General features: G+C 69.2%; 54 protein-coding genes (2 of these 54 running past the window's edge). 20 read left to right on the top strand and 34 right to left on the bottom strand.

What is annotated here, in order from left to right:
* The 7 genes from hrpA to EV644_RS29855 form a co-directional block, all read right to left on the bottom strand.
* Positions 1-1,955: the start of an ATP-dependent RNA helicase HrpA gene (gene hrpA / locus EV644_RS29880; RefSeq protein WP_132192305.1), read on the bottom strand. The gene continues 1,969 nt to the left of window position 1, outside the view; only the first 1,955 of its 3,924 coding nucleotides appear in the window; its start codon is at positions 1,953-1,955; its stop codon lies off the left edge, out of view.
* A 195-nt stretch (positions 1,956-2,150) separates the two neighbouring features.
* Positions 2,151-3,014 (bottom strand): TIGR03619 family F420-dependent LLM class oxidoreductase, encoded by an 864-nt coding sequence (locus tag EV644_RS29875; protein ID WP_132192304.1) that lies wholly within the window; start codon positions 3,012-3,014, stop codon positions 2,151-2,153.
* 87 nt (positions 3,015-3,101) lie between these two features.
* Positions 3,102-3,524: a universal stress protein gene (locus EV644_RS29870; protein WP_199240058.1), complete on the bottom strand. Its 423-nt coding sequence runs from the start codon at positions 3,522-3,524 to the stop codon at positions 3,102-3,104.
* The gene (locus tag EV644_RS44760) at positions 3,524-3,673 is read right to left on the bottom strand and encodes a hypothetical protein (RefSeq protein WP_158292962.1); all 150 of its coding nucleotides are present in this window, start codon (positions 3,671-3,673) and stop codon (positions 3,524-3,526) included. The genes EV644_RS29870 and EV644_RS44760 overlap by 1 nt, the downstream gene beginning before the upstream one ends.
* A 14-nt stretch (positions 3,674-3,687) precedes the next feature.
* Positions 3,688-5,328 (bottom strand): AMP-binding protein, encoded by a 1,641-nt coding sequence (locus EV644_RS29865; protein ID WP_241998985.1) that lies wholly within the window; start codon positions 5,326-5,328, stop codon positions 3,688-3,690.
* Between the two features lie 48 nt (positions 5,329-5,376).
* Positions 5,377-6,261: an SDR family NAD(P)-dependent oxidoreductase gene (locus EV644_RS29860; RefSeq protein WP_132192303.1), complete on the bottom strand. Its 885-nt coding sequence runs from the start codon at positions 6,259-6,261 to the stop codon at positions 5,377-5,379.
* A 40-nt stretch (positions 6,262-6,301) separates the two neighbouring features.
* Complete coding sequence (locus tag EV644_RS29855; RefSeq protein WP_132192302.1) at positions 6,302-7,099, bottom strand: alpha/beta fold hydrolase; 798 nt, start codon at positions 7,097-7,099, stop codon at positions 6,302-6,304.
* Between the two features lie 88 nt (positions 7,100-7,187).
* On the opposite strand from EV644_RS29855, the gene EV644_RS29850 reads away from it, so the two are divergent.
* On the top strand, positions 7,188-8,315 hold the full coding sequence (locus EV644_RS29850; protein WP_132192301.1) for a M24 family metallopeptidase: 1,128 nt from the start codon (positions 7,188-7,190) through the stop codon (positions 8,313-8,315).
* Positions 8,316-8,343: 28 nt separating this feature from the next.
* Here EV644_RS29850 and EV644_RS29845 read toward each other — a convergent pair whose 3' ends face one another.
* Positions 8,344-9,327 carry a GlxA family transcriptional regulator gene (locus tag EV644_RS29845; RefSeq protein WP_132192300.1) on the bottom strand — a complete coding sequence of 328 codons (984 nt, stop codon included), beginning with the start codon at positions 9,325-9,327 and terminating at the stop codon, positions 8,344-8,346.
* A 70-nt stretch (positions 9,328-9,397) separates the two neighbouring features.
* On the opposite strand from EV644_RS29845, the gene EV644_RS29840 reads away from it, so the two are divergent.
* The 3 genes from EV644_RS29840 (at position 9,398) to EV644_RS29830 (ending at position 13,716) form a co-directional block, all read left to right on the top strand.
* Entirely contained in the window at positions 9,398-10,672 is a 1,275-nt protein-coding gene (locus tag EV644_RS29840; protein ID WP_369410551.1) for an MFS transporter, read from the top strand.
* 375 nt (positions 10,673-11,047) lie between these two features.
* Entirely contained in the window at positions 11,048-11,563 is a 516-nt protein-coding gene (soxR, locus tag EV644_RS29835; RefSeq protein ID WP_132192298.1) for a redox-sensitive transcriptional activator SoxR, read from the top strand.
* 35 nt (positions 11,564-11,598) lie between these two features.
* Positions 11,599-13,716: a RecQ family ATP-dependent DNA helicase gene (locus EV644_RS29830; protein WP_132192297.1), complete on the top strand. Its 2,118-nt coding sequence runs from the start codon at positions 11,599-11,601 to the stop codon at positions 13,714-13,716.
* A 79-nt stretch (positions 13,717-13,795) separates the two neighbouring features.
* Here the strand turns inward: EV644_RS29830 and EV644_RS29825 are convergent, their stop codons facing one another.
* Positions 13,796-14,632, bottom strand: a complete 837-nt coding sequence (locus EV644_RS29825) for a helix-turn-helix transcriptional regulator (RefSeq protein ID WP_132192296.1) — start codon at positions 14,630-14,632, stop codon at positions 13,796-13,798.
* Positions 14,633-14,659: 27 nt separating this feature from the next.
* The gene (locus EV644_RS29820; RefSeq protein ID WP_241998983.1) at positions 14,660-15,484 is read right to left on the bottom strand and encodes an ArsR/SmtB family transcription factor; all 825 of its coding nucleotides are present in this window, start codon (positions 15,482-15,484) and stop codon (positions 14,660-14,662) included.
* A 226-nt stretch (positions 15,485-15,710) separates the two neighbouring features.
* Here EV644_RS29820 and EV644_RS29815 point away from each other — a divergent pair, with 226 nt between their 5' ends.
* The 5 genes from EV644_RS29815 (at position 15,711) to EV644_RS29795 (ending at position 21,157) form a co-directional block, all read left to right on the top strand.
* Complete coding sequence (locus EV644_RS29815; protein WP_132192295.1) at positions 15,711-17,213, top strand: SDR family oxidoreductase; 1,503 nt, start codon at positions 15,711-15,713, stop codon at positions 17,211-17,213.
* A gap of 21 nt (positions 17,214-17,234) precedes the next feature.
* Positions 17,235-18,023, top strand: a complete 789-nt coding sequence (locus EV644_RS29810) for a GNAT family N-acetyltransferase (protein ID WP_241998981.1) — start codon at positions 17,235-17,237, stop codon at positions 18,021-18,023.
* 28 nt (positions 18,024-18,051) lie between these two features.
* On the top strand, positions 18,052-18,876 hold the full coding sequence (locus tag EV644_RS29805; RefSeq protein ID WP_241998979.1) for an SDR family oxidoreductase: 825 nt from the start codon (positions 18,052-18,054) through the stop codon (positions 18,874-18,876).
* 62 nt (positions 18,877-18,938) lie between these two features.
* On the top strand, positions 18,939-19,640 hold the full coding sequence (locus EV644_RS29800) for a MerR family transcriptional regulator (protein WP_132192294.1): 702 nt from the start codon (positions 18,939-18,941) through the stop codon (positions 19,638-19,640).
* Between the two features lie 338 nt (positions 19,641-19,978).
* Positions 19,979-21,157: a CapA family protein gene (locus EV644_RS29795; RefSeq protein ID WP_132192293.1), complete on the top strand. Its 1,179-nt coding sequence runs from the start codon at positions 19,979-19,981 to the stop codon at positions 21,155-21,157.
* 13 nt (positions 21,158-21,170) lie between these two features.
* Here the strand turns inward: EV644_RS29795 and EV644_RS29790 are convergent, their stop codons facing one another.
* Positions 21,171-22,148 (bottom strand): M28 family metallopeptidase, encoded by a 978-nt coding sequence (locus tag EV644_RS29790; RefSeq protein WP_132192292.1) that lies wholly within the window; start codon positions 22,146-22,148, stop codon positions 21,171-21,173.
* 131 nt (positions 22,149-22,279) lie between these two features.
* Here EV644_RS29790 and EV644_RS29785 point away from each other — a divergent pair, with 131 nt between their 5' ends.
* Together EV644_RS29785 and EV644_RS29780 are read left to right on the top strand one after the other, a co-directional pair.
* Complete coding sequence (locus EV644_RS29785) at positions 22,280-24,064, top strand: M1 family metallopeptidase (RefSeq protein ID WP_199240057.1); 1,785 nt, start codon at positions 22,280-22,282, stop codon at positions 24,062-24,064.
* 130 nt (positions 24,065-24,194) lie between these two features.
* Positions 24,195-24,719, top strand: coding sequence for a TrmH family RNA methyltransferase (locus EV644_RS29780; protein ID WP_132192290.1), 525 nt, complete (start codon positions 24,195-24,197; stop codon positions 24,717-24,719).
* Here the strand turns inward: EV644_RS29780 and EV644_RS29775 are convergent.
* Positions 24,664-25,596: a GNAT family N-acetyltransferase gene (locus EV644_RS29775; protein ID WP_132192289.1), complete on the bottom strand. Its 933-nt coding sequence runs from the start codon at positions 25,594-25,596 to the stop codon at positions 24,664-24,666. The genes EV644_RS29780 and EV644_RS29775 overlap by 56 nt on opposite strands.
* Positions 25,597-25,744: 148 nt before the next feature.
* Between EV644_RS29775 and EV644_RS29770 the strand changes: the two genes are divergently transcribed.
* Positions 25,745-26,416 (top strand): GntR family transcriptional regulator, encoded by a 672-nt coding sequence (locus EV644_RS29770; protein ID WP_158292960.1) that lies wholly within the window; start codon positions 25,745-25,747, stop codon positions 26,414-26,416.
* A 39-nt stretch (positions 26,417-26,455) separates the two neighbouring features.
* Here EV644_RS29770 and EV644_RS29765 read toward each other — a convergent pair whose 3' ends face one another.
* The 7 genes from EV644_RS29765 to EV644_RS29735 form a co-directional block, all read right to left on the bottom strand.
* Positions 26,456-28,228 (bottom strand): gamma-glutamyltransferase family protein, encoded by a 1,773-nt coding sequence (locus tag EV644_RS29765; RefSeq protein WP_132192287.1) that lies wholly within the window; start codon positions 28,226-28,228, stop codon positions 26,456-26,458.
* A complete protein-coding gene (locus EV644_RS29760) occupies positions 28,225-29,310 on the bottom strand; it encodes an ABC transporter ATP-binding protein (protein ID WP_241998977.1) in 1,086 nt (361 codons plus the stop codon). Before EV644_RS29760 ends, EV644_RS29765 begins: the two co-directional genes overlap by 4 nt.
* Positions 29,310-30,293 carry an ABC transporter ATP-binding protein gene (locus EV644_RS29755; protein WP_132192286.1) on the bottom strand — a complete coding sequence of 328 codons (984 nt, stop codon included), beginning with the start codon at positions 30,291-30,293 and terminating at the stop codon, positions 29,310-29,312. The genes EV644_RS29760 and EV644_RS29755 overlap by 1 nt, the downstream gene beginning before the upstream one ends.
* Positions 30,290-31,174: an ABC transporter permease gene (locus tag EV644_RS29750; RefSeq protein ID WP_132192285.1), complete on the bottom strand. Its 885-nt coding sequence runs from the start codon at positions 31,172-31,174 to the stop codon at positions 30,290-30,292. Before EV644_RS29750 ends, EV644_RS29755 begins: the two co-directional genes overlap by 4 nt.
* Complete coding sequence (locus EV644_RS29745) at positions 31,174-32,127, bottom strand: ABC transporter permease (RefSeq protein WP_132192284.1); 954 nt, start codon at positions 32,125-32,127, stop codon at positions 31,174-31,176. Before EV644_RS29745 ends, EV644_RS29750 begins: the two co-directional genes overlap by 1 nt.
* Before the next feature lie 49 nt (positions 32,128-32,176).
* On the bottom strand, positions 32,177-33,895 hold the full coding sequence (locus EV644_RS29740) for an ABC transporter substrate-binding protein (RefSeq protein ID WP_132192283.1): 1,719 nt from the start codon (positions 33,893-33,895) through the stop codon (positions 32,177-32,179).
* Positions 33,896-34,364: 469 nt separating this feature from the next.
* The gene (locus EV644_RS29735) at positions 34,365-34,871 is read right to left on the bottom strand and encodes a GNAT family N-acetyltransferase (protein WP_132192378.1); all 507 of its coding nucleotides are present in this window, start codon (positions 34,869-34,871) and stop codon (positions 34,365-34,367) included.
* A 343-nt stretch (positions 34,872-35,214) separates the two neighbouring features.
* Between EV644_RS29735 and EV644_RS29730 the strand changes: the two genes are divergently transcribed.
* Both EV644_RS29730 and EV644_RS29725 read left to right on the top strand, forming a co-directional pair.
* Entirely contained in the window at positions 35,215-35,667 is a 453-nt protein-coding gene (locus tag EV644_RS29730; RefSeq protein WP_132192282.1) for an SRPBCC family protein, read from the top strand.
* A 233-nt stretch (positions 35,668-35,900) separates the two neighbouring features.
* The gene (locus EV644_RS29725; protein ID WP_132192281.1) at positions 35,901-36,602 is read left to right on the top strand and encodes a peptidoglycan-binding domain-containing protein; all 702 of its coding nucleotides are present in this window, start codon (positions 35,901-35,903) and stop codon (positions 36,600-36,602) included.
* Between the two features lie 397 nt (positions 36,603-36,999).
* On the opposite strand, the gene EV644_RS29720 is transcribed toward EV644_RS29725, so the two are convergent.
* Positions 37,000-37,971, bottom strand: a complete 972-nt coding sequence (locus EV644_RS29720; protein WP_132192280.1) for a LysR family transcriptional regulator — start codon at positions 37,969-37,971, stop codon at positions 37,000-37,002.
* A 95-nt stretch (positions 37,972-38,066) separates the two neighbouring features.
* Here EV644_RS29720 and EV644_RS29715 point away from each other — a divergent pair, with 95 nt between their 5' ends.
* Positions 38,067-38,888, top strand: a complete 822-nt coding sequence (locus EV644_RS29715) for an alpha/beta fold hydrolase (protein ID WP_132192279.1) — start codon at positions 38,067-38,069, stop codon at positions 38,886-38,888.
* 132 nt (positions 38,889-39,020) lie between these two features.
* Entirely contained in the window at positions 39,021-39,776 is a 756-nt protein-coding gene (locus EV644_RS29710) for an SAM-dependent methyltransferase (RefSeq protein ID WP_132192278.1), read from the top strand.
* A gap of 4 nt (positions 39,777-39,780) precedes the next feature.
* On the opposite strand, the gene EV644_RS29705 is transcribed toward EV644_RS29710, so the two are convergent.
* The 6 genes from EV644_RS29705 to EV644_RS29680 form a co-directional block, all read right to left on the bottom strand.
* Positions 39,781-40,383 (bottom strand): maleylpyruvate isomerase family mycothiol-dependent enzyme, encoded by a 603-nt coding sequence (locus EV644_RS29705; protein WP_132192277.1) that lies wholly within the window; start codon positions 40,381-40,383, stop codon positions 39,781-39,783.
* A 60-nt stretch (positions 40,384-40,443) separates the two neighbouring features.
* Positions 40,444-41,700, bottom strand: coding sequence for an RNA polymerase sigma factor (locus EV644_RS29700; protein ID WP_132192276.1), 1,257 nt, complete (start codon positions 41,698-41,700; stop codon positions 40,444-40,446).
* Entirely contained in the window at positions 41,697-42,038 is a 342-nt protein-coding gene (locus EV644_RS29695) for a YciI family protein (protein ID WP_132192275.1), read from the bottom strand. The genes EV644_RS29700 and EV644_RS29695 overlap by 4 nt, the downstream gene beginning before the upstream one ends.
* Positions 42,039-42,103: 65 nt before the next feature.
* Entirely contained in the window at positions 42,104-42,988 is an 885-nt protein-coding gene (locus tag EV644_RS29690) for a Sco1979 family transcriptional regulator (RefSeq protein ID WP_132192274.1), read from the bottom strand.
* 94 nt (positions 42,989-43,082) lie between these two features.
* The gene (locus EV644_RS29685) at positions 43,083-43,802 is read right to left on the bottom strand and encodes a class I SAM-dependent methyltransferase (RefSeq protein WP_132192273.1); all 720 of its coding nucleotides are present in this window, start codon (positions 43,800-43,802) and stop codon (positions 43,083-43,085) included.
* Complete coding sequence (locus EV644_RS29680; RefSeq protein WP_132192272.1) at positions 43,795-45,339, bottom strand: ATP-dependent DNA ligase; 1,545 nt, start codon at positions 45,337-45,339, stop codon at positions 43,795-43,797. Before EV644_RS29680 ends, EV644_RS29685 begins: the two co-directional genes overlap by 8 nt.
* A 272-nt stretch (positions 45,340-45,611) precedes the next feature.
* Here EV644_RS29680 and EV644_RS29675 point away from each other — a divergent pair, with 272 nt between their 5' ends.
* Positions 45,612-46,235 (top strand): hypothetical protein, encoded by a 624-nt coding sequence (locus EV644_RS29675; RefSeq protein ID WP_132192271.1) that lies wholly within the window; start codon positions 45,612-45,614, stop codon positions 46,233-46,235.
* 22 nt (positions 46,236-46,257) lie between these two features.
* Here EV644_RS29675 and EV644_RS44750 read toward each other — a convergent pair whose 3' ends face one another.
* On the bottom strand, positions 46,258-46,431 hold the full coding sequence (locus EV644_RS44750) for a hypothetical protein (RefSeq protein ID WP_158292959.1): 174 nt from the start codon (positions 46,429-46,431) through the stop codon (positions 46,258-46,260).
* A gap of 107 nt (positions 46,432-46,538) precedes the next feature.
* Positions 46,539-47,507: a Dyp-type peroxidase gene (locus EV644_RS29670; RefSeq protein WP_132192270.1), complete on the bottom strand. Its 969-nt coding sequence runs from the start codon at positions 47,505-47,507 to the stop codon at positions 46,539-46,541.
* A gap of 215 nt (positions 47,508-47,722) precedes the next feature.
* On the opposite strand from EV644_RS29670, the gene EV644_RS47570 reads away from it, so the two are divergent.
* Together EV644_RS47570 and EV644_RS29655 are read left to right on the top strand one after the other, a co-directional pair.
* The gene (locus EV644_RS47570; protein WP_158292958.1) at positions 47,723-49,465 is read left to right on the top strand and encodes a CPBP family intramembrane glutamic endopeptidase; all 1,743 of its coding nucleotides are present in this window, start codon (positions 47,723-47,725) and stop codon (positions 49,463-49,465) included.
* Between the two features lie 70 nt (positions 49,466-49,535).
* A complete protein-coding gene (locus tag EV644_RS29655; RefSeq protein ID WP_132192268.1) occupies positions 49,536-50,258 on the top strand; it encodes an HAD family hydrolase in 723 nt (240 codons plus the stop codon).
* 221 nt (positions 50,259-50,479) lie between these two features.
* Here the strand turns inward: EV644_RS29655 and EV644_RS29650 are convergent, their stop codons facing one another.
* The 5 genes from EV644_RS29650 to EV644_RS29630 all read right to left on the bottom strand — a co-directional run bounded on the left by EV644_RS29650 (position 50,480) and on the right by EV644_RS29630 (position 55,817).
* Positions 50,480-51,439, bottom strand: coding sequence for a sigma-70 family RNA polymerase sigma factor (locus tag EV644_RS29650; protein ID WP_132192267.1), 960 nt, complete (start codon positions 51,437-51,439; stop codon positions 50,480-50,482).
* A gap of 627 nt (positions 51,440-52,066) precedes the next feature.
* Positions 52,067-54,160 (bottom strand): S9 family peptidase, encoded by a 2,094-nt coding sequence (locus tag EV644_RS29645; protein WP_132192266.1) that lies wholly within the window; start codon positions 54,158-54,160, stop codon positions 52,067-52,069.
* A gap of 69 nt (positions 54,161-54,229) precedes the next feature.
* Positions 54,230-55,033, bottom strand: coding sequence for an exodeoxyribonuclease III (gene xth / locus EV644_RS29640; protein WP_132192265.1), 804 nt, complete (start codon positions 55,031-55,033; stop codon positions 54,230-54,232).
* Between the two features lie 9 nt (positions 55,034-55,042).
* Positions 55,043-55,324: a hypothetical protein gene (locus tag EV644_RS29635; protein ID WP_132192264.1), complete on the bottom strand. Its 282-nt coding sequence runs from the start codon at positions 55,322-55,324 to the stop codon at positions 55,043-55,045.
* Between the two features lies 1 nt (position 55,325).
* Positions 55,326-55,817 (bottom strand): hypothetical protein, encoded by a 492-nt coding sequence (locus tag EV644_RS29630; protein WP_132192263.1) that lies wholly within the window; start codon positions 55,815-55,817, stop codon positions 55,326-55,328.
* Positions 55,818-55,922: 105 nt separating this feature from the next.
* On the opposite strand from EV644_RS29630, the gene EV644_RS29625 reads away from it, so the two are divergent.
* Positions 55,923-56,435, top strand: coding sequence for a MarR family winged helix-turn-helix transcriptional regulator (locus EV644_RS29625; protein ID WP_241998972.1), 513 nt, complete (start codon positions 55,923-55,925; stop codon positions 56,433-56,435).
* Here the strand turns inward: EV644_RS29625 and EV644_RS29620 are convergent.
* Positions 56,432-56,625, bottom strand: partial view of a TetR/AcrR family transcriptional regulator gene (locus EV644_RS29620; protein WP_241998971.1) — the end only. 565 nt of this gene lie beyond the right edge of the window; 194 of the gene's 759 nt are visible here — the last part of the coding sequence; its start codon lies beyond the right edge, outside the window — the gene reads right to left on this strand; the stop codon is at positions 56,432-56,434. The two genes, EV644_RS29625 and EV644_RS29620, sit on opposite strands and share 4 nt — an antisense overlap.

The raw sequence follows: 56,625 nt of genomic DNA, 5'->3' as shown, positions 1-56,625 counted from the left end.
AGGTACTGGTGCTGGTTCGCCGGGTCCTTCATGCCGAGGTGCGAGAGCAGACCCGCCATCAGCGAGACGTGCACGCTCTGCGGGTCCGCGGCCTCGCCCGAGTTGAGGGTGACGCCGATCTGGCTCGCGACCTGGCGCAGCTGGGCGAAGATGTCCTGCCACTCGCGGACGCGCAGGTAGTTCAGGTACTCGCTGCGGCACATCCGGCGGAACTGGTTGCCGGACAGCTCCTTCTGCTGCTTCTTGAGGTAGTTCCACAGGTTCAGGAAGCCGAGGAAGTCCGAGTTGGGATCGCGGAACCGCGCGTGTGCCTGGGTGGCCTGCGCCTCCGCGTCGGTCGGACGCTCGCGGGGATCCTGGATCGAGAGCGCGGAGGCGATCACCATCACCTCGCGGACACAGCCGTGCTTGTCCGCCTCGACGATCATCCGGGCCAGCCGCGGGTCGAGCGGGATCTGGGCGAGCTGCCGCCCGGTCGGGGTGAGGCGGCGCGTGCGGTCCGCCGCCTTGGCCGAGTCGATCGCGCCGAGCTCGGTCAGCAACTGCAGGCCGTCGGTGATGCTGCGCTTGTCCGGCTCGTCGATGAACGGGAACGCGGCGATGTCGCCGAGACCGATCGACGTCATCTGCAGGATGACCGAGGCGAGGTTGGTCCGCAGGATCTCCGGATCGGTGTACTCCGGCCGGCCCTCGAAGTGCTCCTCGGAGTACAGCCGGACGCAGATGCCGTCGCTGGTCCGGCCGCAGCGGCCCTTGCGCTGGTTCGCGCTGGCTTGCGAGACCGGCTCGATCGGCAGGTGCTGGACCTTCGTGCGGTGCGAGTACCTGCTGATCCGGGCGGTGCCGGGGTCGATCACGTACTTGATGCCGGGCACGGTCAACGACGTCTCGGCGACGTTCGTGGCCAGGACGATCCTTCTCGACGCGCCGTGCGACTGGAAGACCCGATGCTGCTCCGCGTTGGACAACCGCGCGTACAGCGGCAGGATCTCGGTGTTGCGCAGGTTGTGGTCGGCGAGCGCGTCGGCCGTGTCGCGGATCTCCCGCTCACCGCTGAGGAACACCAGTACGTCGCCGGCCGCCTCGTGCGCGAGCTCGTCCACGGCATCGAGGATCGCCTGGGTCTGGTCGCGGTCGAGGGTGCTCGGGTCGTCCGGGTCGTTGATCGGCCGGTAGCGGACCTCGACGGGGTACGTGCGGCCGGACACCTCGACGATCGGGGCGGGCTCGCCCTTGCTGTCCGCGAAGTGCTCGGCGAAGCGCTCCGGGTCGATCGTCGCCGAAGTGATGATCACCTTCAGGTCCGGGCGGCGGGGGAGCAGTTGCCTGAGGTAGCCGAGGATGAAGTCGATGTTCAGGCTGCGCTCGTGCGCCTCGTCGATGATGAGCGTGTCGTACCGGCTCAGGTCGCGGTCCCGCTGCAGCTCGGCGAGCAGGATGCCGTCCGTCATCAGCTTCACCAGAGATCGCTCACTCACCTTGTCGGTGAAGCGAACCGCGTACCCGATCGCGTCGCCCAGCTCGGTGTGGAGCTCCTCGGCGATCCGCTCGGCCACCGTCCGCGCCGCGAGCCGCCGGGGCTGGGTGTGCCCGATCATGCCGAGTACGCCGCGGCCGAGCTCGAGGCAGATCTTCGGGATCTGGGTGGTCTTGCCGGACCCGGTCTCACCGGCGATCACGACGACCTGGTGGTCGCGGATCGCGGCGGCGATGTCGTCCTTGAGCTGGCTGACCGGCAGCTCTTCCGGATACGTGATCTCGGGAACGGACAGCCTGCGCCGCTCGACCCGCTGCTCGGCCTGCTCGATCCGCGCGGTGAGGTCAGAGAGCGCTCCCTGCCGTTTCCCGTCCTCCCGCAACCCCCGCAATCGCTCCAACCGCCGCCCCAACTGCTCCCGATCGGCAGCAGTCAACCCCTCCAGCCGCGCCGCTAGCTGAGCCACACCAGCGGCCACCGGGGCGTCCGTAGTACCGGTCGGTGCGTTGGGCTGAGTACCTGCGGGTCTCTTTGGGCGCCGGCGGCGGGGTCGGCGCGGCCGCCCGGGATCCTGTGCGGAACCGGTGGCTGGGGCAGGACTGGTCGATTCGGTCCGGGCATCAGGCATGTCACCAGCCAGTTTAGGCGCCCCGCCCCAGCCGCTCACCCGGATTTACCAGACACGCTCCGCGAGCTTCGTGAAGGCGGCCAGCTGGTCCGGGATCGGGGTGTCGATGATGTTGAGGTCCCAGTCGACTCGGGTAATGCCTTCGGCGGCTGCTCGCTGAAGGTCGTCGAGGATGGAGTCCTGGGTGAAGGCCGGTGGACCTTCGAGCATCGGGTGGGGTTTCATCGGGCCGGCGCGGAGGATGATGTCGCCGGTGCCGCCCGCGTCGCGGTACCAGTTGATGCTCTCGCGGCAGGAATCCCAGTCGCGGAACGCCAGGGTCAGCCCGTCGGTGATCCGGGCGGCCCGCTCGATCGCCGGCCGTGTCACCCCACCGCCGTACAGGGAGAGCGGGGAGAGCGGTTTCGGCCCGATCTTGGCCGGCGGGATCGTGAAGTGCTCCCCACTGAACTCCACCGGATCCGGCCCCCAGCAGGCGCGCAGTACCGCGACCGCCTCCTCGTATGCCGCCGCCCGGCCCCGCTCCGGTACTCCGGTCGCGACGAACTCCTCTGGCAGCCAGCCGAGCGCGATGCCGAGGTCCATCCGCCCACGGGAGAAGTGGTCGATCGTTGCGACCCGGCGGGCGAGCACGATCGGCTGCTGGAACAACGGCACCAGTACCGCCGTGTGCAGCCGGACCCGCTCAGTCGCCGCCGCGACCCACGTCAGCGTCTCGAGCGCGTCGTACGCCGGGTCCTCCGGCAGACCGGCGTAGTTCACCCAGTCCGGTGCCGCTGGCAACAGCAACCGCTCGAACACGGCCACCGCATGGAACCCGAGCCGATCGGCGGCCGAGGCCACCTCCACGATCGCCTGCGGAGTCGCCTGCGCCCCCCAAGATCGGTAACCCGACCCCGACCTGCGGATAACTCATACCGTCGTCCTCTCATCGCGCCGCCCACGACAGGGCGGCTCCTACCTCGTAGTACGGAGCGGCCCGGACGTTCTTGACACTCAGTCGCGGGGCGAGGGCACCTTCACGGCCAGGACCGGGACGGGGGACTCGAGGAGGACGCGCTGGGCGGTGCTGCCGAGGATGAGCTTGCCGACCGGGCTGCGGCGCCGCAGTCCGAGCACGATCAGCTTCACGTCTTTCGCCTCGGCGGCCTTCAGTAGTTCGTGCGCGACGTCGCCGCTGCTGACCGCCTGCTGGATCGTCACCTCGACCCCGAGCTCCCGCAGGCGTGCCTGGGCGGCGTCGAGCTCGGCCTGGTTCGCGTAGCGGGTGTCGATGTAGGAGTCGCCGCGGCTCGTGTTGAGCAGTAGCACGGAGGCTCCGCGAAGCTTGGCCTCGGCGGCGGCCGCATCCAGCGCGGCCTCGCCCTCGGCCGTCGGCACGTACCCGACCAGGATCTTCACTCGGCCCTCTCCCGTCATCAGTCGTCCGCCCCGAATGCGAGCCGGTCCCCGCTCGCCTCGATGCGGGCGACGATACGCGGCAGGCACGGGACGAACAGCGCCAACGCGGTCAGCACGATGACGATCAGGCTGAGCAGAACCCCGGCGTCCAGCAGCGGTCGGGGCACCTTCAGCACCTGAGTCAGCTCTCGTTGAGCTTGTTCCGGAGGACCTTGCCTGTCGCGTTGCGGGGGAGGTCGTCCACCAGGACGATCTTGCGCGGGGTCTTGTAGCGGGCCAGGTTGGCGCGGACGTGGGCGATGAGGTCGTCCTCCGTGACGGGACCGCTCGGTACGACGTACGCGACCAGTCGCTGGCCGAATTCCTCATCGGGGACGCCGACCACCGCCGCGTCGACGACGGCCGGGTGGCTCATCAGGCAGTCCTCGACCTCGACCGGGTACACGTTCTCGCCGCCCGACACGATCATGTCGTCCTCGCGGCCGTCCACGAACAAGCGGCCGGACGCGTCGAGGTGCCCGAGGTCACCGGTGCTCATCCGGCCGTCGACGACGGTCTTGCTGCTGCCGTCGGAGTAGCCGCCGAAGACCAGGCCGCCGCCGGCGAAGATGTGCCCGGTCTCGCCGACGGGCACCGGTCGGTCGTCGGCGTCGAGGATCCGCACCGAACTCCCGAGGCAAGGTCGCCCGACGGTGCCCGGCGCCGCGAGCAGGTCCGCGGAGGTGGCGATCGTGGCGATCCCGATCTCGCTCGACCCGTACGCGTCGCAGAGCACCGGCCCGAACTGCGCGATGAACCGCTCCGCCAGCGCCGGTCCCAACGCGGAGGCGCCGGAGATGACCGCCCGCAGCGATCTCAGGTCGTGCCCGGCGATCGCCGCCGGTCCGAGGTCGAGCATCCGCTGCAGCATCACCGGTACTGCGACGATCGAGCCGACGCGGTTCCGGTCGATCGCGGCGAGAACCTCCGCAGCGTCGTACCGGCGGGACAGCACGAGCGGCGAGCCGAGGAAGAGCGCGAGCATCGAGTTGAGCAGGCCGAGTCCGTGGAAGAGCGGCGGGCAGATCACCATCGGTTCACCGGAGCGCAGGCCGATCCGGTTGAGCGCGCTGACCGTCAGTCCGGCGAGAGCCAGCGCGGTCGGCGTGCGTGGCGCGGCCTTCGGAGCGCCGGTCGTGCCGGAGGTCAGGATCGTGATGTGCCCAGGTTTGTCCGGCTTGGGTGGGTCGACAGCGCCGGCGTCTGGCCGGGCAAGGTCCTCCAGGCTCGCGGCCTCGCTCGGGCCGTCGACCCAGGCCAGCAGGGTGGGCAGGTCGTCGGGCAGAGCCTCGGTGAACTCCGCGTCGTGGATGAGCAGATCCGGCCGATGCTGCTCGAGCAGCGCCTTCAACTGCGGCGGCGCGAACTCCGTGTTCACGAACAACAGATCCGCCCCGAGCCGCGATGCCGCCAGGGTGGCCTCCAGGAACCACCGATGGTTCCGGCACAGCACCGCAACCTTGCTCCCAGCAACAATCCCGTACTGCGCGTGCAGCGCGGCGGCCTGTCGCGAACAGCGCTGGTCCAACTCGCGGTAGGTGATCGTGCCCCGCTCGTCGATCACCGCCGGCTGTTCCGGGTACCGGATCGCGGCGATTACTCCGAGCGCCGCCATCGACTGACCCCATTGCCGCAGCGCCCGCTCGATCGGCACCAGCTGCGAGGGCCGAGCCGACCGCCACACCCCTGACCTCAGCAGCGCAACCGACACCCCACCGACCTCGGCCGCGCCCTTGACCAGCCACCCGGGCGGCCGGATAGGCGCGATCGGTCGCGGCCTCATCGCACCCATCATCGAGCGCTCCTCATCGGGCACCCCAGATCCGCCCGGTCACGGTTGCTCCTTCCGAGGGCGGTCGGTCCGTCGGTAGTACTGCTCGAAGAGGCGGTCCGTCGGCACCCTGAAGAGGTTGCCCAGGGCATCGGCAGGTCGGACGAACGGCGGGGTGATGTTGTGCGGCTTGTCGGCCACCGCCGCGCACACCTGATCAGCCGCCTGCTCCGGAGTCAGCCCGGGCATCTTGTTGAGCAGGGGAGTGGGCTCGCTCATCCGCGTGTGCACCAGCCCCATGTAGATCGTGGAGGTCGTCACCCCGTCGTCGCGAACCTCCTGAGCCACGCACCGCAGCCACACGTCGAACGCGCTCTTCGACGCCAGATAGGCAGACCACCGTGCCATCGGGGGAGTACGCACACCGGCTGTGGACACGTTGACGATGTGCCCCTGCCGACGTTCGCGCATGGAGGGCAACAGTTCCAGCACGAGCTTGGCGGGACCGAGGTAGTTGACCGAGTTCGTCCGCTCGATGTCGTGGAACCGCTGGTACGAATCCGCGACCGACCGTCTGATCGACTTCCCGGCGTTGCTCACCAGGACGTCGACCTGACCATGCTCAGCCAGCACCTTCGCGACCAACTCCTCGATCGCCGTCGGCTCAGCCAGATTCGCCGGATAGGTGAACGCCTTGCCGCCGTCCGCCCGGATCTCCTCGGCGACCATCTCGAGTTGATCGGCCGTCCGCGCCACCAGCAGGACGGTCGCCCCGGCCCGCGCCAACCGCTTGGCCGTCGCCTCGCCGATCCCGTACGACGAACCGGTGACCAGGACGACCTTGCCCTGCACGGCAGCCGCGAGCCGATCGTCGGGAATCCGCGTCCGCCCGTTGGTCAACGCCACCAGCACAGACCACCCGAGCGGACGCTTCCCAGTCACCATGGTCCCGACATTACCGGCTGGTAGCCATTCTGGGCAGCCCTCAGCCGGCCTCCCTCGCCACCCGGCCGAGCCACTCGCGCACGAGTGCCGCAAGCAGTCCGGGTTGCTCGATCTGGAGATTGTGGCCGGCCATGTCCAGTACGGCGTACGTGGCGCGCGGGTAGTGGTGGAGCAGCGGGTACAGGTCCTCGTACCCGGTGACGGAGTCCTGTCGTCCGCACAGGATCAGCGAGGGCCGCTCGTACCGCGGTCCGCTCTCCGGCGCGATCGTGAGGGCCCAGTTCTTCCGGATCCGCTCCATCGCCTCGGTGTCGGCGGCGTCGAGACCTGGCACCACGTCGTCTTGATAGTGCCGGTACGTCTCGGCGGTCTGGACGACGGTGATCTCGGTGAAGTCGCCGACCTGCTGCTCGGTCAGCCCGTCGAGCACGCCCGGATCCGACTGCAGGACGACGTGGTCCGGTACGGTCCGGTCGGCGTTCTCCAGTTCGATCCCGATCGAGCAGATCAGCCCGAGCCCGAGGATCTGCTCGGGCCGTTTCGCGATCAGGCCGCGCGAGAGGTAGCCGCCGTACGACTCGCCGATCAGCACGAACGGCTCGGCGCCGATCTCGGCGTCGATGAACTCCTCGACGGCGGCCTGGATGCCGTCCGAGCTGTCGATCGATCCGGCCGGGCTCTGCCCCATCCCGGGCAGGTCGGGGTAGAGCCTTCGGTACCCCGGGAGGTCCGCGAAGATCGGCTCGAGACAGCCGGTCATCAGCCGGTGGTCGGGAGACCAGCCATGCAGCGCGAGCACCGGGATGCCCTCGCCGTGCGAGACGTGGTGGAGCGTCATGTCGTGCCCTTTCGCTGTGCCGATCTTGCCCGACGAGTTCTAACAAATGGCTCGGACAGTTTCCGTCGGCGGGAACTAGGCTCGCCTCATGTCACGTCGATCCCTGCATCATCCCGCGCCCGATTCCGCCGTACTGCGAGCCCGGCTGGACCGCGCTCGCGAAGCCGCCAAAGGCACCGGCCTGCTGATCGCGCCGGGCTCGGACCTGCGCTATCTGCTCGGCCAGGCCGGCGGCTCCTTCGAACGGCTGACCACCCTCGTCATCCCGGCCGACGGCGCGCCCGCGCTCGTAGTACCGAAGCTCGAAGCGCCCGGGTATGCCGATGTGCCGATGGATGAGCTCGGCGTCGACGTGATCACCTGGGTCGACGGCGACGACCCGTACGCCGCTGCCGCCCAGCGACTCGGTGGATCCGACCGGGTCGCGGTGAGCGACTTCACCCCGGCCTTGCATGTGCTCGCGCTCCGCGAAGCCCTCCCGACGGCGGAGCAGGTGCTGGCCGGGCCGATCGTGCGCGAACTGCGGATGCGGAAGGACGCGGCCGAGGTCGATGCTCTGCGCAAGGCGGGCGCGGCGATTGACCGAGTGCACGCGCGCGTCGCGGCCCTACTGCGGGCGGGCCGGACGGAGGCCGAAGTCGGTGCGGACATCGCCGCGGCCATCGTCGAGGAAGGCCACGCCGAGGCCGACTTCGTCATCGTCGCCAGCGGTCCCAACGGAGCAAGCCCGCACCATGACGTGTCGGACCGCGTGATCGAGGGTGGCGACGTGGTCGTCGTCGACATCGGTGGACCGCTGCCCGAGGGCTACAACTCCGACTCCACCCGGACCTACTCGGTCGGGGAACCGCGTGACGCCGACGTCGCGGCGACTTACGAGGTACTGCGGCTGGCGCAGCAGGCGGCGGTGGATGCGGTGCGGCCGGGGGTGTCCGCCGAGTCGATCGATGCGGCCGCGCGCGAGGTGATCGAGGCCGCCGGGTTCGGCGAGTTCTTTATCCACAGGACGGGTCACGGGATCGGCCTGGACGTGCACGAAGAGCCGTACATCATCAGTGGGAACGAGCTGATTCTCGAACCAGGCATGGCGTTCAGCGTCGAGCCGGGCATCTACCAGCCGGGCCGGTGGGGTGCGCGGATCGAGGACATCGTGGTGGTCACCGAGGGCGGCGTCGAGTCCGTCAACCAGCGTCCGCACGAGCTGGCGATCGTCTGAGGAACCTCGCGGGACCTGCCGCGCCGGATCAGCCGGCCCGGAAGGTCTTGCGGTAAGCGAGAGGAGAAACGCCGAGCTCCGAGCGAAGATGATGACGCAACGAGGCCGCGGTGCCGAGACCGGCCGCTTCGGCGACCCGGTCGACCGAGAGGTCTGTGGTCTCGAGCAGGTGGCACGCGTGCCGGACGCGCTGCTGCATGAGCCACGTGCCCGGCGACTGACCCGTCTCGGCCTTGAACCGTCGGCTGAACGTCCGGACGCTCATCTTCGCCTGCGCGGCCATCGCGGCGAGGCTGAGTTCCTCGTCCAGCCGCTCCAGTGCCCAGGCGCGGGTCGGCGCGGTGCCGTCGGTGCCCTCCTCCGGGACGACCCGCTCGATGAACTGTGACTGTCCACCGTCACGCCACGGCGGTACCACGCAGTGTCGCGCGGCCCGGTTGGCCACCTCGCTGCCGAAGTCGCGACGGATCAGGTGCAGGCAGAGATCCACACCTGCCGCGAGTCCGGCCGAGGTGATGATGTCCCCGTCGTCGATGAAGAGGAGGTCCTCGTTGAGCAGCACCTTCGGATAGAGCGCGCGGAACATGTCGGCGCGCTCCCAGTGCGTGGTCGCCGGACGCCCGTCGAGCAACCCGGCAGCGGCGAGCACGAACGCGCCAGTGCAGATCGATGCGATCCGCGTGCCGGGCCGGATCGTGGCGAGCGCCGCGGCCAGGTCGTCGGGCAAGGTGCCCTCGTGCCGCGGCTGCGGGATGTACGTGCCCGGGATGATCACGGTGTCCGCCTCGGCCAGCGCCTCAATGCCGTACTGCGGGATCAGGCTGTACCCCGCGCTGACGCGGACCGGGGCCACCTCCAGCCCGCAGACCTGGACGTCGTACAAAGGAGTGCCGTCGGAGCGGGTGGCTGTGCCGAAGACGGTCGACGGGATGGTCAGGTCGAAGCCGACGACCGGTTCGAGGGCCAGAACGGCGATCCGGTGCGGCCGGACAGGGCTCAGATGACGGGTCATGGCCATATCTTGACACATGGTGGCGTTCTGGCCACTGTTTCCGCGGCAGCGGAATCGGCAAACTCTTCTGGTGACTCAGATCCTGGAGAAGAAGACGGTCAGGCTGCACCGCGCCTGGCCCGTCGCGGCGGTCGGCTTCATCACCCTGATCGGGGCCGCCGGCTTCCGGTCCGTGCCTGGCGTCCTGCTCGATCCGCTGCACGACGAGTTCGGCTGGTCGCACGCGACGATCTCGGCGGCGGTGTCGATCAACCTGCTGCTGTACGGCCTGATCTCGCCGTTCGCGGCGGCCCTGATGGACCGGCTCGGCCTGCGCCAGGTAGTCAGCGGAGCACTCCTGCTGATCGCGCTCGGCAGCGGCCTGACGGTCTTCATGACCGAGTCCTGGCAACTCCTGATCTGCTGGGGACTGCTGGTCGGCATCGGTACGGGGTCGATGTCGATGACGTTCGTCGCGACCATCACCGGGCGCTGGTTCGTCGCCCGCCGCGGACTCGTCACCGGCATCCTCACTGCCGCTGGAGCGACTGGTCAGCTGATCTTCCTGCCGCTGATCGCGGCACTCGCCGGGGCGTACGGCTGGCGAGTGCCCGCGCTGGTGGCTGCCGGGTCCGCGCTCGTGGTGATCCCGTTGGTGCTGCTCTTCCTGCGCGACTACCCGAGCGACGTCGGCCTCACGGCGTACGGGGCTCCCGAGGGCAGCACGGCCGGGCAGCGGGTCGAGACGACCGGCAGTAGCGCGGTGCGCGCGGTCACAGCGTTGTGGAAGGCGATGCACCGGCCGGCGTTCTGGTTGCTGGCGGGTGGGTTCGCGATCTGTGGCGCGTCGACGAACGGCTTGATCGGAACCCACTTCGTCACGGCCGCCCATGACCACGGCATGCCCGCGACGACGGCCGCTTCGTTGCTTGCGCTGGTCGGTGTGTTCGACGTCGGCGGCACGATCGCGTCGGGCTGGCTGACCGACCGCTGGGATCCCCGCTACCTGCTGATCGCGTACTACTCGTTGCGTGGTCTGTCGCTGCTGGTGCTGCCGTCGCTGCTCGGGCCGTCCGCTCAGCCGAGCATCTGGGTGTTCATCATCTTCTACGGGCTGGACTGGGTCGCTACTGTTCCGCCGACCGTCGCGCTGTGCCGCGAGTGGTTCGGGGTGGATGGGCCGATCGTGTTCGGCTGGGTGTTCGCGTCACACCAGATCGGTGCGGCGTTCGCGGCGACCGGCGCCGGCGCGATCCGCGACGCGCAGGGCACGTACAACCTCGCCTGGTACCTGGCCGGCGGCTTGTGCGCCGCCGCAGCCCTGATGTCCGCCAGCGTCGGCCGCAAACTGGCCGTGGCCGCCTAGCCCGTACCCGGCCGATCGCCCGCAGTTGGCCCTGGAGGTCGTATGCCGCGGCCACCACCCCCCAACCAGCCACCCCCCCACCAGCCACCACCCCCCCACCAGCCACCACCCCCCCACCAGCCGCCACGCCCCACCAGCCGCAGCCCCACCCCGGGTGCCTCGTCGGCCGAGCAGCTGTGGTGGGTCCGAACACCATCTGGGGACCTCGAACAAGACCTGACATGTCCGAGGCCCCGAGTTGGTGTCCCACCCCCGACAACCACCGCCGCCGCTCGGCTGGGAACGGCTCCTGACGTTGCTTGTACGGCGGTCGCGGCGGGCGGGGGACCTTCGGCTAGCCTCGACATTAGTTGAGGTTTAGCGGAGGGGTGACCAGTGGATATCGAGCCGGGTGAACTGACGGTCGGGCAGCTCTCGGAGCGCAGCGGGGTGGCGATCTCCGCGCTGCACTTCTACGAGCGGCAGAACCTGATCATCAGCCGCCGTACGTCGGGCAACCAGCGCCGGTACAAGCGCGACACGCTCCGCCGGGTCGCCCTCATCCGGATCGCGCAGCGGGTCGGCATCCCGCTCGCCGAGGTGGCCGGGATCCTCGCGCTGCTGCCGGGGAACCGGACGCCGACACGGCAGGACTGGGAGCACATCTCCGAGCGCTGGCAGGCCGAGCTCGACCGGCGGATCGTCCAGCTGGAACAACTCCGCGACGACTTCAAGGACTGCGTCGGCTGCGGCTGCCTTTCCCTCGACCGCTGCGGCCTGGCCAACCCCTACGACGTCCTGGCCGGCAAGGGCCCCGGCCCCCAGCGCTTGATGGACGACTCGGGCAACCCCTGCCACCCGAGCGCCTGCGGCAGTCCGGCCGGGTTATCCACAGGTGCCGAGTGCGGTTGAGCGGAGTGGGGGTGCGGGCGTCTAGGGTCGTCGGCATGGGTGACATCAAGCTCTCGGAGGACCGGGCGACGACCGCGGCCGGAGTGATCCGCGCGATCGCCGGCGACGGCGCGCGTCTTCGCGACGACCAGGTGACCGCGGTAGCGGCCCTGTGCGAGCCGAACGCGAGAGTGCTGGTGGTCCAGGCGACTGGCTGGGGCAAGTCGGCGGTCTACTGGGCGGCGACCGCCATCCGCCGGTCCGAAGGCGCGGGACCGACCCTCGTGGTGTCACCTCTGCTCTCACTGATGCGCGACCAGGTGGCCGCCGCCGCCCGCGCCGTCCTGCGCGCCGCGACGCTGAACTCGTCCAACGTCGACGAATGGTCGAGCATCGAGAGCGCGCTCCGCTCAGGCGCCATCGACGTCCTGCTCGTCTCGCCGGAGCGGCTGGCCAATCCGGGCTTCGGCCGTCGCGTGCTGGACGGGCTCGCCGGGCAGATCGGCCTGCTCGTGATCGACGAGGCCCACGCCGTGTCGGACTGGGGTCACGACTTCCGGCCCGACTACCGCCGCGTGTCTGACGTACTGCAGAAGCTCAATCCGCAGACCCCGGTGCTCGCGACGACGGCGACCGCCAACGCGCGAGTGACCGAGGACGTCGCGCGGCAGCTGGGGGAGTCGACCCTGGTTCTGCGTGGACCACTGGCCCGGTCGAGTCTGCAGCTCGCTGTCGTGGACGCGTTGTCGCCGCTGGACCGCTTTGCCTGGGTCGTCGACCATCTGCCGAAGTTGCCGGGCTCCGGGATCGTCTACACCCTGACCGTCTCCGACGCGCAGCGACTGGCCGCTGCTATCCAGGAGGTGCACGGCCCGGCGGTACCCGTCGCGGCGTACACGGGTGGTCTCGAAGCGACCGAACGCGAGCGACTCGAGGACGCACTGCGCAACAACGAGTTGAAGGCGTTGGTCGCGACGTCGGCGTTGGGGATGGGCTACGACAAGCCTGACCTCGGCTTCGTCGTGCATGTCGGTTCGCCGCCTTCGCCGGTCTCGTACTACCAGCAGGTCGGTCGCGCCGGGCGTGGCATCGACCATGCCGTGGTGGCGTTGCTGCCGTCGGATGCCGACGCGGGAGTTTGGGACTACTTCGCGACCGCGACGATCCCGGTGCCTGAGCAGGTGAACCGGTTGCTCCAGGGCTTGGAGGCGTACGGCCCGGACCAACCCGCGACGGTGCCGTCGCTCGAAGCCGAGACCGGTCTGCGCCGAGGCCGGGTCGAGCTGATGCTGAAGCAGCTGGCCGTCGACGGTGCGGTCGAGCGGGTGGAGCGCGGCTGGGTGCGGACGCCGGTCGAGTGGACCTTCGACGCGGAGCACTACGACGGCATCGTGTCGGTACGGCGTCGCGAGGCCGACATCATGCGCGCCTACACCCGCGGCGAACGTTGCCTCATGCAACTGCTCCAGGAGTCCCTGGACGATCCCTCAGCCGAGCCTTGCGGACGCTGCTCGGTCTGCCTCGGCCTGCTGCCCGACCCGCTCAGCGCGAAGCCGGACCCGGAGACCGTGCAGGCGATCATCCGGTTGCTGCGCGGCGAGACCCACATCCTCGAGCCGCGCAAGATGTGGCCCGGTGGTGCGTTCGGCGCGAAGGGCAAGATCCCGCCCGGCCTGATGGCCGAGCCTGGCCGCACGATCGTGTACGCCGATGCGCCCGAGTGGCGCGAGGTGATTCGCTCGACCTTCAGCCCGGATCTCGAGGACCAGGCAGGCCTGGATGCGTTGAAGGCGGGCTGCGTGGCAGCTTTGTCGCGTTGGCGTGACGCGTGGTCGCGGCGCCCGGAGGTGGTGGTGACGCTGCCTGCGGCCGGCTACCGACGCTTGACCACCGAGATCGCGGATCACCTCGCCGAGATCGGCCGCCTGGAACGGGCCGAACTGACCGTCGACCCGAGCGCCTTCACCACCGACCTCTCCTCAGCCGAGGAAGCAAAGGTCTGGCGCGACGGCGTGACCATCGACGACCTGACAGCCCAGGCAATCACCGAGCGCTCGGTCCTCCTGGTCGTCGACGCCTCCTCCTCCCAATGGCCGATCACCGTAGCCACCGCCAAACTCCGCGAAGCCGGCGCCGGCGCAGTCCTCCCCCTCCTACTCCACCGCCGCCCCTGAACCACGCCCGCTGACGTGCCCTCCGCGGCAGCCCGTGCGGGGCGCCCGCTGGCGTGTGCGCTACCGGCCGCCAAGGTTTCTACTCGACCGGCGCGGCCAGTGGGCTTATGCGGCTTGCCAGGGCTGCAAGGGCTTGGGCGGTGGGGGTGTTGGGGGTGGCGTGGAAGATGACGAGGGTCAGGCCTTCGGTGCCCGTGATGTCCAGTTTTTCGGCGTTCAGGTCGAGGGGACCCACATCGGGATGGTTGAGGCGGTTGATGCCGCCTCGGCGGGTGGCGATGTCGTGGCGGTCCCAGAGTTCGCGGAAGCGCTCGCTATCGGCGGAGAGTTCGTCGACTAGCTCCAGGAGATCGGGGTCGTCGACGTTCGGGCCGGCGAGGGATCGGAGACCGGCCACTCCGTCGGCGGTCAACTGCTCCCACTCGCGGCGGAACTCCCGCTGGTCCGGGTCCAGAAAGACCGCCCGCAAGGGATTGCTGCCCGGTGCGTAGACCGGCGACAAGGCGACCGCGAGGGCGTTCGAGGCGAGGATGTTCCACAGACGGTCCTGCACATAGGCGGCCTCCGTCGTCCAGCTGTTCATCAGTCGCAGGAGGCTGGCCGGGATCTCGTCGGCCTTCCTCGCCATTCCCTGACCGCTGGCCGGCTGGGCGAGCTGATGAAGATGCGCTGTGGCGTCCGCGGACAGGCCAAGCACCCTGGCCAGGGAATCGAGCACCTGCGCGGACGGATGCTGGTCGCGCCCCTGCTCGAGACGCATGTAGTAGTCGCTGCTGATCCCAGCGAGGAGCGCCAGTTCTTCGCGCCGCAGCCCGTGCACCCGCCGCCGCCCACCCGACGGCAACCCGACATCCTCTGGCTGAACGAGCTCCCGCCGAGCCCGCAGATACTCGCCCAGCCGATTCCCACTAGCCACCCGTTCAACCTAACCGACCACCCCGCGCTAGGGCGTGGCCGCGGGGGTGGGGTTGAGGGCGGGGGCGGTTTCGGTGAAGGACTTGAGGTCGGACAGGAGGCGGGTCCAGCCGTCGGTGATCATCGCGCGGATCTCGCTGCCCGGTTCGAAGCCGGTGTGGATGACGGTGAGCCGAACCTGGTCGTCGTCCGGTTCGAGGTCGAAGCTGACCCGTGAGAGCGGCTCGCTGCTCGTCTTGGCCAGGAGTTCGTCGCTCATCTCGACGGCTGCGGCGAACTCCGGGGTGATGGTGTGCCAGGTGAAGGCGAGCCGGCGGTACGGGTCGTGCTCGAGGACCTTCTGGCCCGGGCCGGCCATGGTGACATCGCCCAGCTTCCACGCCATCGGGGAGCCGACCTTCCAGTCGGTCTCGTGCTGGACACCCCAGTACTGCTGGGTGAACTCGGGGTCGGTGAGGGCCTGCCAGAGGCGCTCCGGGGTGGTCTTGATGTAGGTCGTGTAGACGAAGTCGTTGTCGCTCACGGTTTCCTGCTCCAATGCTGTCTTCAGGTCGGCGAACAGATGCGCGCGCCGGCGGTCGTACTGGTTGATCCACCGGTCGGCGATGGCGTTGATCGGCTCGGCGTTCAGGTAGTGCAACTTCTCCCGGCCGTGCCAGACGACGGTCACCAGATTGGCGCCCTCGAGGACGGCCAGATGCTTGCTGACCGACTGCCGGGTGATGTCCAGGTCCGCGCAGAGCTCCGTCAGCGTCTGCCCGTTCCGCTGGTTCAAGCGGTCCAGCAGGAGCCGCCGGCTGGGATCACCCAGCGCCCGGAACACCTCGTCATCCATCGCACTCCACTCATTCATGCAACCCTGTGGCTGCATGAACACCATAGGCAGCCGCGAGGTTGCATGTCAATGCCGAGTGCCAGTGCGAGGTGCGAGGCAGCGAGGCGGTGAGGCGGGAGGGCAGCAGGTGGAAGAGCAGCAAGTGGGGGTGAGGGCAGGAGGTGGGAGGGCAGGAGGTGGGCTTGCATAGGTTCCCGGCGTGTTCTGAGTCGGTTTTCCACGAGCGGGGTACTGGAGCCGGTCTATGGACAACAAACTGGTTCTGGTCACGGGTGTTACCGGGTACATCGGTGGGCGGCTGGTGCCTGAGCTCTTGAAGTCCGGCTACCGAGTGCGGGCGATGGCGAGGAACCCCCGGCGGCTGCAGGACCGCGACTGGTACGACGACGTCGAGGTGGTCGAGGCCGATGCAGGCGACCGGCATCAGCTGGACGCAGCCCTCGAAGGCGTGGACGTCGCCTACTACCTGATCCACGCTCTCGGCACCGGCAAGCGGTTCGAGTCACGCGACCGGCATACTGCGCTGACGTTCGGCGCGGCCGCGCGAGACGCCGGCGTGGGCCGGATCGTCTACCTCGGCGGGCTCTACCCCGCGGACGAGGAGTTGTCGCCGCACCTGGATTCCCGCCGCGAGGTCGGCGAGATCCTGCTCGCCTCCGGAGTGCCGACGACCGTACTGCGTGCCGCGGTCATCCTGGGCTCGGGTTCGGCCTCGTTCGAGATGCTCCGCCACCTCACCGATCGCCTCCCGGTGATGGTGACTCCGCGGTGGCTCGGCACCCGCATCCAGCCGATCGCCGTACGGGATGTCCTGCACTATCTGGTGGGCAGCGCGTCGATGCCGCCCGAGGTCAACCGCGGTTTCGACATCGGCGGGCCGGACGTGATGACGTATCGCGACATGATGCAGCGGTACGCCGCGGCCGCGAACCTCAAGCCCCGCCGGATCGTCACCCTGCCGCTGCTGACCCCGTCGCTGTCCAGCCACTGGGTCGGTCTGGTGACGCCGGTGCCGAGCAGCATCGCCCGCCCATTGGTGGACAGCCTGATCCACGAAGTGGTCTGCAAGGAACACGACATCGCCCAGTACGTCGCTGATCCGCAGCCCGGGTTGACCGGCTTCGACCGAGCAGTCGAGCTGGCGCTCAAACGCGTGCAGGACCTGGACGTCACCACGACCTGGGCCTCCGCCGCGACGCCGGGAGCACCGAGCGACCCGTTCCCGAGCGACCCGGACTGGTCCGGCGGCTCGCTGTATGTCGACGAACGGGAGAGCATTGTCTCCACGACTCCCGAGCGACTCTGGTCGGTGATCGAAGGGATCGGTGGCGGCAACGGCTGGTACTCGTGGCGTCTGGGTTGGTGGGCCAGGGGAGTGCTCGACCGGGTCTTCGGCGGTCCCGGACTGCGCCGCGGCCGGCGGAATCCGAACGACCTGTCGGTCGGTGATCCGCTGGACTGGTGGCGGGTCGAGGAGATCGAGGATCTCAAGCTGCTCCGCCTGCGCGCCGAGCTGCGCCTGCCCGGTCTGGCCTGGCTGGAGCTCATCGTCGACCAGGACGACGAGAAGCGCACGATCTTCCGGCAGAGAGCGCTCTTCCATCCGCACGGCCTGCCCGGGCAGCTCTACTGGTGGGCGATCAAGCCGTTCCACGGCGTCGTCTTCGGCGGCATGCAGCACAACATCGCCGCGGCCGCCCAGCGCGACGCCCCGCCGCTCTGGAAGCCGTCGCGCAAATCGCCTTGACGAGCACCTGACGATGGATGCGTGAACATCACCAGCCTCGGCTACCGGACCGACCTGATGCTCTTGCAGTTGAGCGGCAGCGAAGTGACCGACAAGGGTGAGTACGTCGTCATCCGCACGCCGGCGAATCCGACCTTCTGGTGGGGCAACTACCTGCTGTACCGGACGCCGTTCGCGCCGGGTGCTCTGGCCGGCCGCCTGGAGGTCTTCCGGCAGGAGTTCCCGGCGGCGAAACATGGTGCCTTCGGCATCGACACCACCGACGGGCTGGTCGGCGCCGAGGAGGAACTGAAGGCCGCGGGATTCGAGACGGACCGGAGCACGGTGATGACGGCGAAGCAGGTCAAGGAGCCGGCTCGCCCCAACGTCGATTCGCAGTACCGGTTCTTGAGCAGTGACGACGACTGGGAGCAGCTCGTCGGGCTGAGCCTGGCGGTCAACTCGATGGACCTCGAGGGGTACGAGGAGTTCAACCGGCGCAAGACCGAGGCGGAACGCAGTCTCGTCGAGGCCGGGCACGCGCAGTGGTTCGGCGCCTTCGACGGGGAGCGGTTGCGGGCGTCGCTCGGCCTCGTCTCCGACGGCTCGGGGGTTGCCCGCTTCCAGAATGTGCAGACCCATGAGGACTACCGCGGTCGCGGGATCGCCAGCACCCTCGTCCACCAGGCGTCGCGGTACGGGCTGGACGAGATGCGGGCGCACACGTTGGTGATGGTGGCGGATCCGGACTACCTGGCGATCCGGCTGTACCGCGCGCTCGGCTTCACCGACAGCGAGGTCCAGGTCGGCCTGGACAAGCGGCCGAGCTGACCAGTCGAGCCCATGGCAGGCTGAGCGCATGACTGAGCGCATGACAGAGCGCATGACAGAGGGCGTGGCAGAGGGCGTGAGTGAGCGGATGACTGGGCGTACGACTGGGACAGCGGCCAGGCGGGGGACGGCCTTGATCACTGGTGGGAGCCGGGGGATCGGCGCCGCGGCGGCGGTCGCGCTGGCCGAGGACGGCTGGGACGTCGGGGTGAACTACCGGACGCGTTCCGACGAAGCGGACCAGGTGGTCGCGGCTTGCGAGAAGCTCGGGCGGCGGGCGGTCGCAGTACAGGCCGATGTGGCGGAGGCGGACGACATCGAGCGGCTCTTCGACGCGGTGACCGCGGAGCTCGGGCAGATCGGTGCCGTGATCAACAATGCCGGCGTGGTGTCGCCATCCGGCCGGGTCGCCGACTACGACGTCGCGCGCTTGGAGCAGGTGTTCCGGATCAACACGATCGGCGCGTTCCTGGTCGCGGGCGCCGCCGTACGGCGGATGTCGACCGAGCGAGGTGGGCAGGGCGGGGTGATCGTCAACGTGTCGTCCCGCGGGGCGGTGCTCGGGTCTGCCGGGGAGTACGTCGACTACGCGAGCAGCAAGGCCGCGGTGGACACGTTGACCGTCGGTCTGGCGAACGAGGTCGCGAAGGAAGGCATTCGGGTGCTCGGGATCAGGCCCGGGCTGATCGAGACGGACATCCACGAGGAAGGCCGGTTGGAGCGGATCGGCACCACCCCGCCGCTCGGACGTCCGGGCAAGGTCGAGGAGGTCGCGGCGCTGATCGCATTCCTCGCGTCCGATCGCGCCTCCTACATGACCGGATCGATGGTCGACGTCGCCGGCGGCCGCTGAGCCGGTCGGTAGCGTCTCAACCGGTTGGTCGGAGTCCGAGGGCCGGTGAAGGGAGCTTGGTGGTGAGTCTGCGCCCGGTGGACCTCGCCAGGGAAGCGAGGGTGTCGACCCAGGCCGTTCGGAACTACGAGGCGGCAGGGATCTTGCCTGCCGCGCCGCGGACGGAGTCGGGGTACCGGCAGTACGGCGACGAGCATCTGCATGCCCTGCTGACGTATCGCGCGCTGGCGCCGGGGTTCGGCGCTGAGGTGTCGACCGCGATCATGCGGGCCGCTCACGAGGGGGACGAGGCGACCGCGCTCCGGCTCATCGATGCGGGCCACGCCGGGTTGCACGAGCAGAGGCTTGCTACGGATGCGGCGAGTGAGGCGCTGGGGGCGGCTGCGGAGGAGTTCCTGGACGAGCCTAGGGCGGTGCCTGGGCCGTTGCTCGTTGGTGAACTCGCTGCGCAGCTTGGTGTGAAGACGTCGACGCTGCGGGTATGGGAGGCGGCTGAGTTGTTGTCGCCGGAGCGGGAGCCCGGTACGAAGTACAGGCGATACGGGCCGTTGCAGGTGCGGGATGCGCGGATCATCAACATGCTGCGGCAGGGGCGGTACGGCTTCGAGCAGATCCGTCCGGTGCTGGAGGGTTTGCGCCGGACCGGGAGCACCGAGGCGTTGCGGTCGGCCGTGGCCGAGCGTCGCGCCGCCCACGATCGCCGCGGCCGCGCGATGCTGCACGGAGCGGCATTGCTGGACGACTTCCTGGCTAGGCGCGGCTAGCTGGACGGTACGGCCAGGTGGGTGGGTTGGGTGCGGCCGCGCACGGTGACCTGGTCGGTGCCCATCGGTTTCCAGGTGGCGAGGTGGGGCTTGGTGAGGCGATTACCTTGGTTGGGGTGGTGGGTCGGAGTCGATTGAGCGTGGTGGCTGTCCCGATACTGGTCGCGGCCTGCTCCTCGGTGCTCGCCGCCTGCTCGTCCACGGGCTCGAGTACTGCGCCGCCCACCAAGCCACCGGAATCGGGTCCGCCGGCCACGGTCTCGCCCTCGTCCCCGGCGCCGAGTGCGAGTGCTGGACGGCCGACGACCGCTGCTCAGACCGAGCCTCTCGTTGTGGCGGTGAATGCCACGCGGGCGGCTCAGGACGTGGATCTGGCCGCTGCCCGTGCTCTCGCCTCAGGTGCCAAGTCGTGGCGGGGATTCCGGGTGGTCAGTTCGCTCCGCCTGGTGGAGCGCGATCCCAACGCGCTCGCGTTGGCTCCGGCGTCGAAGGTCGGCCCAAGCGTCCGAGCCCTGACGGTGGCTGGAGTCGACCCCTTCAGCGCCCCGGACCGCTATGCACTCCGTACTGCGGGGCCGACTCCCGCCGCTCAGGTCATCGATCTGACCGTGGGTGGTGACGTCATGCTGGGCCGACGGGTGGCGACCGCGGCGGCGCGGACCGGGGACGTCTCCAGACCGCTTCGCGCGATCGGCCCTCGCCTGGCCGCCGCGGATCTCACCGTGGTGAACCTCGAGAGCACGCTCTCCCGAGCAGGCAGACCCCAGCAGGGTGGCGATTCCTTCGCCGCGCCGCCCGGGGTGATCGCCGGGCTGCGAGCCGTCGGCGTCGACGTGCTGTCGCTGGCGAACAACCACACCGGCGACTTCGAGAACCAGGCTCTGCTCGACACGGTCCAACGGGTCCGGGCGAGCGGCATCCAGCCGGTAGGTGCCGGACGCAACCTTTCCGAGGCGAGCCGCCCGGTCGTCGTGACCCGGGGCGGCGTGCGCTTCGGCTTCCTGGCCTTCAATGCCATCGGCGAGACTCCGCGCGCGACGGCGACGGCACCGGGGGCGTTCTCGGTGCGGATGCCGCCGCGGACAGGGCCCCTCAACCAGGTGGATCTGGGTGTTCTCACCCGCCAGATCAAGGCGCTGCGGGCCGCGGCCGACGTCGTCGTCGTGCTGCCGCACTGGGGCCAGCAGTACACGCACAAGCCCGTCCCTGCCCAGCGCACTGTCGCCACGGCCCTCACCCAGGCCGGTGCCGACCTGGTGATCGGTGGCCACCCGCACTGGGTGCAGGCAGTCGAGTACCCGCCGAACAAGCTGATCGCGCACTCGCTGGGCAACCTGGTCTTCGACATGGACTTCTCCCAGCAGACCCAGGAAGGCGTGCTGCTCGAGCTCACCTACTGGGGCAAGACCCTCAAGGCCGCCCGCCTCACGCCGTACGTGATCGGTGCCGACTTCAGCCCGCGCGTCGTCAGCGGGACCCGCGCCGAGCAGATCCTGGCCGACATCCGCAACGCCTGACTCTCGCGCGTGGTCAGCTCTGCAGCCAGCCGGCGAGCACCCGGCCCATCCGGCCGAGCTGAGCAGCCTGTACTACGGGCGGCAGGTCCCGCGCGCTGTGGTACTCCGCGTACGGCGTGCTGCCCAACCTCACCCCGGGCATTCCCGAGCGGACGAACGACCAGTGATCACTGGATCTGTTGACGCAGGAGCGGGTCGGCACCCGGGCTCGGGCAGCCGCCGCACGCACCTCCCGCTGCAGCGTCACCTGCCCAGCGGTCGCCGTACACACCGGTACCACCGAGCCCACACCTACTCGGTCGAGCGAGACCATGCCGCGCAGTGCCCTCCGCTGGGCGGCGGGCAGGGACGCCACATAGGCGCGCGAGCCGTAGTGGTGCCGGTTGTCGCCATCGCCGCGTGGCTCCTCGGCTCCGAAGGCGATGAACGCCGTGGGCAGCTTCGGCGCGGGCAGGCTTTCCGCAGTACCTAGGAGAACCGCGATGCCGGAGGCGTTGTCTTCTGCGCCCGGCGCCTGGGGCACGGTGTCCAGGTGAGCGCCGACGATCCGATGTGGCGCGGTCGGGTCGAAGCCGGGCTTGGTGGCGATCAGGTTCCAGGTGGTGCCGGCTCGGACGGGAACACCCCAGGAGTTACCTGCAGGAACCTGCAATGCCTGCCGCTTGACCTGATAGCCGGCGGCCTCGAACCTGGTTCCCAACCACGCCAGCGCCCGGCGGTACGCAGTACTGGTGGCTTCGCGCGGGCCCAGTTCGCCGGCGAGATAGCGGACGGTTGCTGTCGCGGCAATGGCGTCGAAGGCCCGCGAAGGTGGACTTGAGGTTGGCGTCCCGCCAGGCGTTGTAGGCGGACTAGGCGTCGCACTCGAATGCGGGGGAGCAGCAGTCGGGCTCGAAGTGGTCGGGCTGGGGGCAGGTGTGGAGGTGCTGCTGTCACAAGCGGCTGTTGCCAGCGCCAGCAGCACGGCCAGCGACAGTCCGGCGGCCCGCATGCCTCCATGGTGCCGGGCGGCCCAAAGGGTGAACCGGTTTGGCACGGTGCTGCCCGTGGCTCTAATCGGCCGCGTCATCGGCCGATTCGCTGGGTACTGTCCTGCGAACGACCTCATCCATGGGAGCTTCTGTGACGCACGACCGCCACTCCTACGCCGAACCGGCGCTGGTCCGCACCACCCACCTCGAGCTCGAGCTCGACCTGGACTTCTCCGCCAAGGTGGTGGCGGGCACGGCCACCCATACGCTCGCCTGGAGTGGCCCGGGTGACCGCCTGGTGCTGGACACCCGGGACCTCACCGTGCTGGCCGTGGAGGGCGCAGTGGAGGGTGCCGCGGACGGCGACTGGGAGCAGTTGGAGTACAGCCTGTCCGTGCCGGACGACGAGCTCGGCTCGGCGCTGACCATCCGCACGCAGCAGCACGCGCGAGTGCGGGTCAGCTACCGAACTGCTCCGACCGCGACCGGCCTGCAGTGGTTGGAGCCGTCCATGACCGCGGGTGGCGTGCTGCCGTTCATGTTCAGCCAGTCCCAGGCGATCCACGCGCGGAGCTGGGTGCCGGTGCAGGACACCCCGAGCGTGCGGTTCAGCTACGCCGCCCACGTGACGGCTCCGCCCGAGCTGATGGTGCTGATGAGCGCCGACAACGGCACGACATCCCGGCGTACTGGCTCGTACGACGTGGTGATGCCCGAGCCGATTCCGTCGTACCTGCTGGCCATCGCGGCCGGTGATCTCGTCTTCGAGCGGATCGGCGACCGGTCGGGCGTCTGGGCCGAGCCGGAGATGGCCAAGCGGGCTGCTGCCGAGTTCGCCGACACCGAGCAGATGATGCGGGTCACCGAGGCGCTGTTCGGCCCGTACCGCTGGGGCCGCTACGACATCCTGGTGCTGCCGCCGTCGTTCCCGTACGGCGGGATGGAGAACCCGCGGATGACGTTCGCCACCCCGACCGTGGTGATCGGCGACAAGTCGCTGGTCAGCGTGGTCGCGCACGAGCTGGCGCACAGCTGGTCGGGCAACCTGGTCACGCAGGACAGCTGGGACGACATCTGGCTGAACGAGGGCTTCACCTCCTACGTGGAGAACCGGATCGTGGAGGCGGTCTACGGCACCGAGCTGGCCGAGATGGAGACCGCCATCAAGCAGCACTCGACCGTGACCAAGCTGGACCCGCTCTCCCTCGCGGAGCAGGCGGTGGAGCTGCCGGGCCTCAACCACGGCACGGAGTACCACGGGACCAGTGGGCTCGGTCCGCTCAAGGGCGCGTGGTTCCTGTCCTGGCTGGAGGATCGGTTCACCCGCGAGGTGTTCGACCCGTTCCTGCGCGGGTACTTCGACCGGTTCGCCTTCCGGAGCATCAACTCGGAGGACTTCGCCGGACACCTGCAGGAGCAGCTGCTCGACCGCCATCCCGGAGTGGTGACGGCTGAGGAGGTCGCTGCCTGGCTGGACCAGCCCGGGATCCCGCAGTTCGCGGAGCGGGCGGATTCGGCGCGCTTCCAGCTGGTCGACGAGCTCCGCCGGCGCTGGCTGACCACTGGTGAGCTGCCGGCCGGGGCGAAGCAGTGGACCACGCAGGAGTGGCTGCGCTTCCTGGACGCGGCTCCGGACGTGCTGACGGCCGAGCAACTGGAGCAGCTCGACCGCGAGTTCGGGCTCACCGGTACTGCGAACGGCGAGATCGCCCGCCGCTGGTACTCCCTAGTTGCCGCCAGCTCCTACACCACGGCGTACGAGGAACTCGCGAGCTTCCTGACCCGGGTAGGCCGCATGAAGCTCGTCCTACCCGTCTACCGGGCTCTGGCAGACACCCCCGCCGGCAAGGACTTCGCCCTCCAGGTCTTCACCGCAGCCCGCCCGGGCTACCACCCGATCACCACCGCCGCAGTACAGAAGATCCTCGGCACCTGAGTAGCTCCCGCCGAGCATCTGCCCTACCCTGGTGGCCGGTTGATTCTGTTGCCGTCGATGGCCCGGGTGCGCCGCGAAGCACCCTTCCCATGCACGAGATCCTCAACGGGAGGGTTGCTCCCGTCCACGCATGACCGCGCCGCAGGTCCGGGTGCGGAGCCCGAAGGACCTGAAGCGGCAACGGCGCCGGCGATCCCACTCCTGCTGGGACCACCTGCTGATCGCGCCGCTGTGGCCGAAGCACAACGCGAACCTGGGCACGTTGTTGCGCACCTGCGATGCGGTGGGCGCCTGCCTCGCAGTGCCGAAGCTGCCGTGGGTCCCCGAAGCTCTGGCACGTGGCAACACGCTGAAGCGCCGGACCTGTGTGCACTGGACCGGGCACGACCCGGTCCAGTGGCTCGCAGACCAGAAGCGCGGTGAGACCACGGTCGTGGGTGTCGAGCTCGCCGACGAAGCCGTCCGCCTCGCCGATCTGCCCGCGGCGCGCAACCGCACGATCGCAGTACTCGGGCATGAGCGCACGGGTATCCCGGCGGAGGCGCTCGATCAGCTTGATGTCGTGGTGGAGATCCCCATGATCGGCACCGGTGCGAGCCTCAACGTGGCGGTGGCGGGATCGCTCGTGCTGTACCGGCTGGCGGGGTCGCTGTGAGCTCCAGGCGGTAGCGGTGGACCTGGTGGGTGGTGCGGTAGCCGAGGGTGTTGTTGAGGTGGCGCATGGCGGTGTTGGTGTCGGCCATGTCGGTGAGGAGGCCGGCTAGGTCGGGGTAGTGGTCGCGGGCCTGGCGGATCGACTCGGCCTTGATCCAGCGGGCCAGGCCGCGCCCGCGGTGCTCGGGCAGTACCGCGGTGCCGTAGTGCTGCGCGTCGCCCTTGCCGGCGCCGGGGACCACCAGTTCGGTGAAGCCCACGATCTGGCCGCTTGCCTCCTCGACGGCGGCTACTGTCCACAGGTGGTCGCCGCGCTCTTCGACAACGCGCGCGACATACCGGGTGCGTTCGACGTCCCAGGTCTCGGTACCGTAGTCGATGTCCCCGACGGGCGCGTCGTCCATCGCGGACCGCGCCTGCGCGAAGGTCTCCGCGAGCTGGTCGGGGACCACGCCGAGCCACGACCCCAGCCTGTACCCGGGGTGATCCGCCTCGAGCGCGGAAGCCAGTACTTCGTCGTCGATCCCGGCGACGGGCAACCTCGCGAAGTACAGGGTGAGTCCGACGGTGAAGCCGTGGCTCGCCAGGAAGTGGTCGCCCGGCGTACCGGCCGTGGCGTCCGCGAGGACGATGCGGGCGTCGTTGTCCCGGGCTGCCTCGGTCACGGCGGCGAGCAGCCGGGAGCCGATGCCCTTGCGGCGCTCGGCCGGGTGGACCGCCAGTTCGAGCTCGGTCAGGTGCTCCTGGGTCCCCTTGCTGATCAGCCGGAGGTACGCCGAGCCGACCGGGTTGCCGTCGGCGTCCGAGGCGAGCCAGGCGATCCGTCGGCTGAACGGCCGGTAGTCGGGATCGGTCAGCGGTGTGAGGTGGATGGACAAGCCCGCAACGTAGCCAACCCGGTCCGATCCGGGCAACCGGGTTTCCGTCGATCGCGGCTCCGCGGCCGGGTAGTGTGCTGCGGAACCGTGCGGCGGTACTGCGGTCCAGCGGGATGCGGGGCAGGTTCAGGTGAGAGGGGAGCTCGGGGTGGATCAGCAGTACGGGGGAGACCAGGCGCGGACGATCGGTGGTGACCACCTGGCGCTGCGGGATCAGGTCCTCAGTGAACTGCGCCGGCGCATCGTCGACGGGGACTACGCGCAGGGTGAGCGGCTGACGGAGAACAGGCTGGCCGAGGACTTCGGCGTGTCCCGCAACCCGGTGCGCGAGGCGCTGCGGGTGGTGGAGACCGAGGGGTTCGTGCAGATCCTGCCGCGCCGAGGCGCGGTGGTCGCGACCCTGGACGAGACGGCGATCCGGGACCTGTTCGCTGTGCGCCAGCAGTTGGAGACACTGGCGGCCGGGCTGGCTGCCGAGCGGGCCACTGAGCAGGACGTCGCCCGCTTGCGCCGGTTGCTCGAGGAAGCCAGCGCGGCGACCGAGGCCAAGGACTTCGACCAGGTGGCCGAGCTGAACAGCGCACTCCACCTGGCCGTGATCGAGATCAGCGGCAACCGCTGGCTCACGTCGCTGTCCGCCGCGATGTACCACCACGTGCACTGGGTGTTCCGGCTCGGTGCGGCCCAGCGGGCGCCGCACTCCTGGGAGGAGCACATCCGCGTGGTCGACGCGATCGCCGCCGGCGACAGAGAAGCCGCGGCCGAGGCGGCCCGCCTCCACGTAGAGGCAGCCGCCACAGCCGCACTGCACCCGGACTGACCGCCAGCAGCGCCAGCAGGCGACCGCCTGACGTGATCGCTAGCGGCCGGTGGCGTAGCCCTGCATACCTCGGGGGTTCGCCCCCGCGGCGAGTACGCCGTCCGCCTCGCGGCTGACCGCGCAGAGCCGCCCGAGGCTCCACGGATCCGCCTCGGTCACCACATGCCCACGGCGTACCAGGTCGTCCCGTACTGCGGTCCCCAGGCGGCTCTCCATCACCAGGCTGCCGGGCTCGACCGCCCGCGGGTAGAACGACGACGGGAAGCCCGTGGTGTGCCAGGCGGGTGCGTCGATCGCCTCCTGCAGGTCCTGCCCGCCGACGAGATTCCGCAGCAGGAAGAGCAGTTGCCACTGGTCCTGCTGGTCGCCACCCGGTGAACCACATGCGAGCACCGGCACTCCGTCACGCAGTACCAGCGTCGGCGTCAGCGTGGTCCGCGGGCGCAGCCCCGGCGCGAGCGAGGACGCGACCCGTTCCTCCAGCCAGAGCATCTGCAATCGGCTGCCGAGGCAGAACCCGAGCTCCGGGATCGTCGGGGACGACTGCAACCAGCCACCGCTCGGGGTCGCGGAGATGACGTTGCCCCACTGGTCCATGACGTCGACGTGGCAGGTGTCGCCGCGGGTCACACCGTCGGACGACACCGTCGGCTCACCGGTCGTCGCGTCGCCCTGGTTGTTGCCGGAGGCAATCGACGGCAGGTGCGGCTGCCGCCCGTCCGGGCTGCCGGGACGCAGCTCGAGGGTGGCGTCCGGACCGATCAGGCGAGCCCGCTGCGCGGCGTACGCGGGGGAGAGCAGGGTCTTCATTGGCACGTCCGCGCCGTCGCCGTACCAGGCCTCGCGATCGGCATACGAGAGCTTCGTGACCTCCGTGGTCGTGTGGACCGCCTCAGCGCTGGTGAGATCCAGCGAGGCCGGATCACCGAGCTCGGCCAGCACGGCCAGCGACTGGAGCAGCGCCGGGCCCTGGCCCCACGGACCGGTCTTGGCGACGGTATGACCTTGCCAGTCGAGAGTCGCAGGCTCCTCCCAGCTCGCATGGAACGACGCCATGTCGTCACCCGTGATCAGGCCGGCGTGGTCCTCGCCACTGGAGTCCCGGTGCGGCAGCCGTGCGAACTTGTCGACCGCCTCGGCGACGAAGCCCTCCCGCCAGGTGGTGCGAGCCCGCTCAACCTGCGCGACGCGATCCGGCCCGGCTCCTTCGGCCGTGGTCAGGATTCGCTCGAGCGTGTCGGCGTAGGCCGGGTTGCGGAACAGCTTGTTGGCACTTGGCGGCGTGCCTCCCTGCAACCAGAGCTCGGCAGAGGTCTGCCAGTGATTGGTGAACAGGTCCTGGACGGTCCTGACCGTGTCGCCGACCCGGGCGACGAGCGGGTGGCCGTTGCGTGCGTAGCCGATCGCAGGCTCCAGCAGAGTCCGCAGCGGCAGGCTGCCGTGGTCACGCAGCAACAACAACCACGCGTCGACAGCGCCCGGTACTGCGGCCGCAAGCGGCCCGGAGCCCGGGATGAGCGACAGCCCGAGGGAGCGGAAGTGTTCGATCGTGGCACCGGCGGGAGCGACTCCCTGGCCAGCAAGCACGCGCGGCGTCGGGTCGGCCGCTGTCGCGATGATCGCCGGGACCTCGCCGCCCGGGCCGTTCAGATGCGGCTCGACCACATGCAGCACGAACCCCGCGGTCGCCGCGGCGTCGAAGGCGTTGCCCCCGAGCTCGAGGATCCGCATCGCCGACTGGGACGCGAGCCAGTGCGTGGACGACACCATCCCGAACGTGCCGCGCAGGGTAGGCCGGGTCGTGAAGGTCATCGAGCAGCTCCTCTTGCCGTGGTCACTTCAGTGGCGCCATCGGACTTCGGTTCTGGTGTTGTCGTATCGGTCGGAGAGGCAGTCGCAGTGGGTAGGTCACGGACGTCCGGGCCGGTGCCGTCGTCGTTCACCAGGTGGCAGGCGACGCGGTGCCCGTCCTCGCCGATCACGCGGGACTCCGGCACCTCGGTCTTGCAGCGTTCCACAGCCACCGGGCAGCGGGTGTGGAACCGGCAGCCCGGCGGCGGGTCGATGGCCGACGGCAGGTCGTCACCGAGCAGTACCGGTCGCCTGGAGCGTTGCGTCGACGGATCCGGCACCGGCGCCGCCGACAGCAACGCCTGCGTGTAGGGATGAGCCGGTACTCCGAAGATCCGCTCGCGCGGGCCTTGCTCGACCAGCTGGCCCAGATACATCACCGCGACCTCATCGGCCAGGTACTCGACGGCCGAGAGGTCATGGGTGATGAACAGGCAGGCGAAGCCGAGGTCCCGCTGCAGATCTGCCAGCAGGTTGAGCACGGACGCCTGCACCGACACGTCGAGCGCACTGGTCGGCTCGTCCGCGACCAGGAGTCGTGGGGACGAGATCAGCGCCCGGGCGATGCTGACTCGTTGCCGTTGGCCACCGGACAGCTCGTGCGGCGACCGCTGGGCCACCTCCGGGCGCAGGCCCACCCGGCGGAGCGATTCGGCCACTGCCGACGAGATGTCCCGCTGCTCTGCGGGAAGGTCACCGCGACGGCGCATCAGCCGTAGTGGTTCGCCGACGATGTCGCCCACGGTCAAACGCGGGTCCAGCGAGCCGGCCGGGTCCTGGAAGACGATGGACACATCCCGGCGGTGTGGACGCAGCCTGCGGCGGTTGAGGTGGGTGATGTCGGCATCCGCTAGGCGGACCGTGCCCTCGGTCGGTTCCAGCAGACGCACGATGCACCGGCCGACAGTGGACTTGCCTGAGCCACTCTCGCCGACCAGCGCCACCACCGAGCCCTTGGGGATCTGCAGCGAGACACCGTCGACGGCACGGACCGCGCCGAAATGCATGACGAGGTTCTCGAGCTCGAGCGCGTACTCGGTCATCAGACCTCCACCGGTTCTCGCACGGGATTCCAGCAGGCCACTTGGTGACCCCCCGGTTCCAGGACGGGTTGCTTCGCAGTACAGATGTCCAGGGCTTGGGGGCAGCGGTCGGCGAACGTACAGGCGTCGGGTTGTGCCGCCAGCACAGGGACCAGGCCGGGGATCTCGTTGAGCCGATGAGTGCCCGCATGCCTCCCGGCAGACGGTGAGGCGGCCAGCAACCCGGACGTGTACGGATGCTGGGGCCGGGCGAACAACTCGTGGACGTCGGCCGTCTCGACCACGCGACCGGCGTACATCACCGCCACCCGGTCGGCCAGGTCGGCAACCACGCCGAGGTCGTGGGTGATCAGTACGACGCTGGTGCCGAGCCGCTCGCGGAGCGCCCGCAGTACGTCGAGGATGCCGGCCTGGATCGTCACGTCGAGCGCCGTGGTCGGCTCGTCGGCGATGAGCACCTTCGGGTCGCACGCGACGGCCATGGCGATCATCACCCGCTGCCGCATCCCACCGGAGAGCTGGTGCGGGTAGTCGTCGACCCGTCGCTCTGCCGACGGGATGCCGACCAGCTTGAGGAGTTCGACGGCTCGCCTACGCGCCGCCAGACGGGACAGGCCGATGTGGACCTGCAGTACCTCGCCGATCTGGCGGCCGACGGTGAAGACGGGGTTCAGGGAGGACATCGGCTCCTGGAAGATGTACGCCACCTCGCGGCCGCGGATCGACCGCAGCGTGCGCTTGTCCGCGCCGATGAGCTCGACTCCGTCCAGCTGGACAGAGCCTTCGACAGTGGCCGACCGGGGGAGGAGGCCGGCCAGGCTCATCGCTGTGACGCTTTTGCCGCAGCCTGACTCGCCGACCACCGCCAGCACCTCGCCGTCGCCTACCTCCAGGCTCACCCGGTCGACCGCCGACAGGGGTCCGTCCTCCGTCCGGAACGTGACCGAGAGGTCGGTGACCTTCAGTACCGGTCCGCTGCTCATCGGCGGCTCGCTTTCGGGTCGAGGGCGTCGCGCAGGCTGTCGCCGACGATGTTGAAGGCCAGGGTCAGCAGCATGATCGCCAGACCCGGCATGACGGCGGCCCAGGGTGCGCGGGCGGCGAACTGCTGCGCGTCGGACAGCATCGTGCCGAGGCTTGGCGCGGGCGGCTGGATGCCGAGGCCGAGGAACGACAGCACGGCCTCACCCAGGATCGCCGCCGGGATGGCGACGGTCGCCTGCACGATGATCACCGAGGCCGCGTTCGGCAGGATGTGCCGGCCGAGCACCCAGGGATCTCCGGCGCCCTCGACGATCGCGGCCGAGACGAAGTCGAGCGACTTCAGCCGCAACGTCTCCGAGCGGACGATCCGGATCACGCCGGGGATCTGCGCGATGCCGATCGCGATCGCCGCGTTGCCGAGGCTCGCGCCGCGGATCGCGGCCAGCCCGACCGCGAGGATCAGGAACGGGAACGCCAGCACCAGGTCGGTGAACCGCGAGATCAGCGCGTCGATCGCGCGGAAGTACCCGGCCATCAGCCCGAGCGGTATGCCGATCACCAGCGAGGTGGCCACCGCGAGCAACCCGACGTGCAGGGACGCCCGGAGGCCGAACATGATCCGCGACAGGACATCGCGGCCCAGGTCGTCGGTGCCGAGCAGATATCCCGGAGTGCCGGGTGGCGCGAACGCCAGGTCCAGGTGGGTCTCGGTCGGCTCGTGCGGCGCGATCCAGGGGGCGAACACCGCCAGCAGAACCGCGATCCCGAGTACGACGAGGCCGGTGATGGCCAGCGGGTTGCGCAGCATCCGGCGGAGCACCTTGCGCCGGCGTGACGCCAGCGGCATACCGGCGGTGACAGTGACGTCTGCGATGGCCATCAGACCTCACCTCGCACGCGGATCCGCGGATCGATCACCGAGTAGAGCAGGTCCACCAGCAGATTGATCACGATGTACGCCGTGGCGGTGACCAGCACGACCGCCTGGATCACCGGGTAGTCCCGCTGGAACACCGCGTCGACCGTGAGCTTGCCAAACCCCGGGAGCGCGAAGATCCGCTCGGTCACGACGGCCCCGGAGATCAGGGCGCCGAGTTGCAGACCGACGATCGTGATCACCACGATCAGGCTGTTCCGCAACGCGTGCCGGCCGATCACCGCGCTCGACGGCAGACCCTTGGCCTCGGCGGTCCGGATGTAGTCCGCGGAGAGCGCGTCCAGCATCGAGGACCGGGTCTGGCGCATGATCACCGCGGCGAGACCCGTGCCGAGGATCAGCGCTGGCAGAACCAGGTGGTGCAGGTTGGCGATCGGATCGGTGAAGAACGGCACGAAGCCCGAGGCCGGGAACAGGCCCAGCGCCACCGACAGGTACAGGATCGCCATCAGGCCGAGCCAGAAGTTCGGCACCGACAGCCCGAGCAGCGCCAGGGCGTTGGCGGCCCACTCGGCCGGGCGGCCCCGGCGTACGGCCGCGACCACTCCGGCGCCGACTCCGAGCACGCTGGCGACCAGGATCGCCAGCGCGGACAACTCCATCGTCACCGGGAGCGCGCTCTTGAGCATCGAGACAACGCTCTCACCCGTTCTGATCGACACCCCGAGGTCACCCCGGAGGGCGTGGCTGACGAACTGCCAGAACTGCACGATCAGCGAGTCGTCCAGCCCGTACTGCTCGCGGATCGCGCGCAGCGACTCCGGATCGCGGTCCTCCCCGGCCAGCGCGAGCGCCGGGTCGCCGGGCAGCGCCCGGACCCCGAGGAAGACCACGATCGTTGCCAGCAGCAACGTGACGAGCGACTGCCAGAGCCGGCCGAGCAGGTAGCGATTCATGGCGCTCCCTGCCATCGGTCAGCCGAGCTGTGTGCCGGCATCCGCGCCGTCATTTGGCGTAGGCGGCGAACGCGGTGCGGATCACGCCGTCCGGGTAGGTCTGCACGCCGAGCACCTTCTTCGAGACGCCCGTCAGGTTGCGCTGCCGGTACATGTAGATCAGCGGGTCGTCCTGCTGCAGCTTGGTGACCACGTCGCCGTACAGCTTGACCCGCTCGGACTGGTCCTTCGACTGCCGGGCGTCGGTGAGCAGCTTGTCCACCTCGGGGCTGCTGTAGCCGGCCACGTTCTGGCTGCCCTCGCTGCCGACGAAGTTGAAGATGTTCGCGTCCGGGTCGACCCGGCCGGACCAGCCGAGCTGCAGCAGCTCGAAGTCACCGCGGTCCTGCTGGTCGAGCAGCGAGGCGTACTCGACCGGCTTGATCACCAGCTCGAACCCACCGTCCTTGACCATCGCCTGCAAGGCCTGCGCCAACCGCAGGCTGTCCGGGTTGTTGGACGTGATCATCTCGACCTTGTACGGCGTGGTGACGCCTGCCTGGCCGAGGAGTTCCTTGGCCTTGGCCGGGTCGTGCGGGGGGCAGACCTGGGCGGCGTCGGAGGTGAACTCGCTCTTCGGCGAGATCGGCGAGCAGGCGACCGTGTTCAGCCCGTTGAAGATCGTCTTGACCAGAGCCGCCCGGTCGATCGACAGGTCGAGCGCCTGGCGGACCCGCGGGTCCTTGGCGATCGGGCTGTCGAGCTGCTTCTTCGGGTTGCCGACGCCGTTCGCGTTGCCGATGTTGATCGTCAGGCCCTGGTATCCGAGCGACTGCGACTGCAGGACGGTCATGCTGGCATCCTTCTGCAGCGTCGGCGCGTCCTGGGTCGACAGCGAGTCCGCGATCTGCGCGTCACCCGAGCGGAGGTTGGCCGAGCGGATGCTGGAGTCGGTGATGATCCGGTACTCGATCGCGTCCAGGTGCACCTTGGCGGCGTCGTAGTACAGCGGGTCCTTGACCACCTTGATCGAGTTCTGCGCGACCCGGCTGGCGAACTTGAACGGACCGACGCAGACCGGCGCGGTGGAGAAGTTGTCGCCGAGCTTGCTGACCGCGGCCGGGCTGAGCACCATGCCGGCCCGGTCCGCCAGCGCCGCGGTGAGCGGGGCGAACGGCTTGGACAGCTTGATCACCACGGTCTTGGCGTCCGGCGTCTCGATCGAGGTGATCGGACCGAGCTCGCTCTTGCGGCCGGAGCCGGTGATGGTGAGACCCCGGTTGATCGACACCTTCACGGCGTTCGAGTCGAGCGTGCCTCCGTCGGCGAACTTCACGCCTTCGCGCAGCGGGATGGTCAGGCTCAGACCGTCGGGGGAGATGGTCGGCAGCGCGGTGGCGAGCTGCGGCACGATCTTGGCGTCCGGGCCGAGGTCGTAGAGCTTCTCGCACATCGTGTGGAACACGTACCGCGAGTAGAGGCTGCGCGACAGCGACGGGTCGAGCTTGTCCGGGTCCGCGGACAGGGCGACCGTCAGCGTGCCGCCGTCCTTCACCTGCGCCGCGTCCGCGGGCTCGCCGAAGACATCCTGGTCCGCCGAGCTCTGCGCGCTCGGCTGTTCTCCGGCAGGTTCGACGGACGAGCACGCGGTACCGACGAGGGCCAGCACGACCACCGCGACCGCGGCGCCGACCGGGGCGGTTCGGAAGGAGCCGATGCGCCCCACACCGAGGCGGAGACGGGGGAGCCGGCTGGAGCGGTTCAGTGACGAGGGAGTTCGACGGGGCATTTTCGGTCTCCTGAATGAGCGGTTCTGCAGACTGTTTCATGTATACAAGGCAGGAGCGCAAGTGATTCGGCGAGTTTGTCTCAACCTTTTCGCGGGGACACCTCCTGGAGAGGCCGCAACCACCCGCCGTCGGCCGCCGCGAGGGCCGTCGGCGATTCCGCCATGTCTGCGCGCGGTCGGGCGGGACCCGCTGATGAATGTTCCGATTGGCGGAACAATCGTCCAGTAATCGGACGCCGAGCCTGGTTCTGAGCGTTATTGGACAGTTATCCAACGGTGCCGCGAGGCAGGTGGGCCGAGGGCGGGATGCGGAGGAGATGCTCGGCAACCCGGGCGCGACGGAGCTGGTCGGCCCGCTGATAGTCCGTGGCGGATGCCGGCCGGCGGGCTGGTCGCAGCCCTCTCGCCTCGACGCTGACCGACCTCTGGTGCAGGGAGGGTGAGGGCGGTTTGTATACGGAAGGCCGGTTCAGAGGCCCCAGGGCGGTGGGTAGTGGATCGTGCCGGCGGGAACAGGAGTGTCGTCGAGGGGGAGCGCCATCAGGTGGGGGCCGCTCTCGACAGAAGCGGCGTCGATCCCGAAGGTCGAGGCAGGCCTGAAGCCGAAACGTGGGTAGTACTCGAGATGACCCAGCAGCACGACGAGGTGCTCGCCCTGAGCCCGCGCCGCGGCCAGCGCAGTACGGATGACAGCACTGCCGACGCCTTGCTTCTGATAGTCGGGGAGGACAGCGCAAGGTCCGAGTGCGACTGCGGGCGTCTCGTCGATGCGGCAGCGGCTGAGCAGGACGTGGCCGACGACCTTGCCGTCCTCGCTGGTCGCGACGATCGACAACCCGGGCAACCACGAGGCCGGATCGGCGCGCAGTTTCTCGATCACGTCCGGCTCGTAATCATTGCCGAACGCTTGCAGGTTGACGTCACGGATGGCTGCCACATCGGCAGCAGTCTCCGCACGGGTGATCCAGGAGGTCACAGACAACGGAAATCCCTTACTGGAGAGGGATTCACGACCTTAATCGCCGTCGCCCGACGTCGCAGGTCATTATCGCTGCCTCGGTCTGCGCGGAGACGGTCCCGGACGCCGCTGGGGCTGCCGGTTCACTGCGCCATCACGAGTTCGGCGCGGTCCCAGGCTCGGTGTAGGCCGACTGCTGTGAGGAGGTCGGAAGCAACAGCCCGGAAAGCGGGGACTTGCCGTGGGGCGTGATCGGGAGCACGCAGAGGTTCCGCGTCGGTCTGGTGGCGGCGGGTACCGGGGGTTCGTCCACACCAAGCCACCAACGAGCCACCAACGAGCCACCTCAGGAGGCATTCGGATGAGCAGCATCACCCAGTCGATCGACGTCGACGTCCCGGTGACCACGGCGTACAACCAGTGGACGCAGTTCGAGTCGTTCCCGCAGTTCATGGACAGCGTCGAGGAGATCCGTCAGCTCGACGACACCCACAACCACTGGGTGGTCAAGGTCGGCGGGGCGACGCGGGAGTTCGACGCCACCGTGACCGAGCAGCACCCGGACGAGCGGGTGGCCTGGAAGTCCGACTCCGGTCCGCAGCACGCCGGCGTGGTGACGTTCCACAAGCTGACTGACACCAGCACGCGGGTGACCGCGCAGATGGACATCGACCCGGACGGGTTCCTGGAGACGGTCGGCGACAAGCTCGGCGTGATCGACGGCCGGGTCAAGGGCGACATGGAGCGGTTCAAGACCTTCATCGAGGAGCGTGGCGGCGAGACCGGCGCCTGGCGCGGCGACGTACCGCGCTGAGCTGACGCCTCGGGTCAGCGTGCTCCGCGCAGGCTGACCACCCGAGAACACTCAGGGCCTGCCCGGGCGAATCGACGGAGGGCGGGCCCTGAGGCATGTCTCGGCCTCACTCGCCCTCGCCCCGGAAGCGCCTGAAGACTGGCTCTTGGTTGCTTTAAGGCTGGCTGAAGACCGGTGGAGACGCTGGTTCTGGCACTGCTCAGGGGGAGGGGTGCCGGACTCAGGGGGACGAAATGAGAACAGCAACGGACGCGGTGGTGTGGGCGAAGGGGAAGAAGGGCGACGTGGGGTGGCGGAGGCGCTGCCTCGTGTTCGTCAGGTCGGCGTGGGACCTTCCGGCCCAGGACGGGTCGGCCCAGCTGGAGTGGAACTCCATTCCGAAGAAGGGCCGGCACGCGGACAAGCTGCCGCCGGTCGGGGCGCCCTGCTTCTGGCAGGGCCCGTCGGCCGAGGGACACGTGGCGATCGTGGTCGAGTACCGCAACGGCGTACCGCAGATCGCCAGCAACGACATCGTCAAGCGGGACCGGATCGACATCGTGCCGCTGTCCCGGATCACCGAGAGCTGGAGCAAGGCGCGCTGGCTGGGCTGGACGACGATCCTGCAGGGCCGGGACCTGCCGCTCGGCAAGGTGATGGTGAAGAACGACCTGGCCCAACCGGACGGCAAGGCCTTCAAGCAGGGCGGCAAGGTGTTCAAGTCGAAGATGCATCTCGGGCAGCTGGACTCCGACAGCGTCTGGAATCTGCAGCGCGCGCTGATGAATCACGGCATCGGCATCCGTTCGCCCAAGCCGACCGGTGACTACCTGCCGGGCACCAAGCAGGCGGTGCAGAAGTTCCAGCTCGCCCAGGGCTGGCGCGGCCAGGACGCCGACGGCATCGCGGGCAAGCAGACGGTCAAGCTGCTCGGCCTGATCTGGGTGCCCGAGTAGTTCGGCGAGTTGTTTGCCGAAGAGTTGCAGGAAGTTGCAACGGCCGGAGCGCTGACGGTGGTGGTCTGTCGATAGCATTCGCGGATCGGGGCGAGTGCTGGGGGCTATTCGACAGGCCACCGCAGCTCGCCTTGGATTGACGTGCCTCGAAGGTCCTCACCGTCAGCTGACATTCCGCCAAGGCCGTAGTGTGGCCGCATAGTGTGGATGGCAGGGCTCTGGTCGCACTTCGCCGTCCTGGTCGCGTCTCTACCAGGACTGACGAAGCGGCCGTGGGCTGATCCTCAGCTTGCTGGGGGTTCGGCTCGACGGCGTTCGCAGGCTTTCCTCGCGGTGCTGAACGTGCGGCGTGCGCCCATCAGCGCACGCCGCACCTTCTTGGGCTGTAACGTGACAACTAGTCGTCACTCGGGCACGCGCTGTCAAGGGCTGATGTGGTGTCCGCGGCGATCGCGACGCTGACCTCGATGGCGCGACGAGCGAGTGGGGACTGGGTGCGGCCGGCCTTCCAGAGCAGGAAGATCTCGCGCGGCGGCAGCGCCGGGCGAAGCTCGTGCACGGTCAGCAGCTCCTGGTCGCCCGCCAGGTACGCAGCGGCGCCAGAATGGTTGCCATCGGCAACTAGGCCTGGGTTGAACGCGCCCGCACCCCGCGCCGCGAGCAGCGGCATCAAAGCGGCTCCCAGACCTGCCCGCACCATCGAGAGGAGCGCTTCGTTGCCCGCGGTCCGGAAGACGATCGTCGGCCGGATCCCCTTGTTCTGAAGGGCGTTCTCCATCCGCCCCTGATCACAGATCGGGGGATAGGCAACCAGCGGCAACCCGTCGAGTTGCTTCAGCCGGACCGGCCCAGCGGGGAAGTCACCTTGGCGGGCAACGAGGACATAGCGGTCGTCGAGCAACTTCCTGTACTCCGTGCCGCCGCCGGGCCGGCCGTCGAAGAACAGCAGATCCAGGTCGCCCACCTCCGGCTGGTCCAGCTCCGCCTCGACCAGCCGGAGGTCGCAGCCCGGGTGCTCGTCCCGGAGGCGCCGGATGATCGGCGGCAGCAGCGTGCTGGAAACGCTCTGGAAAGTGCCGATGTCGATCCGGCTGTCACCTGCCTGGAAGCGATCCACGGCGGCCGTCATCGCCTCGGCCTTCGCCAACAACTCCCGTCCGTGCGCCAGGACGACAGCGCCGAGCGGGGTGATCCGGACGGCGTTCGGACCACCCGGCCGGTCGAAGAGCGCACCGCCGGCGGTCTTCTCCAGTGCGGCGATCTGCTGGCTCACCGTGGACTGGGTGTAGCCGAGCCGGGCGGCCGCGCGGCCGAACGACCCCTCGTCGGCGACGGCTGCCAGCGCGGCCAGATGGCGAAGCTCGAACATGCCTTTCACGGTAGCGGCAAAGTATCGGCAGGGGCGATCGTCATGATCAGAAGCAATCGCTTTTCACGATCGAGTCGCGGGTCTAGCGTCATGGCATGCCCGCATTCCAGGTCAACGGTGCCGAGTTGTGTGTCGAGACCTTCGGAGACCCCGCCGATCCGGCGATCCTGCTCATCATGGGCGCGGCCGCCTCGATGCTGTGGTGGGAGGAGGACCTGTGCTCGCGGATCGCGGCCGGCGACCGGTTCGTGATCCGGTTCGACAACCGCGACACCGGTCGATCGACGACCTACCCGCCGGGGCGACCGGAGTACTCGTTCGGCGACCTCGCCCAGGACGCGGTCGGCATCCTCGACGCGCTCGGCATCGACTGTGCCCACGTCGTCGCTCAGTCGATGTTCGGCGGAGTCGCGCTGATCCTCGGTGTCGACCATCGCGACCGGGTCGCCTCACTCACCTTCGTCTCCACCTCCACCGGCGCCGACGATCTCCCGCCGCCGACGGGCGATTTCGACCTACCGACTCCTGATTTCGCGGATCGTGCTTCGGTGGTCGAGTACGTCGTACGCTCGGCGGAGCGCGAGGCGGGCGGCTCGCCGTACTTCGACGAGCAGGCGACCCGGCGGTTGGTGGAGCAGGATGTCGCCCGCGCGCGCAATCCCGAGTCGACCATGACGAATCACTTCCTGGCCAAGGTCGACGGACCCGTGGGTGGTGGCTTCGGCGACATCACCGCGCCGACGCTGGTGGTGCACGGCGACCTCGACCCGCTGCTCCCACTCGCTCACGGCGAAGCCCTGCGCGACGCGATCCCCGGGGCCGAACTACTGATCCTCGAGGGCTGTGGCCACGGCGTACCGCGCGGTCTCTGGGACCTCTTCGTGCCGGCGCTGATCCGGCACACCTCCCAAGCCTGAGATCACGCGCAGAATGAGGTGTGGGCGGACGGTCGCCCGGGTACCGGCCGCGGTCCAACACCAGAGAGGATCAGCCATGGCAGACAGCAAGAAGGTCGCCTTCAACGAGGCGCTGCTCAAAGCGATCGGCTGATGTCCGGCGGCTCGGCGATGGACGTCGAGTTCGATGACTTTGCCGGCTGGACCGCGGAGGCGGTCGAACGGCTCGGACTCGACCACGCCATCCCGGCCGGCTGCCGCGGCAGCGCCAGCCCGACCGCCTTGGCCTGGTTGGCCGAGGCGTGCCAACTCTCCTCCGGCACGCGGTTGCTGGACCTCGGCGCAGGAGTCGGCGGACCAGCCGCCTGGGCCAGGCGACGGTACGGCGTACGCCCGGTGCTGGTCGATCCGATGCCGGGCGCGTGCCGAGCGGCGGGGCGTCTGTTCGGCCTGTCGGCGATTCTTGCCGACGGGCTCGCGCTACCGCTGCGGAGCATGTGCGTCGATGCTGCCTGGTCGCTGGGCGTGTTGTGCACGGTCGACGAGAAGTACGAGTTGCTGCGTGAGTTGCACCGCCTGCTGATCCCCGGAGGTCCGTTGGGGTTGCTCGTGCTGGTCGCGCAAACGGCGGATCCGAAGCCGGCTCCCGAGGGCAATTCGTTCCCGAGCCAACAGGAGTTGGTCGCAGTACTGACGAATGCGCAGTTCTCGGTGGTCGAACAGATCACCGCTCCGGAGGACGTGCCGTCGTCGTGGACCGAGCGGGCGGGGCGGGTCGATCAGGTGATCCGCGAGGCTCACGGAGACGATCCGCGGTTCCAGGAGGCGGAGGAGCAGAACCGGCGGATGCGTGAGCTGTTCAGGACGGGCCAGGTGTCGACCCAGCTCATCCACGCCCGGGCTTGGTGACTGATCACGACGTTCGCAGGCGGCCCGCCGGGAGGGTGCGTCCGCAGACCGTCAGGAGAAGATCCTGAGCCGAGCCCGACACCGGGCGGCCGGATCCGTAGGTCCAGTCGAGGTCGTCGGCGCGCAGCTCGGTCCCGGTCAGGTCCACGCCGAAGTACTTGAGGTGCTTGGGTGACAGCCCGCCCAGTACGACGCTCAGCCGTTCCGCCGGCACCTGGCGGTCGAGCCCCAGGCCGACGGTGATGTCCAGGCCGTGGATCACGTCATGCGACAGGGCGCCTTCGTAGCCGCCGCCCGGTGGCTTCCACGGGTGATTCACGTTGGCCTCCAGCGTGGCAACGAGTTCGTCCGCAGTCAGAGCGGCCGCGTCCTGGCGGGCGAGCCGGTCGGACATCGGGTTGAATCTGCCGCGGGACTTGGCGAGCTCGAACAGGAAGCGCGGCGTCGAGTAGCGGTACGGCATCGTCAGGTGCGCGACGACCTCACGGACCCGCCATCCCTCGCAGAGCGTCGGTGCGTCCCACTGGTCGGCAGACAGCTCCCTCAGGAGTGCCGCCATCTCGCTTCGCTCGGCGGCGATGAGCCGTCTGATATCGGCCTCGGTCATAGTCCTTCCCTTCTCAGGTCGTCACCCCACCGACGAACGGGGACGACGCGGACGGACAGGTCAGGCGGAGACTTCTCGGATCCGTCGTTGCAGGAACGAGCGTTCCCCGTCGGTGCCGGCCTGGGTGAGGGCTTCCCGATAGGCGGTCACCGCCTCGCTGTGCCGGCCAGCCCGGCGAAGGAGATCTGCTCGCGTGGCGGCCAGCAGGTGGTAGTCGGCGAGCGCGCCCGAGGCGGCGAGGTCCTCGACGAGCAGCAGTCCTGCCTCGGGACCTTCGGCCATCCCGATCGCCACGGCCCTGTTGAGCGCAACCACCGGGGTCGGCGCGATCCGGTAGAGCTGGTCGTACAACCCGGCGATCTGCGCCCAATCGGTGTCGCCGGCCTGCTCGGCGACCGCGTGACAGGCCGCAATCGCCGCCTGGATCTGGTACGGCCCCGGATCCCTTCGGCGCAGGGCTCCCTCGAGCAGCGCCTCGGCCTCCGCGATCCTGACGCGGTCCCAGCGACTCCGGTCCTGCTCCTCGAGCGGCACCAGTTCGCCGGAGGTGGTGAGTCGACCGTCGCTCCGGGCCTCGTGGAACAACATCAGCGCGAGCAGCCCGAACGCCTCGGGCTCGTCCGGCATGAGGGTCGCGAGGACCCGGGCCAGCCTGATCGCCTCGGCGCTGAGGCTCCGGCGTACGAGGTCTGCTCCGGCGCTCGCGGAGTACCCCTCGTTGAAGAGCAGGTAGAGCACGGCGAGCACTGCGGGAGTTCGCTCGGGAAGGAGATGCGCGGGCGGTACGCGGTACGGGATGGCGGCGTTCCGGATCTTCTGCTTGGCGCGCCCGAGGCGTCTGGCCATCGTCTGCTCGCTGACGAGGAACGCGCTGGCGATCTCCGCCGTACTGAGCCCCGCGAGCGTGCGAAGAGTGAGAGCGACCCGAGCCTCCGGCGACAAGGCCGGATGGCAACACGTGAACATCAACCGCAGCCGATCATCCGGAACAGCGTCATCCGGTAAGGCGTCGTCGTCCAGCGCGCCGCTGTCATCGGCCGGAGTCGGTTCGTACGTCATCGCGGCAACCTCCTTGAGCTTGGCAGCACCCACCGCCTCGCGGCGCAGCCGGTCGATGGCGCGGTTGCGAGCCGTGGTGGTCAGCCAGGCGCCCGGACGGTCGGGGATCCCGTCCCGCGGCCACCGCTCCAGCGCGGTCGCGAACGCGTCCTGGGCGCACTCCTCGGCCAGGTCCCAGTCACCGGTCACCCGGATCAGGGTGGCGACGACCTGACCCCACTCGTCCCGGAAAGCCGCTGCGACGGCCTCCTCGATCACGACAGGTCAGGCGGCGGGCCGGTCAGCAGCGGACGGATCTCGATCGTGCCGTAGCGGGCCGCCGGATGCTTCGAGGCGATCTCGATCGCTTCGTCCAGGTCCTCGCAGTCGATCAGGCAGAAGCCGCCGACCTGCTCCTTGGTCTCGGCGAAGGGGCCGTCGGTCAGCAGCACCTGGTGGTCACGAACGCGGACGGTGGTCGCATCACTCGGCGGCGCCAGCCCGGCGCCGCCCTCCACCACGCCCCGGCTCGTCATCTCCTCCGACCAGCCTTCACAGCCGTCGCTGGCGTGGACCGCCGCGGATTCGTCACCACAGATCAGCAGTAGGTACTTCACAGTTCCTCCTCACACCCGACCGACGAACGGCAGAGGCGGATCAGGACACCCTCGACAAAGGCAATCTAGTGCCCTGCGTCCTCGTTGAGCTGGGCGAGGATGGCGGCGAGCTGCTCCTCGGCCTGTTGCGGCGGGGGACCGCTCGCGGCGATCAGGTCGAGGACCTGGGTGTAGGCGTCGAGATCGTCGCGCTTGTCGAGATACAGCGCGCTGGTCAGGTGCTCGAGGTAGACCACGTCCGGCAGGTCGGCCTGGGGGAACCGCAGGATGCTGAATGCACCACCGGTCGCCGGATGTCCGGCGCTGCCGAGCGGGATGATCTGCAGCGTGACGTTGGGGCGGTGGACCGCGTCGATCAATGCGCTGAGCTGGTCACGCAGCACCTGCTCGCCGCCGATCGGCCGCCAGAGCACCGACTCCTCGATGACCGCCCAGAGCTTCAGCGGCGGATCCCGCTCCAGCACGGCCTGACGCGTCTCCCGCAACGCGGCGAACCGCTCGATCTCGGCCTCCGACCGGTCGCCGCCCGCCGTCAGCCGCGCCACGGCCCGGGTGTACTGCGGGGTCTGGAGCAGGCCGGGCACGAACTGGATCTCGTAGGTGCGAATGAGCTCCGCGGCCGCCTCCAACCCGAGGTACGCGTCGAACCAGTCGGGGGTGACGTCTCCGTAGCGATGCCACCAGCCTCGGTCGTTCGCGTCCATGGCCAGCTTCAGCAAGCGATCCCGCTCGCGCTGGTCGCGCACGTCGTACAGGCTGAGCAGGTCCTCGACGTCGCGCTGCTTGAAGCCGACCCGGCCGAGCTCCAACCGGCTGATCTTCGACTCCGAGGCCCGGATCGCCCAGCCCGCGTCGGACCGGGTCACCCCGGCCTGCTCCCGCAGTCGCCGCAGGTGAGCTCCCAGCATGATCCGCAAAGCCGTGGGCCCAGCCTCAGTCCGCCCCGCCATACCTCCGATGATATCTCATTATCGAACATATGTTCTAACCGGATTTCGAGGCAGCCTCAGGCACCGATCAGCCGTCAGACGAGTGGCTCGCGGCTCAGTCGCGGAGGTATTCGGCCCTCCAGCGGTAGAGGGCCGGGTCGTTCGGGCTGGGGGACCGGTCCAGCTGGATCAGGCGCAGGTCGCCGATGGCGAAGGCGTCGATGCCGGCTCGGGTGAGCGGCCACGGCGGCCCCTCGACGGCCGAGTCCGGTTCGTCGTCGGCGCGGGCGGCCGCGATCACCAGCAGGGAGCCGCCGACCCGGACGAACTCGCCGACCCGCTTCGTGGCTTCGGCCTGCAGCGCGATCGGCAGGGCCTGCACCGTGTAGATCTCGACGACCAGGTCGAAGGCGCGATGCCAGTCGGTCGGCGGATTCAGCAGGTCCGCGGTCTGGTACGTGGCCTTCGTGTTCGGGTGAGCGCGTTTGGCCGTCTCGATCGCTGTGGGGGAGATGTCGAACGCGGTCGTCTCGTAGCCCAGGTCGGCCACCAGTTCCGCGTCCCAACCGGTGCCCGCGCCGACCACGAGGGCTTGCTTGCCGGTGCCGTCCGGCTCGGCCGTCTGCACCCAGTCCGACAGCAGCGGATGCGCCCCACCGCGGTCCCACGGGACGACGGCCTGGCCGTCCTCGGCGGCAGAGTAGAGCCGCTCGAACCACGCGGTCGGGTCGTCCTTCTCCAGCGATTCGTGGGCCAACCGCCGGGCGGCCACGTCGGGGTCGACCGACTGCGGGTCGATCGCCGGAGAAGTGGGCTCGGTATCGCGGTCAGTCATCGGCAGGTCCTTCGCTGGGTTGGTGGATCGCACGAACACTCTGCACGGTATCGACCTGCTCGGCCGTCTTGTCCTCCCGATACCGCAGCACCCGGGCGAAGCGCAGCGCCATCCCGCCGGGATACCTGGTCGAGGTCTGCACCCCGTCGAACGCGATCTCGACCACGATCTCCGGGCGCAGGTAGACCGTGTAGTCGTCCCGGCTCACCTCGAGCTGCTGGAACCTCTCGGTCTGCCAGCGCAGCAGCTCGTCGGTCAGCCCCTTGAACGTCTTCCCGAGCATCACGAACTCGCCGGTCGCCTCGTCCAGCGCGCCCAGGTGCAGGTTCGACAGCCACCCGGTACGGCGCCCGTGACCCCATTCCGCGGCGAGCACCACCAGGTCGAGGGTGTGCGTCTGCTTCACCTTGACCCAGCCGGAACCCCGGCGGCCGGCCTCGTACGGCACGGTCAGGGACTTCACCATCACGCCTTCGTGGCCGCGTTTGACCGCGTCGGTGAAGAAGGCCTCGCCAGCCTCGGCGTCCTCGGTCACGAACCGCGGGATCCGCCGCTCCTCGGGCACGATGCTGCTCAGCCACTCGTGCCGCTCGGTGCTGTCGAGGCCGAGCAGGTCGTGCCCGTCGAGGTGCAGGATGTCGAAGAAGTACGGGGTCAGCGGGACCGTCTCGGGACCGGTCGCGGCGCGGGTCGCCGTACGGGAACCGGTGACCTGGAACGCCTCCGGGCGGCCGTCGTGGCGGAGCGCGATCAGCTCGCCGTCGAGGACGACTTTGTCCGCCTTCAGCTCCAGCACGGCGGTGACCACCTCGGGCACCCGGCTGGTGATGTCGTCGAGCGTGCGGGTGTAGACGACCACCCGGTCGCCGTCGAGGTGCACCTGGATCCGGATCCCGTCGAGCTTCCACTCGATCGCCGCCGGCGTCCCGGTCTTCGCCATCGCCTCGGCGATACTGGTCGCCGACTGCGCGAGCATCGGCTGCACACCCCGTCCGACCTCCAAGCCGAACTGATCGAGCCCGGCCTCGCCCTGGGTCAGTACGGCGACCGCGACCGGGGCCGCCGCGCCGCGGAGCATAGTGGCGGCGCGGATCTTCTCCAGCGGGATGCCGGTGGCCTTGGCGACCGCATCGGCCATTACGCCGTCGAGCGCGCCCTGCCTCAACTCGCCGCTCACCAGGAAACGGAGGAACTTCTGCTCCTCCTTGGTCGCGCGGCCGAACAGCGCGTCGACCCCCGCCCGCCGCTTGGCCTGCGATCCCGCTCCGGCGATCTCGGACAGCTCGGCGAATGCCTGATCGACCTCCTCGATCGTCAGCGAGGGAGTCTCCGCCGGCTCGGGCGCCTCCGCCAGCGTGCGCCAGCCCACGCCCGTACGGCGCTGGCGCAGCTCGCCGGACAGGTACGTCACGACGATCTCCGTCTCCACCGCCTCGGTCGCGGTGGTCAGCAGCGTCGCGATCAGGTCGGCCTTGGCGCGGCGCGACCGGGTCTGACTCAACGAGGTCGACGTGGCGACCACATCAGCGAGCAACATGACCCCAGTCTCACCCAACCCACCGACATTTCCCGGCAGCCCGGGTCATCCGCCCGACCGCATAACTTTCCGCCGCGGACCGCATCAAGCCTGGCATCTGCTCAACCAGCGGGTCCGCGGCTCCAGCTGGCAGGGCGATAAGGCCCGGCGACGCGCCCATGCTCCTCGGCGAATGACGCAACTTCCGGCGCGAAGGACGCATCAAGCCCAGTAGAAGCACACCTCTTTTGCGCGCCGGCAGGCGCGCACAAGCCAAATCTCGGGGGAGAGAAATGGCGGCTGGGAAGGGCATTCGAGGTGGCTCCGCCGTTGCAGGACTGGTCCTGTTGTCGGCGGGCCTGGCGCCGGGCTCGGCAGCTGCGGCACCGTTGGTCGCGGAGGGGTCGACCACAGCCGCAGCTGCCTGCGGCCTCAGCCTGGGATCCGTCACGGCAGGCGGCGACCAGGTACGGCGACAAGCCACCGCGACGGTGCCGCCGACGGTCGAGCCGTGGTGGGTCACCGCCGACGTGTACGCCGCACCGCCTCGACTCAGCAGCACCCTCGTGTACGAGCCGGCCATCGCCAACACCAATGTCGACGGCTGGGTCGTCATCGGTGACTCCATGTACCGCAGTAGCTACAACACCGGAACCGACTTCCAGCTCGAAGGAGCGCCCCAGCTCGAGCGGCTCGGGGGTCGTTGGGGCACCTTCGTCGCGTTCGAGGACGCGCAGTACTGGGCGCCGCCCACCAGCTTCTACCGACACAACGCGTACGGCCTGCGCAACGACGGGAAGCTGTTCCGCTGGACCGTCGACACCAAAGGCGTCTGGCACAGCTCCGGCTCGTACGGCTTCTCTTCGGTGAAGTCGATGGCACTGATAGCAAGACCCGGACGTAAGACACCTTCCTGATGAACCTGCGCGGCGGCACGCTCTACACGGTCCGGATCCCGACCAGTTCGCCGATGAAGCCGGTGGTGAAGATCGTCCGCAGTGGGACCTGGCAAGGCTTCGAGAGTCTGATCGCCGAGAAGTGCGGGACGCAGGGACCCTCCTGGTCGGCATCGACAAGGACACCCGGTCGGCGTACCTGTACGCCGTCGGTCACGCCAACGGAACCGCCACCGTGATCCAGAGCTGCCCTTCGGCGAGTAACCGATCCGACCGAGTGGTCGCGTTTCCGTGGCGTCTGGTGGCGCCAGGGAACGCGGCAGGTCAGGGGGCAGGCGGCAGGTTGTCGAGGAAGTCGGCGGTGGGGACGAAGAGGAGGGTGCCGGTGGCCGCGGTGGAGAAGTCGAGGATGCGGTCGTAGTTGCCCTCGGGCTCGCCGAGGAACATCCGCCGCAGCATCAGCTCGGTGACAGCCGGATCCTTGGCGTAAGCGATGTAGTAGGTGCCGGACTCCTGCGTGCTGATGGTGCCGAACGGCATGTTGTCGCGCAGGATCTGCAGCTCGTTTCCGTCCTCGTCCTCGATCACGTTCAGCGCGATGTGCGAGTTGGACGGCTTCACGTCGTCCTGCAGCTCGATATCGTCGAGCTTGGTCCGGCCGATCACCAGCTCCTGCTGCTCGACGCTCAGCGCGTTCCAGGCGGCCATGTCGTGCAGGTACTTCTGCACGATCACGTAGCTGCCGCCGGCGAAGTCCGGGTCCTCGGCGCCGATCAGCACCGCCTCGTTCGCCTCCTCGCCGGTGGGGTTCTCGGTCCCGTCGACGAAGCCGAGCAGGTCGCGCATCTCGAAGTACTTGAAGCCGTGGACCTCGTCGATCACCGTGGCCGCGCTGCCGAGCTTGTTCATGATCTGCTGGCCCAGCTGGAAGCACATGTCGAGCTGACCGGCGCGGATGTGGAACAGCAGGTCGCCCGGTGTCGAGACCGCGCGATGCTTGGCCCCTTCCAGTTCGATGAACGGGTGCAACTTGGCGGGCCGGGGACCGCTGAAGAGGCGGTCGTACGCGTCGGAGCCGATGCTCGTGACGCACGACAGGGTGCCGGCCGGGATGCGGAAGCCGACCGAGCGAGTCAGCCCGGTGACGCGCTCCAGCAACGCTCGGGTGGCCTCCTCGCCGCCCGGTTCGATCCGGACCACCAGGAAGATCGCCGCGCCGGTCAGCGGCATCAGGACCGACTGCGGCAGCGCGCGCGTCGAAGCAGTCGGTCCGGGAGTCGGATCGGTCACCATCGAGATCTCCTTCGCGGGTCGTTCACAAGGTCACAGGCGGGCCAGAGGTGTCGTCAGCGACAGCATGCAGCAATTGCCTGCTTCGACCGTCAGGCGGGTCTCATCAGCCGGTCGAGGAACGCGATCAGCAGCGCGCGGCGGAAGCATGCCAGCGATTCCCGCTCCCGAGGCACAACTGTGCCACCACTCTTGCCCCGATCTCATAGAGTCACGCCATGGACCCGCACTCAGGCATCCCACCCCACCCGGACTCACCTGAGCCTGCGCCCACCCCCGCCCAACCCCCGGCAACCCAGCCCCCGGACTCCTCTACCCCCGAGCACCAGCCGGAAGCCGAAGACGCGGATTCCCGCACCACCGAGCAGCAGGTCAACCAGCAGCAGTCACCTCCCGCCCCCTGGCAACCCCCAGGCGGCCACGCCTTCCCCAACCACCCCCAACCCCGCCCCCAGGACCAGCCCAACCAACCACACCCCGGCGCAGCCGGTACGCCTCAGCACCCCCAGCCATATCCGCCGGCGCAGCCGGGCAGCTATCCGCCAGCGCAACCCGGTTCTCGGCCACCGGGCCAGCCCGGGAGCTACGGCCCACCCCAGCAACCCCAGCCATACCCCCCAGCCCAGCCAGGCGCTCACCCGCCGGCGCAGCCGGGCGGATATCAGCAGAGTGGGCAGCCGGGGTTCTGGTCGGCTGAGCAGCCGCCGCCCTCGGGTGGGCAGCAGCCCCCGCCACAGACGCCGTACGGGCGGAGCCAGCAGCCGTACGGCCCGCCGGGCCAGCCGCCAGCGCAGTACGGGCAGAGCCAGCAGCCGCCGCCGTACGGGGCGCCTGGGCAACCGCAGTACGGACCGCCCGGCCAGCCGCCGGCGCAGTACGGGCCTCCGGGGCAGGGGCAGTACGGGCAGCCGCAGTACGGGCAGCAGTACGGAGCGCCCCCGCAGTACGGGGTGGCGTATGGGCAGCCGGGGTACGTAGTGCCGTTCGGGATGCGGGAGCCGGCGATTGTGGCGGCTCCGCCGGGGACGGCGTTCCATCGGCTGGCTCGGACCGCGAAGCACCGGTGGTGGCGGCCGCTGGCCGGTACTGCGTTCCTGGCCGCCGCCGCGTTCCTGGTCACGGCTGCTGTCGTGGTGTGCTGGGAGATCGCGCACGCCCTGATCACCGGCGACTTCTCCGAACCGGCAGGCGACGAACTCTTCTCCGGCGACACCGAGAACCTCGCCATCACGCTCACCATGCTCGGCGCCCTGATCCCGGTGGTCCCGTTCGCCGCCTGGCTGATCCAGCGTCGCCCCGCCTGGAGCGTCGCGTCGGTGCTCAACCGGATCCGCTGGCGCTGGCTGCTCCTGTGCTGTCTGCCCGCGCTCGGCTACATCGTGCTGTCGTACGTCCTCGGCATCCTCGTCGACGCGATCTTCCCTCCCACCGACGAAGCCACGGACTCCGGCTCCTGGGTCGGCTTCAGCGCCTTCGTGGGACCGGCTCTGGTGATCCTGCTGCTGGTGCCGTTCCAGTCAGCGGCCGAGGAGTTCATCTTCCGCGGCTGGCTGATCCAGGCGGTCGGCGCATACGGCCCGGACGACACGAACGGGACCGGACTCGTCCGCCGGCTCAAGCTCGTACTGCGGACGCCGTGGCCGGCGTTGGTGGTCAGCAGCGGGCTGTTCGTCTCGGCGCACGGGTACACCGGCTGGGCGATGGCCGACATCTTCCTGTTCGCGATGGTGATCGGCTGGCTGACGATTCGCACCGGCGGCCTGGAAGCGGCCATCACGTTGCACGCGCTCAACAACCTCGCCGCCTTCTTGTTGCCGGCGGCAATGGGTCAGCTCGATGGCTGGGCCGACCAGGGCGGCGCTCCGTGGACGCTGCTCGTCGTCGACATCCCGTGCCTCGCGTTCTACGCCTTCGCGGTCTCCTGGCTGGCCAAGCGCAGGCAGCTCCTGTCGGTCAGCTGACCGGACGGCGGCAGTCCGCCGGTGGAAATCCGGAGGAGTTCTGTCGGTCGGATCTGGCAGGGTTGGCGCCGTGACGAACGTGAAGACTGAACCGATCGAGGCCGTCCTCTTCGACTGGGGCGGCACCCTGGCCACCTGGCACGACATCGACCTGTACTCCGTGTGGCGGTCCGTGGCGGAGCTCATCGACAAGGAGCGGGCGGACGACCTGGCCGCGCGGCTGGTGCAGGCCGAGGAGACCGCCTGGGCGCGATCGAGGGACGACCACGTCAGCAGCACCCTCGAGGACGTCTGCCTGCTCGCCGAGGTGGTGATGACGCCGGCCGCACTCGTGGAGTACGAGCGTCGCTGGCATCCGCACACCGAGCTCGAGCCGGACGCGATCCAGACCCTGAAGGAGCTGCGCGAGCGCGGCCTGAAGATCGGCGTGCTGTCGAACACGATCTGGTCCCGGCAACGCCACGAGGACATCTTCGCCCGCGACGGCGTGCTCGAACTGATCGACGGCGCCGTCTACACCAGCGAGGTCCCCTGGACCAAGCCGCACCCGGAGGCGTTCCTGGCCGCGATGCGAGCCACCGGCGCCACGGACCCGGCCCGCTGCCTGTTCGTCGGCGACCGCCTCTTCGACGACGTCTGGGGCGCCCAGAACGTCGGCATGCGAGCCGCCCACATCCCCCACAGCGCCATCCCACCCCACCAGATAGGCCACACCGAAGGCATTCCCGACGCCACCATCACCCACCTAGCCGACCTCCCACCCCTGATAGACACCTGGCACACCCCCGCCTGACCCACCCACATTGCGTACGCCGTCGCCCGCAAGCTGTCTACCCAGGCGCCGGGATCCTGGGGTGGCGGTCGCTGGCTCCAGGTAGGTGCGGAAGTGGTGGAGACGTGCAGAACCCCCGGGCCGGGGAGGCGCCGGGGGTTCTGGGGGTATGAGCAGGACCCCCGGCCGGGAGGGCGGCTCGGGGGTCCTGGGTGGGGGTTTGGCTGGCTGCTGGGCTCGGGTTAGGCGGCCAGGGTGGGGTCGGCGAGGAGGCGGAGCCGGCCGAGCGCTTCGCGCTCGATCTGGCGGACCCGCTCGGCCGAGATCCCGTGGACCGCGCCGATGTCGGCGAGCTTGGCCTGGCGGCCGTCGTGCAGCCCGTAGCGGCGCCGGATCACGTCCGCCGACCGCGGGTCGAGCTGGTCGACCAGGCTGAACAGGCCCGAGCGATCCGACGCGTCGGCGACCAGCTGGTCGGGGCCCGGTGCGGTCTCGGCCGCGATCAGGTCGCCCAGCGAGGTCTCACCCTCGTCGTCGATCGGGTTGTCCAGGCTGATGTGGTCCCGGCCGATCCGGATCAGGTCGGTGACCCGCTCCACCTCGAGGTCCAGCTCTGCCGCGATCTCGTCGATCTCCGGCTCCCGCCCGAGCTTGCGCTCCAGCGTGCGCCGCGCCGAGCCGATCTGGTTCAACTGCTCCACCACGTGCACCGGCAGCCGGACCACCCGGGCCTGCTGCGCGATCCCTCGCGTGATGGCCTGACGCACCCACCAGGTGGCGTACGTCGAGAACTTGAACCCCTTGCGGTAGTCGAACTTCTCCACCGCGCGGATCAGGCCCGTGTTGCCCTCCTGGACCAGGTCCAGCAGCGGCATCTGGGAACGTCCGTAGCGGCGGGCGATCGATACCACCAGCCGGAGGTTGGCGGTCACGAACCGCTGCTGCGCGCGCTGGCCCTCTTCGGCCAGCCACTGCAGCTCTTCCTCCGTGGCATATTTGGGCGCTCCGCCCTTCTTGCGTCCAACCCGCCCCTCGGCCAGCAGTTGCTCCGCGAGGAGACCTGCCTCGACCGTCTCAGCGAGCTCGACTTCTTCTTCAGCGGTCAGCAAAGGAGTGCGAGCGATCTCTTCCAGGTAGAGACCGACGCTGTCCTTACCGTCGATACCGTCGTCCGTGGAACGGACACGAGCCATGCGAGCCACCGAAACTCCCTTCGTCGTTACATGGAGAGCAACGCTCGAGTGAGGTTCAAGATTCCACGATGAGTGTGTAAACAGCCTGAACGTTCCCTGAGATTTCCCGGCACCGCCGCTCACCCGCAAACCAGCTTTGAATCCGCCGATCGGACCGCTTCTGCGCGCTCTCCAGGCGCCGCGAGCTCAATCGGCTTGATCTGCAGGCTTTTCGCCGTCCAAAGGCCTCTGCAACACTTCCCAGGCGATTCACCCGAGTGGCGGGAATGGCCTTCCCAAGTCGTCACTGACCGCCACGGATTGTGTTGCAGGACACACCATCAATCCCACTCACCACATGCAACGCACCAGGTACCCCGCACCTTCCCCGGCAAACGACGCCCGCCACCTTGCGTCACCACCCGTCGGTTCCCGATTTGCGCTGGGCAACGTGTCCCGAGCCCAGCGACCAGAACGCCGCCAACGGCAGGACCCGCAGCACCAGGCTCACCGGTCGGAGAGCGCGGTACTGCGGGTCCAGGGATACCGCGGGTCCAGGGATACCGCGGGTCCAGGGATACCGCGGGTCCAGGGGTGCTGCGGGTCGGGAGGTGTGACTGCGGATCCAGGGGGTGTGACCGCGGATCCAGGGGTGGGTCAGACGAGGCCGAGGGCGTCGAGCTCCCAGGCGAGGGTGAAGGCGAGCTCCCGCCAGGCGTCGTACCGGCCGCTGCGGCCGCCGTGGCCGGCCTCCATCTCGGTCTTCAGCAGTACGTCGACGTCGCCCGCCGCGGTGGCCCGGAGCTTCGCCACCCACTTGGCCGGCTCGACGTAGAAGACGCGGGTGTCGTTCAGGCTGGTGATCGCCAGGATCCGCGGGTACTCCTGCGCCGTGACGTTCTCGTACGGCGCGTAGGACTTCATGTACCGATAGACCTCGGGATCCTCCAGCGGGTTGCCCCACTCCTCCCACTCGATCACCGTCAGCGGCAGCGACGGGTCCAGGATCGTCGTCAGCGCGTCCACGAACGGCACCTCGGCCACGATCCCGCCGAAGGCCTGCGGCGCCAGGTTCGCCACCGCGCCCATCAGCAGGCCGCCCGCGCTGCCGCCCTGGGCGACGATCCGCTCGGGCCGGGTCCAGCCTTCCTTGACCAGGTGCTCGGCCGCCACGATGAAGTCGGTGAAGGTGTTGCGCTTGGTCAGCATCTTGCCGTCGTCGTACCAGTGCCGGCCGAGCTCGCCGCCGCCGCGCACATGGGCGATCGCGAACACCACGCCCCGGTCGAGCATCGAGAGCCGCGCGATCGAGAACCACGGGTCCATCGAGCTCTCGTACGACCCGTAGCCGTAGAGCACGACCGGCGCGTTCCCGTCCTTCGCCACGTCCTTGCGCGCCACCATCGAGATCGGCACCTGGGTGCCGTCGGAAGCGGTCGCCCACTCCCGGTACTGCGTGTACGCGCCGAGGTCGACGCCACCCAGTACGGGCTGCTGCTTCAGCAGGCGGCGCTCACCCGTCGCGATGTCCACGTCGTACGTCGTCGAGGGCGTCACGAGCGAGGTGTAGCTGAACCGGTACCGGGTCTCGTGCCACTCGTCGTTGCGGCCGGGGGAGACGGCGTAGATCGGCTCGTCGAAGCCCAGCACCTCGGGCGAACCGAAGGCAGCGCTCTCCGGGTCGCCCGACTCCCGGCGCATCACCGCGAGCTCGGTGAGCGCGTCCCGGCGGCGGAAGAGGATCACGTGGTCCGCGAACGCGTCCACGCCGAGCAGTCGGCTCGACTTGTCGCCCTCGATCAGGGTGGTCCAGTCGCCGGGGGAGTCCAGCGGCGCGGTCGCCAGGGAGAAGTTCGGTGCGTCCGCGTTGTGCACGATCAGCAACTGATCGCCCGCATGCTCGACGTCGTACTCGACGCCCTCGCGCCGGGGTGCCACCACGACGGGTTCGCCGGTCGGGTCCTGCGCGTCGAGCAGCCAGACCTCGCTGGTCAGCTTGCTGCCGAGGGAGATGTGGATGGCCTGCTCGTTGCGGGTCAGGTCGACGCCCACCCAGAACCGCTCGTCGGTCTCCTCCATCACCAGCACGTCGTCGTCGGAGCTGCTGCCGAGGGTGTGCCGCCAGACCTGGTACGGCCGCCAGGCGTCGTCGACCTTCGTGTAGAAGATCGTCGAGCCGTCGCCGGACCAGGCCGAGCCGTAGTGCACGCCCGGCAGTTCGTCGGGGAGCAGTTCGCCCGTGCTCAGATCCTTGATCCGCAAGGTGAACCGCTCGTCGCCGGTCAGGTCCACCGAGTAGGCGAGCAGCCGGCTGTCGGGGGAGACGTCGACGGTGCCGAGCGAGAAGAACTCGGAGTCACCGGCCGCCTCGTTCCCGTCCAGCATCACCTCCTCGCCGGGGATCTCGCCGTCGGCCGCGGGCGGCTCGTCGCCGTCCACCTTCACCCGGCAGCTGATCGCGTACTGCTTCCCCTCGACCGTGCGGGTGTAGTACCAGAACCCGCCGCGCCGGGCGGGCACGCTCAGGTCGGTCTGCAGGGTGCGGTCCGAGATCTCGGAAAAGATTGCCTCGCGCAACGACTCGAGGTGCGCGGTGCGCTTCTCGGTGTAGTCGTTCTCGGCCCGCAGGTAGTCGAGCACCTCGTCGCTCGACTTGTCCCGCAACCACTCGTAGTCGTCGACGAAGACGTCTCCGTGGTGGGTGCGTTGGATCGGCTTACGGGCGGCAACAGGGGGATTCAACTCGGACATGCCGCGAGACTACCCGCGCCGCCGCCCCGCCGTACTGCGGTATTCCACAGAGATCGGCTGCGGTGGTCCTCAGAGCCCGTAGGTCGCGACGACGGGGGCGTGGTCGCTCCAGCGTTCGGCGTACGTCGGGGCCCGGTGGATCTCGCAACTGGTGGCCGAATCCGCGAGTTCGGGAGAGGCGATCTGGTAGTCGATCCGCCAGCCGGCGTCGTTGTCGAAGGCCTTGCCGCGCCAGGACCACCAGGAGTACGGGCCGGGCCCCTCGCCACCGAAGCGGCGGCCGAGGTCGACCCAGCCGGCCTCGAACAGGCGGTCCATCCAGGCGCGTTCCTCGGGCAGGAAACCGCTCTTCTTGCGGTTCGCCTTCCACGCCTTCAGGTCGACCTCGCGGTGGGCGATGTTGAGGTCGCCGCACAGCAGGACGTGCCGGCCGTCGCCCCGCAGTTCGGTCAGCCGAGCGGTGATCGCGTCCAGGAAGGCGTACTTCTCGGCCTGGCGCGGCGGCGTCTCGAACTCGCCGGTGAAGACGTAGGTGCTGACCGCCGTGAGGGTGGACCCGTCGTCGAGCACGACGTCCGCCTCGACCCAACGCCCCGAACCGGCGAATCGCTCTGGACCGATCTCGGCGCGCTCCGCCTTGATCGGTCTCCTGCTCGCGACGGCAACACCTGCGCGGCCCTTGCTGCCCTCGACCGCCGGTTCCGCGTGGGCCAGGTGCCAGTCGCTGCCCAGGTGGTCACGGAGTACCTCGTCGGCCGCGCGCACCTCCTGCATCAGCAGCAGGTCCGGATCGGTCTCCTCGAGCCACGCAGCCATCCCGCGACGATAGGCAGCCCGGACCCCGTTCACATTCACCGTCGCGACCTTCAACACCCGAGAACCCTAACGTTCGCTTGCCGCCGGTACGGCGGAGGCGTGCGAGCGGAGAACCCTCAAGGCGAGATAGCCGCCGACTGCTGGGACGAAGGAGAGCCACTTGGCCTTCGCCGGCGCGTTGGTCGCCGTCAGCGCGGTCACGACGGTGACCAGGTACGCCGTACCGTGCGTCGGGCCCAGCGCTGATGACGCAGCCGGCCAGTGCACGGTCAGGAGGTTCGCGAAGAGCAGGGTGACGGTGATGGCTTCTGCGGCGGCCGCGAGCTTGAGGACGGTCAGATTGGTCATCTCAGGCTCCGGTGGTGGAGCCGGGGCGGACGATCATCAGGACGACCACGACGGCCCAGAGGAGCGCGAAGATCCCGGTGGTCATCGAGAGGGCCTTGGCCTGGGGGAGGGATCCGGCGCGCTGCTCTTGTGAGCCGGTGGCGGCCGCGAGGACCCGGCTCTGGCCGGGGAGCACGACGAAGGCGAGTACGCCGGCCGCCGCGAGCGTGAGCACCATTGAGATGATCAGCCAGTAGTCACCCAGTACTCCGAGTCCGGCGCCCACGGCGAGGCCGAAGACGGGCACCGTCAGACCGCCGATCGCATACCCGCGGCTGATCCGGTGCAGCACGCGGAGCACCCCGACATCCCCGGTCCCGGCGACCCCGGCGCTCTCGGTGCCGGCGGTGAGGGAGCGGCGGGCGATCGGCGGGAACATGCTCGCGGCGACGGTGACCGGGCCGACGAAGATGATCGCGGCGAGCACGTGCACGCTGAGAAGAACCTTGTTCATCAGAGGTGAGCTCCAGCTCCTCCGGAGGCAGTTTCAGTCAGACTATAACTCCAGTTTCAGTCCAACTGAAACCGAGCCGCACGAGCCTGCTGGGATGATGAGCGCGTGACGGTCGAAGAGAACGCGGAATCCGACGCGGCGAACGGCAGGCCGGCGGATTCCGAGGCGGCGAACGGCAGGCCGGCGGCGATCAGTCCGGCGTTGCTGCTGATGATGCTCGGGCGTCAGGTGCGGGAGAAGACTGATGCCGAGCTGCGCAATCAAGGGTTGTCACTGCGGCACCTTTCCGCGCTCGGGCATCTGGCGCACCAGCCCGGTCTGTCGTACAGCGAGCTCGCGCGGCGCGACGGCATCACCGCCCAGAGCATGCAGTCGACGCTGCTCCAGTTGCAGGAGATCGGTGCCGTCGAGCGCCTGTCCGCCCCTGGACGCGGTCGTACGGCGGACCTCCAGGTGACACCCTCGGGGCAGGTCCTGCTCGACCGCGGCCGCGCAGTACTGAAGGCCGCCGACCAACGCCTGCTCGATGCCATCGGCAATGAAAACGCCGACCTGATCGCGCAGTTCGCCCTCCAGGCCCTCACGGCCATGAACGAGTGGGAGCCGGCTCAGGGCTAGTCGGGTCGAGCGGTCGACAGGATGGCGTCCAAAGAGTGTTCGCAGAGGTGTTCCAGCTCGGCGGGGGAGACCGTGGGGCTGTCGATCCAGGTGAGCAGCGTCTGCTCGACGTATCCCTGCCAGCCATAGCAGGCGAGCTCGACCACCGGCGTGACCTCGATCCCGCGCTGCGCGACCGCGGCGATCACCC

This window comes from Kribbella orskensis (assembly GCF_004342085.1).
Classification (GTDB): domain Bacteria; phylum Actinomycetota; class Actinomycetes; order Propionibacteriales; family Kribbellaceae; genus Kribbella; species Kribbella orskensis.
This window is presented reverse-complemented; position numbering and strand designations above follow the sequence as displayed.

Bases quoted from the DNA above. Each gene is read 5' to 3' on its own strand.
- EV644_RS29780 (WP_132192290.1), top strand. From the start codon at position 24,195: ATGACCGCGCCGCAGGTCCGGGTGCGGAGCCCGAAGGACCTGAAGCGG.
- EV644_RS29790 (WP_132192292.1), bottom strand. From the start codon at position 22,148: ATGCGGGCCGCCGGACTGTCGCTGGCCGTGCTGCTGGCGCTGGCAACA.
- EV644_RS29865 (WP_241998985.1), bottom strand. From the start codon at position 5,328: ATGAGGCCGCGACCGATCGCGCCTATCCGGCCGCCCGGGTGGCTGGTC.
- EV644_RS29720 (WP_132192280.1), bottom strand. From the start codon at position 37,971: ATGTTCGAGCTTCGCCATCTGGCCGCGCTGGCAGCCGTCGCCGACGAG.
- EV644_RS29635 (WP_132192264.1), bottom strand. From the start codon at position 55,324: ATGACCAATCTGACCGTCCTCAAGCTCGCGGCCGCCGCAGAAGCCATC.
- EV644_RS29755 (WP_132192286.1), bottom strand. From the start codon at position 30,293: ATGAGCAGCGGACCGGTACTGAAGGTCACCGACCTCTCGGTCACGTTC.
- EV644_RS29760 (WP_241998977.1), bottom strand. From the start codon at position 29,310: ATGACCGAGTACGCGCTCGAGCTCGAGAACCTCGTCATGCATTTCGGC.
- EV644_RS29815 (WP_132192295.1), top strand. From the start codon at position 15,711: ATGGACAACAAACTGGTTCTGGTCACGGGTGTTACCGGGTACATCGGT.
- EV644_RS29740 (WP_132192283.1), bottom strand. From the start codon at position 33,895: ATGCCCCGTCGAACTCCCTCGTCACTGAACCGCTCCAGCCGGCTCCCC.
- EV644_RS29715 (WP_132192279.1), top strand. From the start codon at position 38,067: ATGCCCGCATTCCAGGTCAACGGTGCCGAGTTGTGTGTCGAGACCTTC.
- EV644_RS29685 (WP_132192273.1), bottom strand. From the start codon at position 43,802: ATGACTGACCGCGATACCGAGCCCACTTCTCCGGCGATCGACCCGCAG.
- EV644_RS29670 (WP_132192270.1), bottom strand. From the start codon at position 47,507: ATGGTGACCGATCCGACTCCCGGACCGACTGCTTCGACGCGCGCGCTG.
- EV644_RS29630 (WP_132192263.1), bottom strand. From the start codon at position 55,817: ATGAACAAGGTTCTTCTCAGCGTGCACGTGCTCGCCGCGATCATCTTC.
- EV644_RS29675 (WP_132192271.1), top strand. From the start codon at position 45,612: ATGGCGGCTGGGAAGGGCATTCGAGGTGGCTCCGCCGTTGCAGGACTG.
- EV644_RS29745 (WP_132192284.1), bottom strand. From the start codon at position 32,127: ATGAATCGCTACCTGCTCGGCCGGCTCTGGCAGTCGCTCGTCACGTTG.
- EV644_RS29820 (WP_241998983.1), bottom strand. From the start codon at position 15,484: ATGAATGAGTGGAGTGCGATGGATGACGAGGTGTTCCGGGCGCTGGGT.
- EV644_RS29730 (WP_132192282.1), top strand. From the start codon at position 35,215: ATGAGCAGCATCACCCAGTCGATCGACGTCGACGTCCCGGTGACCACG.
- EV644_RS29805 (WP_241998979.1), top strand. From the start codon at position 18,052: ATGACTGAGCGCATGACAGAGCGCATGACAGAGGGCGTGGCAGAGGGC.
- EV644_RS29750 (WP_132192285.1), bottom strand. From the start codon at position 31,174: ATGGCCATCGCAGACGTCACTGTCACCGCCGGTATGCCGCTGGCGTCA.
- EV644_RS29870 (WP_199240058.1), bottom strand. From the start codon at position 3,524: ATGACGGGAGAGGGCCGAGTGAAGATCCTGGTCGGGTACGTGCCGACG.
- EV644_RS29830 (WP_132192297.1), top strand. From the start codon at position 11,599: ATGGGTGACATCAAGCTCTCGGAGGACCGGGCGACGACCGCGGCCGGA.
- EV644_RS29860 (WP_132192303.1), bottom strand. From the start codon at position 6,261: ATGGTGACTGGGAAGCGTCCGCTCGGGTGGTCTGTGCTGGTGGCGTTG.
- EV644_RS29705 (WP_132192277.1), bottom strand. From the start codon at position 40,383: ATGACCGAGGCCGATATCAGACGGCTCATCGCCGCCGAGCGAAGCGAG.
- EV644_RS29680 (WP_132192272.1), bottom strand. From the start codon at position 45,339: ATGTTGCTCGCTGATGTGGTCGCCACGTCGACCTCGTTGAGTCAGACC.
- EV644_RS29845 (WP_132192300.1), bottom strand. From the start codon at position 9,327: ATGACCCGTCATCTGAGCCCTGTCCGGCCGCACCGGATCGCCGTTCTG.
- EV644_RS29710 (WP_132192278.1), top strand. From the start codon at position 39,021: ATGTCCGGCGGCTCGGCGATGGACGTCGAGTTCGATGACTTTGCCGGC.
- EV644_RS29725 (WP_132192281.1), top strand. From the start codon at position 35,901: ATGAGAACAGCAACGGACGCGGTGGTGTGGGCGAAGGGGAAGAAGGGC.
- EV644_RS29645 (WP_132192266.1), bottom strand. From the start codon at position 54,160: ATGTCCGAGTTGAATCCCCCTGTTGCCGCCCGTAAGCCGATCCAACGC.
- EV644_RS29765 (WP_132192287.1), bottom strand. From the start codon at position 28,228: ATGACCTTCACGACCCGGCCTACCCTGCGCGGCACGTTCGGGATGGTG.
- EV644_RS29850 (WP_132192301.1), top strand. From the start codon at position 7,188: ATGTCACGTCGATCCCTGCATCATCCCGCGCCCGATTCCGCCGTACTG.
- EV644_RS29855 (WP_132192302.1), bottom strand. From the start codon at position 7,099: ATGACGCTCCACCACGTCTCGCACGGCGAGGGCATCCCGGTGCTCGCG.
- EV644_RS47570 (WP_158292958.1), top strand. From the start codon at position 47,723: ATGGACCCGCACTCAGGCATCCCACCCCACCCGGACTCACCTGAGCCT.
- EV644_RS29690 (WP_132192274.1), bottom strand. From the start codon at position 42,988: ATGGCGGGGCGGACTGAGGCTGGGCCCACGGCTTTGCGGATCATGCTG.